The following is a 57,671-nucleotide window of genomic DNA, read 5'->3' as shown; positions in this document are numbered from 1 at the left end:
AGATAGGCGACGGCGCCCTTCATGTCGTCCTCCCGAGCCATCCGCGCAAGCGGCGTGCGGGCCACATACCGGCTTAAGAACGGCTCCGGCGTCGCCCTGAACACACCTCCAGGCGCCACGGCGTTGACCCGGACCTTAGGGGCCATGGTGGTCGCAAGCCAGCGCGTCATCTGGATCAACCCGCCCTTGCTCGCAGCATAGGCCGCAGGGTTCCCAAGCGCGGTTCCCTCGTAAAGCCGCCAGTCCGGCCCGGCGAGCCCGTAGATCGAGGAAATATTGATCACGCTGCCATGGCCGGATTTGGCCAGATCCTCGGCTGCTGCCTGGATCAGGACGAAGGGCGCGGTCAGGTTGACCTCGAGCGCCCGCCGCCAGGTCGCATCCGACTGCTGCTCGAACGGGACCGCCCATCCCTCAAGCCCGCTGGTGCCGACAAAGGCCGCGCAGTTGACGATGATGTCGATGCCGCCGAACGCCTCGCGCACCCGCCGCGGCAGATCCTTCACCGCTTCTCCCTGCTCGAAATCGCAGTCGAACATCTCTGCCTTGACCGGCCAGCTCTTCGCGAGCCCTGCCGCGGCCTCCTTGCCGGCAGACGCTGCCATATCGATCAGCGCGATCGTAGCGCCTAACTCGGCAAGGCCGCCTGCAATCGCGCGGCCGATATGACCGGCGCCCCCGGTGATGACAGCGACGCGCCCGTCGAGTGACATCATCTCTCGGAGCGAACGTTCGGTGCTCATCCGAAAATCCTCTGAAACTCGTCGGAGGCGCGCTGCAGATCATCGAGCCGGCCGACATCGATCCAGTACTCCCGCAGCGGGAATACCACCGATGGCTCGCCGGCAGCGATCGTTCGCTCGATCAGCGTCGGCATATCGACGGCCTCGTTGGCGTCGATATGATCGAGCACGGCAGGATCGAGCAGATAGACACCGGCATTGACGTAGAATTTCTGCGTCGGCTTTTCGCGGATGCCGAGCAGGCGATGGTCGTCGAAATCGATGACACCGAACGGTACCGTCACCGAATGCTCGCGCACACAGACGGTAGAGAATGCCTGATGCTCGCGATGGTATTTCAGCATCTGCTCGAAATTCACGGTGGTCAGCAGATCGCCGTTCATGACAAAAAACGGCTGCGCCGGCCGTTCGGGCAACAGCGACAATGCGCCCGCGGTGCCGAGGCGCGCATTTTCCTGCAAATAATTGATCTCCACGCCCCAAGCCGAGCCGTCGCCGAAATAGTCGCGGATCATGTCGGCCTTGTAGTTGACCGAGATGAAGAACTTGCCGAAGCCGGCCTTGACGAAACCGCCGAGCACGGTCTCCAGGATCGGCTTGTCGCCAACCCGGATCAGGGGCTTCGGTATGTCGTCGGTCAGCGGCTTCAGCCGCGAGCCGAGGCCGCCAGCCATCAGGACCACCCAGTGGTCGGATTGCTGCGCGAGCGCCAGGTCGTCGATCAGCTTGACCTCGACCACCCTGCCCTCGGCATCGACGATCGGAAGTTGGTGGATCGAATGCTTGCGCATCAGATTGAGCGCAGCCGGATTGGAGATGCCGACCGACGCCGTGATCGGATTGCGGTTCATCACGAGGTCGACGGAAGCATCGAGCCCGACGCCGCCGAGCAGCGCACGCCGCACGTCACCGTCCGTGACGGTGCCTACGATCCTGCCGTCGCGTACGACCACGGCGAGCTGCAAATGGCCCTGATCGATCCGCCGCAGCGTTTCGATCAGGGGCGTATCTTCACTGACAGCGAATATCTCTTTCATCGCGAACCAATCCGGTCGCCGCCGGCGAAGGTACCGGCCCCGACATTCCTTGCAACCACGGCGCCCGCGGCAACAACAGCCCCCGCTCCCACGCTGAGGCGCCCCAGAATGACGGCGCCCGCGCCGATATGGGCGCCCTCACCAATCGAGACGCCGCCGCACAGCACTGCCCCCGGCGCGACATGGGTGTGATCGCCCACGATGCAGTCATGCTCCACCACTGCGCGCGTATTAACCAGAACGTTCCGCCCAAGCCGCGCGGCCGGCTGGACAACGGCACCCGCCATCACCTGGGCGCCGTCGCCTAGCGTTGCATCGGAGGCTATCGTCGCAGGGACATGCGAGATCACCGGAAACCTGTAGCCTAGGGCGGCGAAGCGGCCAAACAGCTCACGCCGCCCGGAGAGCCCCGAATCGGCGCGCGAGGCGCGGTTGCCCAGGCCATTGACGAGTTCGACTTGCCCAACGCTCATCTTCAGGACGTCTTCGTCGGGTCCGGTGATCGGGACCCCGCTCACCAGCCCACCCACTAATGCGGTGTCGCGATCCACCACCGCGGCCGGACGTATGCAACGGCTCCGCAAGGCCTCGATGACGACTCGCGCATGACCTCCGGCGCAGAGCACGATCAGGCTCATGGCTCCAGCGCCTCGTTGGCGGCATAGTCGCGTTGCGCGATCTTACCGAGATAGTTCCAGTATTCGATCGGCGCGATCCCGTCACCGGGCCGCTTGACGCCGAGATTATCCTCCGTAAAGCGCTCGCCGGCGCGGACAGCGCGGATCGCAACAAGACTCCGCCTTGCCACCGCGCGATTTGGAATCTCTTCCCGCGCGGGCACCTTGCGGCCGTCGCCGATCGCGGCCTCGACGTCGCGGATCGACGCAACCATCGCGGCCATCTCGTCGGGTTCGATCGAGGCGCGGTGATCGGGCCCTGGCAGATCGCGATCGAGCGTCAGGTGCTTTTCGATCACGGCCGCGCCGAGCGCGACCGCGGCTGCCGGAAGATGTATGCCGCGGCTATGATCGGAAAAGCCGACCGGAAGCCCGAATGCATTTTGCAGCGTCGCCATCGCGCGCAGATTGATCGAATGAGGATCGGCCGGATACTCGGTAGTACAGTGCAGCAGCGTGACCTTGGCGCGCAGCTCAGTCCAGGTCTCGCGGTCGAGCAGCAGGTTTGCAAAGCCGGCCGGCGACGGCTGTGCACGCGCGTCGGCGAGATAGCCGAAGGCGATGACGCCGAGCGCCTGCTCAACTTCCGCCAGCGTCGCCATGCCGGTCGAAAGGATGATCGGCAGCCGGAAGCGCGCCAGGTGCAGCAGCAGCGGCGCGTTGGTGAGATCGCCCGATCCCACCTTCAGTGTAGAGACGCCGATTCGGCGAACCAGATGCGTGGCGCTGTCGGCATCGAACGGAGTCGACATGTAGGCGATGCCGGCAGCGGCGCAGGCCGCGGCGACATTCACCTCGTCGTCCTCGCTGAGTTCGAGTGCGCGCAGCATTTCGAGCTGTGATTGCGCGTTGCCGGTGGCCGCCTGTTGATAGCTCGCCTTGGCGGCACCTGCGGTCGCCAGCCTGTCGGCACGAAACGACTGAAACTTTACGACGTCGGCCCCTGCCCGGGCCGCGGCTTTCACCAATTCGAGGGCCCGCGCTCGATCGCCGTTGTGGTTAACACCGGCCTCGGCAATGATCAGGGTTCGGCGATGCATGTGCTTTCGTCGCTGGGCACGGGGGGCGGTCAAAATCGCCATCTATCAAGCGGTTGTCTTAGTCGAGCACGCTGGTAAAAGCAACGGAAGCAGGCGGCTCGTGGCGTTCCCGGCCCCTGGCAGGAGACGAATCGTGCCGGTACCTGTTCGGCGCTGACAGCGGGCTTTTCGAGAGCAAATGACGAATTCGCCGGAGATATTGTTTCTGCTGGTTGGCCGCGGAGGATCCAAGGGATTGCCCGGCAAGAACCTGCGCGAGATCGGCGGCCTCAGCCTGGTCGGCTACAAGGCACGGGCTGCACGACAATCGCGCTACTGCGCGCGTCTGATCGCCTCCAGCGACAGCGCCGAGATCCAGGCCGAGGCGACGCGCCATGGCGCGGAGGTACTGTTCGACCGCCCTGCCGAGCTTGCAAGCGACACCGCCTCCTCCAACGACGTGGTACTCCACGCCATGGACTGGATCGAGACGCATGAGGGACGGCGCTATGATGCTATCATGCTGCTGGAGCCGTCGTCGCCTTTCGCGCGGCCGGAACATTTCGACGAGGCGGTCGAACTTTTCGCCATGCGCAAGGCCAGCCTTGTGGTCGGCATGCGCGAGACCGAGGTGGCCTCGATCTTCGTCGGGAACCTGGGCGCGGATGGCTCAATCGGCGGCATCGTCGAGAAGATGCTGAAGACGACGGCGCAGCGGCGGCAGGATCAGGCGCCTGAAGTCACCATGAACGGCGCGCTCTATCTCATCGGCTGGGATGCGATGCGCAAGCACCGGAAGATCTACGCCGATTCCTCCGCGAGCTACGGCATCATGATGGACCGCCTGCACTCGATCGAGATCGAGAGTGCTGCCGATCTCGCCTACGCATCCTACGTCGTCGAGCACGGCATGATCGACACGTCGCCATGGCGGAGATCCGCATGACCGCAAGCCGCCGCATCGCCGTCGTCACCGGTTCGCGGGCCGACTACGGATTGCTGCGGGGCATCCTGACGCGGCTGAAGAAGATGGATGACGTCTCGCTCAGCATTATCGCCTGCGGCATGCATCTCGTGCCGCGCTTCGGCGAGACCTGGCGAGCCATCGAGGCCGACGGCTTCTCGATCGCGGCGAAGGTCGATCTGCAACTGAGCGACGATCGCGCCGAGACCGTGGCGCGCGGTACCGGCATCGGCGTTTCCGGCTTTGCCGAAGTGCTCCCGAAGCTTGCGCCCGATATTCTGGTCGTGCTCGGCGACCGCTACGAGGCGCTGGCCGCCGCGGTCGCGGCGATGCTGTTGAACATCCCGATCGCTCACATCCATGGCGGCGAGATCACCGCCGGCGCCTTCGACGATGCGATCCGCCACGCCATCACGAAGATGGCCTGCCTGCATTTCGTTGCGGCCGAACCGTATCGGCAGCGCGTGATCCAGATGGGCGAACAGCCCGATTTTGTCTTCAACGTCGGCGCGCCCGGTCTCGATCTTGCGGAGACCGCAGGGACGTTGACCCGCGCCGAGTTGTTCGCGAAGCTCGGCATCGGCGGTCCCGAGAGCTTCCTGCTGGTGACGCTGCACCCGACCACGGCGCAGGCCGAGGCCGATGCTGCCAACGTCACTGCCCTCCTCGGCGCGCTTGCCGGCATTGAGGACCGCAGCATTATCTTCACCGGTGTCAACGCCGATCCCGGCTATCGCGCCATTGACGATGCGATCAGGACGTTCGTCGCGGCGCGCCCCAATCGCGCCCATCTGTTCACCTCGCTAGGCAGCGAGCGCTACTGGGCCGCGCTACGGCTTGCAGATGCCGTGGTCGGCAACTCCTCCAGCGGCATCCTCGAAGCCCCGGCCGTCGGCGTGCCCACGATCAATATTGGCGATCGCCAGAAGGGCCGGCTGCGCGCCGCCTCGATAATCGATTGCCCCGCCGATTCGGCGGCCATCCTGGGAAGCCTCCGCCACATCTTCGAGGGCCGGTTCCGGCCCGATCCGGCCCAAGTGCCCCCCTATGGACGCGGCGGCGCGTCCGAAGCCATCGCTAGTACCCTTCGAAAGATCGACCCGAAGCGCGCTTTCCCAAAATATTTCCATGATTTAGCGGCGTCCTCGCCCCCCCCTGGAACGACCGGATAACTGGCGTCCATTGTTGCCTACGCAGCGCCCCAGGCTGTATAGATCGGGGCGAGCTTGAGACGAACCGCGCACGTTCCGGGGGAACGCGACATGACGACGATCGATTCACTTTCCGACATGACGCCGGTGGCACGCACCGTCGAGATTAGTGAACTTCCGATTCCGCCTTATCGCGGCACCACGCTTCCCGCGATCGACTACGACGCGCATCCGGCCTATGGCGGCATGCTGCCTAAGCCGACCTTCCGTGAGCGCCTCTACGCCCTGAACGTGTTCCTGCGCACGTTCGCCTTCGTCACCATCCGCCGCATCGTCGACTACGACAACATGCCGCTTCTGACCAAGGAAGCCGACTTCAGCGGCCTTAATGCAAAGACGGCGCTGCGCTACATCTTGATGTATGCACGCATCCGCGCAAGCCGCGCGATCGGCGCGCTGACCGGCGCGCGCCGGCCTGCGAAGCCGGCTAACCTGACGCTGCTCAACAGGATCAAATCCGACGGCATCGTCTGCCTGAATCTCAAGTCCGACGAAATCGACAAGATCCGCAGCGTCACCAATCCAGGCTTTGCCAAGCTCGACGAGCGTCGGGCCGGCATTCCGCCCGAGAAGCGCAAGTTCGACGACAACGTCTACTGGTGCACGCGCTCGGCCGATCCGGAAGCCTTCGCGGCAGTGGAGAATATTTTCAAGCGCTACGGCGTCATGGAGGCTGCGAGCGCCTATCTCGGGCGCCCGGCCGGCGTGAAGCACATCAATGCACAGATCAACGACCAGGACCTCGCATTTTGGAAGCGGGTGTTCCCGGACACGCAGCTGCCCGATCCCTGGGGCAGCTACCTGCATATAGATGCCACCTACGGCATGCTGAAATGCGCGATCTACGTTCACGACATCGGCCCTGACGGCGGACCGTTCTGTTATGTCCGCGGCAGCCAGAATGCGAAGATCGGCTGGTTCGAAGGCATGGTGCGCCGGACCAACGACTTCAGCGGCTTCTCGGGCCGGCGCCCCGACGCGCGCAAGAAATTCATGGCGCTGCCGGAGTTCCTGCGCAAGAAGGCGGATTTCGGCGGCGACCTACAGGACAATTCGCCCGACGTGGCGCCGCTGCGCGAGGGACATTTCGCAGCGACCTCGAGCTACGGCAATTGCGTGCTGTTCGACGGCAACGGCATGCACCGCGGCGGCATGGTAAACAAGGGGGAGCGCCGCTGCCTGTTCATCCTGCTCGCCGAAATCTGAGGGCGCGCCCCAGCAACGTAACGAGCGATCAGCCCTTCGCGCCACGCAGCTTGCTCGGCCGCGCCAGATAGTCCGCGAGCTGCTCGGGACTGAAATAGGCCGACTGGCTGCGCAGCGGGCTGTCCTTGCGGATGAAGGCGAGATCAATCTGGGCGAGCGCGCCGTCCAGCGAGCGCATGTGGCCCTCGAGCACGTCATAGACCGCAAACCCCGCTTCGTCGCAGAAGCGCACGATGTCAGCGAATTGCGGAATGCCATGGCGCATCGGCATCATCGTGGTCTCGAGTATCATAAGGTCGATCTCGTTGATGCGCGAGCCGAGCCCCTTCAACACCTCGATCTCGGCGCCCTGGGTATCAACCTTGATGAATACCGGATGCTCCAGCTTCTCCGGCAATAATGAATCCAGCCGGCGCATCGGCGTCTTCCGCGCCACGCCGTCGAGTGCCTTGCCTTCGACCTGTGCGAAGATGCTCGAGCCCGAGATATCATCATGAACGTTGAAGGTGATATCGCCGTTCTCGGCGCCGGCAGCGACCAGAAAATATTCGGCGTCGAGCCGCTGCTTGAGCTGCTCGAGCACAGGACGGCATTCAGCCACCGGCTCGACCAGAAAATACTTCGCGCGCGGGAATGCGTCATAGATCGGCGAAGTGCCGAACGCGATGCCGACGTCGATCACCGTCTTCACCTCGAAGCCCAGCGACTTCAGGTGCTTGAAGAACAGCGCGAAGTTCCGAACCGGCGCGTTGGTGCGCATCAGGCGCAGCCCGATCGGCTCCAGGACGCGGTTGATGGCCTGGAACGCGGTTGAGACGAATGCCTTCATGAAGCGTGCGCCGGTTGGGCAAGAGCCTGGGTGAAGGATACCGATCGCAAAATGCCTCGACGCACGATGGACTTGCCGCAGTTTGCAATCGACCGGTCAGTTTGGTAGATCAGCACGACAACCCGGTCAAGCGACCGCCCCATCGGCAGGGACAGCGACATCTGCATGAAAGTCCTCGTGACCGGGAGCTCCGGCTTCATCGGCCAGGCACTCGTGCGACGGCTGCGCACTGAGCATTGCGCAGTCGTGGGACTCGACAAGGTTCCGGCCGATGCGACCGACATCGTGTGCGACATCCTGGATGCCGATCTCCTGACGAAGGCCGTGACCGGCGCCGCACCGGACGCAGTGGTCCATCTTGCCGCGCGCATCGATCTCGACGAGAAGACCGACCTTTCCGGCTACACCGCCAATATCGAGGGTGTGGAAAACCTGGTCCAGGCCGTGCGGCAGACGCCTTCAGTGCGGCGCGCGATCTGGACCTCATCGCAGCTCGTCTGCCGGGTCGGTTATGTGCCGACCAGCGACACCGACTATCAGGCCGACACGCTGTACGGAAAGAGCAAGGTGCGCACCGAGGAGATCGTCCGCAGCTCTGACGGCGCGGGGCGGGAATGGTGCCTGGCGCGCCCCACAACCGTCTGGGGCCCCGGAATGAGCGCGCATTATCAGCGCTTCCTACACATGATCGAGCGCGGCCATTATTTCCACGTCGGGCGCGGGCCGCTCTGGAAGTCGTACAGCTATGTCGAGAACATCGCCTTCCAGTATTGGCGTCTGCTGAGCGTGCCGGCGGAACAGATCCATCGCCGGACGTTCTATCTCGCCGATTACACACCGATCGATCTTATCGCATGGTGCGATGCGTTTCAGCGCGACTTCGGTTCGCGCCCGATTCCGCATCTACCGACCGGCGTCGCCCGGACGCTCGCGTTCTGCGGCGACGCGGTTAACGCGATCGGGTTGAAGCGGTTTCCGTTCAATTCGTTCCGCCTCAACAACGTGCTCACGCAGTATCAATTCGATCTCGCGCCGACTGCGGCGGTTTGCGGCCCGCTTCCCTGCGACATGGAGCAAGGCGTCGCGGCTACCGTCGCGTGGCTGCGAAATATCTCAGCCCGCTGAGATCAGATCGCCGGGGTGTTGCCCCCAAGCGTGGCGGTCTCCCGCGCACGCAGCTTGGCAAAATCAAGCACCAGCCCGGTCACCAGCATCGACACCAACACCAGCGCCGAATTCGCCATGCCGAGGGGGCCCTGCACTGGACTGAGAAGGACGCTGGCGAGCACGAACACGAGCAGCAACTGCGGCGTCATCAGACCGGAATGCCGGCTTCCGGCCGCGCTCCAGCCGGCCACCGCTCCCCAAATCGCGACATAGATAATTGCACCCACCAATCCGAAGTCGATGAACGCCGCGGCCCAGGCAGTCGGAAAGAAACCGTAGATCGCCGCGGCTCGCAGCTCCGCTTCCATGACCGCAACCTGGTCGCTGTTCGAGAAGTAGATCCGCAGTAGCGGCGACAGCACGCCAATCTCGTACACGCCCCATTGGGGCGTGAATTTGTCGCGCGCCTTCCAGACGATATCGATCGTTCGCACACCATGGGTCAGATAGAAATAGGTACTGAGGCCAATCATCGCGCCGCGCGCGGATAAGCGCCCGGAGTCGATCGCCGAGGTGACGTAACCGCGCGGCATCACGTTCCAGGCCATCAGCATCTTAGGTAGGAAGGCATCCGCAGAGCTTGCGACGGGCGCGGCCTGCTGGACCTTCTGTGCCTCGACAATCCGCTTGTTGAGTTCGGTTGCCGCGATAGTCTCCGCGGGCTTGGGGCGCGGAATCCCTCCCGACGCGGCCGGATCGTAGGCCACGGATGCGTCGCGTTGGTTCTTCTCCTGCTCCAATTCCGCAATCAACGGCAACATCTGTGTGCAGAAGCTCTGCCTGCTGCTCCAGATCGCGCTCGAATAGACCGCGAACAGGCTCACGGCGATGCCCGTCTTGAGCAGAAGATAGTGCCCACGCGGCAGAAGGGTTCGCCCCTGGGCGACGCGGACAAGCATCGCCATCGCGACCAGGACGAAAACGAACAAAATCGGCATCCGCCCCGAATAGAGCAGCGCATAGCCGACCGGTGAGACGATCGACAGTTGCCCCAGCGCAGCCGCCCATCCTCTGATTTCCTCGCCCTTGAGCAGGAACAGCACGACGGAGACAAAGCCGAAAGAGAACATCAAGTAACCACCGTAGAGCAACGGCGTGCGCTTGATCGCGATCGTGTCGACGAGCCCCGGCGCACAGCGCAGCAACTCGGCATAGCTGCTGTTGCTCACACCGCTCAGGACGGTCCGGTCGAGTGCAACCAGCGCGATGCCCACGATCCCGACCAGCGACGCGAACGTTGCTACGTTGTTCAACATCCGTGTGGAAGGTCGCGGCGAGCGTGCCTGGAGCGCGAACCAGCGATCGAAGACGAGCTTGCCGCCCCGATATGACAGCAGAAAGATCGCCAATCCGATCGCGACCACGGTTAGCACGACGACGGACGGTTGTCCCGGATAGTCGATCGGCCCGATGGCGACGAAGAGGAGCACCCCGAGCCAGATCAGGGTCATGAGAACTGCGGGCGACGAGAGGCCTCCGATCAAGGGCATGAGCCGCTGTTGCACGTTGCTGTCCCTAGCGCCCCTTAAGTCGTCTTGACGTCTGCTCACGGGCCTGTCCTCAGGGGTAGAGCATGTCTGGATCGATGGGAAGACCGACGGATCCGGTCGCGACCGATTCCTTCAAACTTACGCGCATCCTGTGAACGGCGAAACCAGCGAGGGACAGGAACAACACGGCGCTAGCGATTCCACCGGCAAGCGCCGCCCCGTAAATGCCGAGCGCCGGGACCAGCACCACATTCAGCACCGTCGACACCCCGGCCGACCCGAGATTGCAGATCAGGAGATATTTGTCCGAGCGCGCGGCGTAGAGAGCGTAGGACGGAACATCCGCCAACATGCGCAGAAAAGCTCCCGGCAGGATAGCATAGAACACTCCGATGCTCGCTGCGTAGGTCGACAACCCGAGCAGCGCCAGCATTGGCCCCATAACCAGAGCCGACACGATCATGGTCGCGCAAACCAGCGCTAGCATCGACCAGAAGAACGACCACATCGCCGTGCGATAGGCATCCGGGCCCGCAGCATAACCTGCAATGACCTTCGGCAGGAACTGATGCGACACCGAGCCGCCAAGTGACAGCAAGCCGATCAGGATCGTCGAATAGAACGTGTAGATGCCGAGCGCATCGCGCCCGACGAACGCATCGATGACGAAGCGGTCGACATAGGAGATGACCAGCGCACCGACCGCCGTCAGCATGAAGGGACGCGCGGTCAAGAGGCCCTCGCGGATGTGCTTGAAGTTCGGCCTGTAACCCCTGAGTTCGTGCCACGGCAGCTCAGAGAGCGAGAACGCGGAAAAGGCGATCGACAGCACGCCGCCGAACGCCCACCAGACCAGCACCGTCTCCAGCGTCCGGGTCGACGGCGCCGCGAACATCAGCAGCGCGATCGCGTACACCCAGATCCCGCCGCGCAGGAACACGCCGATATAGGCGCGCACCGGCCGCCAGGTGATGATCAGGATTCGCGTCGCCTCCAGCGAGATATGCTCGGTGACGAGAATCACAATGAACCACGGCGCAAGGCGCGCCGGAAAGGAGCCCGCGGCAATCGCAACCGCCACCGCGATGCCGACCACTACGAGCGCCGCCGTGCCAAGCACCATCTGATCGGCAATAATGCGCGCGCGCCGCTCGGGGCTCGCCGGCACCAGTTCGCGCAAGGTATAGGAATAGAATTCCAGCCCGACCGCGAGCAGCGCGAAGGCCAGCGCCGCGGTCAAGAGACCGTATTGTCCCATCTCGGCCGGCGACAGCATGCGTGCCAGAAGGAGCGACAGCAGGAAGCGGCTCGCGAGCGTCAGCGCGCGCAGGACCAGCGCCGCGACCGTGCCGGCGACCGCCGGGCGTGTCACGAGGTCAAGCAGACGAGATCGCATCGAGCTGTTCCATCTCCACCGGCCGTCAACATCGGTTGCAGGCGCGCCTCCCACGGGATCGTCAGACGGCGCTTCTGCAGGACTTCAGGAAACGCGGCAGGTGCGCATTCAGCGAACGCGCCAGCGGCTCGACCGAGGTCCGCAAGGCCTCGTTCTCGGGGTCGAACTTGCGCCAGCCGAAATAGTCGCCCTCGACGCTGATCGACGCCAGGTGGCGCATGATCGCGCGGCGGGTCGTGTCGAGGTCGTCGGGTGATTTCCATCGCGCGAGCCGCTCGACGACGCCGTCGACCTCGCTGGTGTCGCGGACGTGCACGAAGTGCTGCGGGGTTGCGTAATACGGCTCGGTCGCGACCGAGCACAGTCCGGCCAGCGCCGCCTGGAAGCCGATGGTGCCCGTGAACGTCACCGACACCGCGCACTTCCCGATCAGCAAATTCGCCGGCACGTCATAGGGCACCAGCACCACGAACGGCAGCTTCGCCAGACGCTCGAACAGCTCGCGCTGGCGGAAACCGAACTGCAGCGGATGATCCTTCACGAAGATGCGGTAGCCGGCGCGGCCCAGCGCGTCGCAATAGCGTACCACCATGTCGTCATGCGCCAGCATGCCCTGCTGCTCGAGCCAGTAGTCCATCGAAGCCTCGGGGAACAGCTGAAGCCCGAGGAATACCCGCCGCTCGCGCGGCACTTCGGCGAGCCGCTTGTCCCAGCCATGATCGAGCAGCCCGAGCACGGCCACGTCGCGCATCCGCACCTTGTGCTTCAGCCGCTTCAGCGCGTCGAGATAGTGGCAATTGTAGCGGTCGCGCTTGAGGAACCGCCAGACGTTGAAGAAGGCGCCGCGCAGCGCGTAATAGCCAAAGATCCGCCAAAATCTGGCGAGCGAGAAGCGCTTGGCGTCTCGGACATAGGCCGGCGCAAAGTCTTCCCTGCAGAGCTGGCCGACCGCCGCATCGATATCCTCCCTGGAGGGCTCGCGCAGCGAGACCGGTCGCCCGCGGCGCATCAGCATGACCTGATCCGGAATGATGGAGGTCGTCATCTCCAGGAAGTCGATGCCGCGCCGCCGTGCTATGCGCTCCATGACGTCCATGACATAGCGGTCGATGGTGAAGGTCATGACGAGAGCGGGGCCAAGCTTGTCAAAAGCCTGCTCGATCGCCTGCGCCATGCCTCCGATCATCTTGAGCGCGAGATCGCGATCGATGCTTCTGAGCACGCGGCAGCGCAGGATGATGTCGGCGCATCCATCCGCGCCGAACCGGTCGAGTGCTGCCGCGGCAGCATCACCCCGATCGGCGAAGCGATAGAAATCGTCGACCAGCGAATAGTCGCCGTCGTCGCGCAGGTCGCTGAGCACGACCGCCTCAGCGAACTCCATGCGAGAGGCCAGGTATTTCCACCAGGCCGTCGTGCTGTGAATGGTGAAGAAGACGATCCGGGGCATCAGCTCTGGTTCGCGCCTTCCGGGGCGGCTCCGGCGAGGAAGGGACTGCTCGGCAGGTTGATACAGCGCGTGTTCATGTCCTCGGCGACGGGAAGCGCTGCGCGCGGACAGTCGCGGTACATCGGCAACAGGTGCATCGGCGTCCACAACGGCCGGGCGCGAATGCCGTGGCCGTGCAGGGCTTCGAGCAGGCGGTCGCGCTCGCAGGCGTATTCGCGGTCGAGCACCAGCGTGTTGAGCCAGTAATTGCTCTCAGAACCCTTCGGCTCGCGATAGATGCGCGCCCAGGGAAAATCGCTGAAGGCGTCGAGATAGCGTTTTGCGAGCACGCGCTTGGCCTCGACCATGCCGGCCAACCGCTCCATCTGAGCGCAGCCGAGTGCCGCGTTGATATTGGGCAGGCGGTAGTTGTAGGCGACCTCGTCGTGCTCGAACGCCCAGGCATGCGCCTTCTTCGCCGTCGAGGTGAAATGCCGGGCGTGGCGGGCGTGCGCCTCGTCGTCGGTCACGATCATGCCGCCGCCGCCGGTGGTGATGATCTTGTTGCCGTTGAAACTCAGCACCGCGGAATGGCCGAACGTGCCGCAGCCCTTGCCGTTCAGGGTTGAGCCGAGCGACTCGGTCGCATCCTCGACGATCACGAGGTCGTAGCGGGCGGCGACCGCGCCGAGCGCCGCCATGTCGACGGGATGTCCGAAGATGTGCACTGGAACGATCGCGCGAAAGCGCCGGCCGGTGTGCTTGTTGACCCAGGCGTCGTTCTGCCGCACCGCGACCTCATCGAGATGCGCCTCGAGCGCACGCGGATCGAGTCCCAAAGTATCCCAGGTCGAGTCGACGAAGTGCGGCACGGCACCAGCATGGCTCACGGCATTGGCGGTGGCGACAAAGGTGATCGAAGGTAGCAGCACCTCGTCGTTAGCCTCGACGCCCTCCAACACCAGAGCCGCATGCAGCGCGGCAGTGCCATTGACGATCGCAACCGCGTGGCGCGAGCCGGTCGCGGCCGCGACCATCTCCTCGAAACGGGTGACGTATTTGCCGGCCGACGACACCCAGTTGGTGTCGATGCAATCGAGCACCAGTTCGCGTTCGCGCTGTCCGAAACGCGGCTCATGCAGTTCGACCGGGCGCTGCGCCACCCCGAGCACCGCATCGACGGCGTCGAGTACCGGCTTGAAGTCAAGCGCGGCGGGACGGTTCTGGCTCGCTTGCGCGGAGGATATGCTCATCTTGTTCACAACGTGTAGGAATTGACGCGATAGCGGGACAGGTTCTCCTGCCTGGTGAACCAGGCGATGGTCTGTTCGAGACCCTTGCGCAGCCCTTCCACACCGCCGAGGCGCGGTGACCAGCCCAGCAGCTTCTGCGCCTTGGCGTTGGAGGCCCAGAGGCGTTCGACTTCGCTGCGCCCGGGGCGCACACGCACGTCGTCATGCTCGATCTCGATCTCCGCTTCCATCAGCTGGGCGATCAGCCGCGCGGTGTCGCCGATCGAGATCTCGAAAGCGCTGCCGATATTAATGACCTCCCCCACCGCGGCCGTGGAGTCGAGGGCCGCCAGGAAACCGCCGACGGTATCGGCGACGTAGTTGAAGTCGCGCGTCGGATGGATGCTGCCGAGCTTGATCTTGCGCACGCCTGCTGCAATCTGCGTGATGATGGTCGGGATCACGGCACGGGCCGATTGGCGCGGGCCGTAGGTATTGAAGGGGCGCACCACCGTAACCGGCGTGCCGAACGAACGCTCGAACGACAGCGCGAGCTGGTCGGCGCCGATCTTCGTCGCGGAGTAAGGCGACTGGCCCTGGAGCGGATGTTCCTCGGTGATCGGAACAAATTGCGCCGTGCCATAGACCTCGCTGGTCGAGGTGTGGACCACCTTCTCGACTCCGAGGTCCCGCGCAGCCTGCAGCACATTGAGCGTGCCGCGGATGTTGGCTTCGACATAGGTGTCGGGCGAATGATACGAGTAAGGAATCGCGATGAGCGCGGCGAGGTGCAGGACGGCGTCACAGCCCTTCATCGCGGCGCGCACACCGTTCGGATCGCACACATTGCCGGCGAAAAAATCGAACTCCTGGCGGATATCGGGCGGCGAGGAATCGAGCCAGCCGTGCGAGCCCATGCTGTTGTAGTGCACGAACGCGCGCACCGCGACATTGCGCCGGACCAGCTCTTCCGCAAGGTGCGATCCGATGAATCCGCCCGCCCCCGTCAAAAGTACTTTTCGCAAAGTTCCAGTTCCCCTCTGGCCGGGCCGCCCGACCTGCCATGCCGGCCACTTCTAGACATTCCGGCCGCTGGAGGCCAGTTTTGAATGAGCGCCGGTGCTGTCAATGAGCCGGAACCCGGGCACGAAATACAACCGCTAGGGGTCCGCAAACCCTTGAGAAGGATCAATAAATCCGCACGTCTCGGACGCCGAACCAGCGCTAAGCAAATTCGCGCAGGAGCCGGATCACGCCGTCCTGCTGCTCGGAGGTGATTTCGGCGAAGATCGGCAGCGACAGGATGCTCTTCTGATCCCGGCACGCATGCGGAAATTGCTCCGCCGTGTGGCCGAATCGCGCATAGGCCTGAAGCAGCGGCAGCGCGGTCGGATAATTGATCGCAGTCTGCACCCCGTTGGCATTGAGGTGCGCCGCCAGCGCATCGCGGCGCGGATGCCTGATGGTATACAGGTGATAGACGTGATCGCGGCCCGGTGCGACCTGCGGTACGCTCACCCCCTCGATCTGATTGAGGCCTGCATCGTAGATCGCGGCCGCGCGTTGCCGTGCCTCGGTCCAGGCCGCGAGATGCGGGAGTTTTGCAGAGAGGATCGCGGCCTGCATGCCATCGAGCCGGCTGTTCACGCCCTCGATCTCGTGCTGATGCTTCACAAGGCCACCATGGCGCGCGAGCCTCGTCATGTGCTCGGCAAGCGCAGCGTCGTTGGTTACGACGGCGCCTGCATCACCCATCGCACCGAGATTCTTGCCCGGATAGAACGAATAGGTCGCCGCCGCGCCGAATGTCCCGACCATCTGCCCCTTGTAGCGCGCCAGGTGGGCCTGGGCGCAGTCCTCGATAACCCACAATGCATGCTTGTTCGCGATCGCCATGATCGCGTCCATGTCGGCGGGCTGACCGTAGAGATGCACGGGGATGATGCCGACGGTGCGCGGCGTAATCGCGGCCTCGATCGCCGTGGGATCGATGGTGAACGTCACGCCGTCGGTATCGCAGAACTTCACCGTTGCGCCGGCGTGGGTGATCATCGCCGAGGTCGAGATCCAGGAATGTGCCGTCGTGATGACCTCATCGCCAGGCCTCACCTTCAGCGCGGCCATCGCAAGGTAGAGCGCATCCGTCCCGTTGGCGCAGGAGACGCAATGCTTGACGGACGCAGCCTTGGCGAAGTCGTGCTCGAACGCATCGACAAAGGGGCCGCGGATGAAGGCATTGTCACGGATGACGGCCGCAATTGCCGCGTCGATCTCGGCCTTGATGTTCTGGTACTGGAGCTGGAGATCAGCGAAGGGAACCGCCATTCGTCACTTCCGCAAGGTTAATAGCCGCGCCGGATTACCGGCATAGGTTCCGGCCATGGTGATATCCTTCGTCACCACCGAACCCGCGCCGATCACGACATCATCCACGATTGTGACCGGCATGATCGTCGCATTCGAGCCGATCGATACCCGGCTGCCGATTCTTGTCTCGCGCCACAGTTCCTTACGACCGCGCGCCGGCCCTCCCCTCGCAAAAGTGTCGTTGATGAACATTACGCCGTGACCGACGAAGCAGTCCTCGCCGATGCTGACGAGCTCGCAGACAAAACTATGCGACTGCACGCGCGTGCGGGCGCCGATGACGACATCCTTCTGGATCTCGGTAAACGGTCCGATGAAGCAACCGTCGCCGATCGTGCAACCGTAGAGATTGCAGGGTTCGACCACCTTGACTCCGACGCCGAAGCTGACGTTGCGTATCCCGACCTGGTGGAGCTCGGGGCCGCTCACGAGGCAATGCCCAAACGACTACGGCGAGGCACGAAGTGAAGTGGCACCTCCTGCCCGGTCTCGATGGATTCGTAGAGCGCGGAGATCAGCTCCAGGCTCTTGCGGCCCTGCAGTCCGTCGACCAGAGCCGCGCCACGGTCGGCGAGACACTCGACAACGTGCTCATAATAGGCCTGGTGGCCGAAGCCGTAGACGTTCGGCGGATTGACCGAAAACCTTTCGATCACCTCCTTGTCCGACGGCAGCTCGTTGACGAAGCGCCAATGGCGGATCTGATTCATGGCGAAGCCGCCGACCTCCACGGTTCCCTTCTCGCCCAGGATCGAGAGCGAGCCTTCGAGATCGGCTGGACGCACCGCGGTCGTCGCCTCGATGATCCCCAGCGCCCCACTGCGAAACTTCAGCGTTGCAACCGCGGTGTCCTCGGTCTCTATCTTCACCAACGCGGTGCTGCTGCGCGCATGAACGCTGACGACGTCGCCGAAGAACCACTCCAGCATGTCGATGTGATGGCTGGCCTGATTGGTGAGCACGCCGCCGTCCTGTGCCCAAGTGCCGCGCCAGGCGTCCTGATCGTAGTAGGCTTGGTCGCGGCACCAGCGCACACGGACCGTGCCGAGCACGAGCTTGCCGAACCGGCCGGCATCGAGCGCCTCGCGCGCTTTGACGATCGGCACATTGAAGCGGTTCTGCTTGACGACGAAGAGCTTTACACCGGCCTCGTCGCAGGCGCGGATCATGTCGTCGGCGTCCTGCAGCCGCAGCGCCATCGGCTTTTCGACCACAACATGCTTGCCCGCCCGCGCGCAGGCAATCGCATGCTGCGGATGCAGCCCACTCGGCGTCAGCACGGCAACGGCGTCGATATCGTTACGCGCGAGCATCGCGTCGAGATTGTCGTACGCTGACACCTTGAATTTCGAAGCGATCACATCCGCCCGCGCGCGATCCGAATCGCACACCGCGACAAGACGCGCGCCGTCGATATGGTTGCCGCCCAAAAGGTCGGCGTGCCGCTTGGCAATGCGCCCGCACCCGAGCAGGCCGAACCTGATCATGAGACCTCGATCCTCTCTGTGGGCGGGCTCGTAACGAGAGGTTCTGAGCGCACCGGTCAGGCTGACCTATATTAACAAAAGCCTGAACAAATCAAGGCTTTAGACCGTGCAAAATCCCGTTTCGGGCACGCTTGGGACATTGCGTGCATTGTTCGGATGGGATATCCGAACCGCTACATGGGACTCCCTACGGACATCATGGATCAGAAGGCCGCGGACGGACTTCGTTTGCGCGGCAGCGATCGCGGCGTGGCACTTCTCATCCTGTGCCATCTGGCCCTGGGCTGCATCTCGCTGATCTGCGTCGCGCAGGTATACCCTGCGTACCACATTCTCTTCGGCTACGAGACGCTGCCCGCGGCGGTCGCCACGGTTGCCGCGTTCGCCGTCCTGACCGTCCTGTTCGCCCGCGCCCCGTTCAGCTTCGGCTATTTTGCCGGCTACTACCTCTTCGTCATGATTGCCGGCTATCTCTGGCTGAACAGCTTCTCCGAGTTCGGCTACAACCATCGCCTGAGCGGCCTCTCGGCGGCAGCCTCCGCGGTGGCGTTCCTGCTGCCTGCGCTCTACCGGCCGTCCCTGCCGCGATTGCTGACATTTTCCCCGCAGGCTTTCGAGCGGCTATTGGGCGGCATCGTGCTGATCGGGGCCGCCGCCGCGGCAGTCGGAGCTTATTACAATTTCAGGCTGGTCTCGCTTGGAGACATCTACACATATCGCGAGGCTCTGACCGCACCAACATTGGTGAACTACCTGGTCGGAATCACGACGACGACGCTCCTGCCGTTCGCGTTCGCATGCTACGCAATCCGCGGAAGCCGCTGGCGGGCCGGCACCATCCTCATCCTGCTGCTGCTGTTCTATCCGGTCACGTTGAGCAAGCAGGCCTTCTTCACCCCCGCCTGGCTCGTCCTCATGTTGGCGGCGACGAGGCTCCTGGCTTTGCGGCTCACCGTCATCCTGTCCTTGCTGGTCCCGACCGCAGCGGGCGTCATCCTGCTCGGCCTATACAAGTACGGCCTGTTTCCGGAACGGTTCGCGATGTCCGTCTTCCAGCTTGTGAACCTCCGCATGATGGCGATCCCGTCGCTTGCGATGGATTATTACAGCGAGTTCTTCTTCACGCATGATCTGACCCACTTCTGCCAGATCAGCCTTTTGAAACCCCTTATGTCTTGCGCCTACCAACAGCCGCTCGCAGTTGTCATTTACAACTCGTTCGGCATCGGCGGCTACATGAACGCGTCACTCTTCGCGACCGAAGGGGTCGCATCGGTCGGCCCGTTGTATGCTCCAATCTCGGCACTTGTCTGCGGCATCGTCATCGCTATCGCCAACGGGATGTCCGCCGGCGTGTCCCAGCGCACCATTCTGGTATCTGGGGCGCTGTTGCCTCAGACACTGATGAATGTTCCCTTCACGACGGTGATGCTGACGCACGGGGCGGCACTGCTGTTCCTCCTCTGGTACGTGATGCCGCGCGACCTCCCCAAACAAGAGCACTAAGACGGTGCGCATCCTCATCCTCAACGCCGACTATCCGCGTTTCCTGGCGTGGCTGTACCGCCGCGCGCCGAATCTTGCCGGCGCGCCTTACGCAACGCAGATGGCGGCGCGGAACGCCAGCCTGTTCGGCGTCGCCGATTTCTACTCGCGCAATTTCGCCGGCCTCGGGCACACAGCCGCCGACATCCATGTCAACAATCCCTGGATGCGGGCAGCCTGGGCACGCGAGCATGGCCTTGCCGTCACCGAGCCGCCGCCGCCCGGCGCGCCGGCCGCGCGCGATGCCGTTCCTGGCTGGCTGCAACGCGCGGTCGCGCCATTCAAGCCGATGCTGAGACCGCTCGCGCGCAAGGTCGGCCTCAGCCCGCGTCTCGACGCGGAAGCCGAAACTATCCTGCTGGCGCAGATCGAGGACTTCAAACCCGATCTCGTCCTCAACCAGGATCTGTTTCACGTCGACACGCGCCTTGCGCGCCGGATCAAGCAGATCGGCCGCCCAATCCTGATCGGCCAGGTCGGCATCGTTCCTTCGCGCGGCGAGGACTGGTCGGCCTACGACCTGATGATCTCGCAGCTTCTCAGTGTCGTTCATTCCTTCCGCAATGCCGGCGTCAGATCCGAGGTGGTTCATCTGGCCTTCGAGCCTGATATCCTTAACGTTCTACCGCCTGCGCCCGAACGCAGCATCGACATCTCCTTCGTCGGCGCCGTGTCGGCAGATCACCAGCAACGGGTGGCACAACTCGAAGCGGTGGCTCGGAAATACGATCTGAAGCTCTTCGGCAGCGGCCTGCACACCCTCCCGGCCTCCTCGCCGCTGCACCGCTGCTACCAGGGCGAGGTCTGGGGCGTGGAGATGTACCAGGCGCTGCGCGCCTCGCGCGTCACGCTCAACTCGCACATCGACATGGCCGGCCGCGAGGCCGGCAATGCGCGGCTGTTCGAAGCGACCGGCGTCGGCGCCTTCCTGCTCACCGATTTCAAGGACAACCTGGATACGCTGTTCGCGCCCGAACGCGAGGTCGCGGCATGGCGCACGGTCGAGGACTGCCTTGCGCAGATCGAACGCTATCTCGCCGACGACGCGGCGCGCCTGTCCATTGCGAAGGCCGGCCAGGCCAGGACCTTTGCGGCCCATACCTTCCGCCGGCGCGTCGAGGAGATCCTGGCCTTCGTCGCTTAAATCCCCGCCGGCCGGTGCGACGATTGCCATCTTCCGTCCGCCCTTGACGGTCCCGGCCAAAATGGCCAAAGTGCGCAGCGATACAGCTATGTCACTCTAATTACAGCGCTTTTTGTCGAGGCCCAGGATGGAACACGTCGAACATGTTCGATTCGGCGACCAGCTCTACGCGATCATCGTGCGCGCCTCGTTCCGCGAGCCGGGTATCCATTTCTTCTCGTCGCCGGAACTGTCGCAGCAGCTCGCCTATATGAGCCATCCGAAGGGCAAGAGCATCGAGCCGCATCGCCACAACAAGGTGACGCGTGAGGTGCACTACACCCAGGAAGCCCTCCTGATCCAGAAGGGCAAGCTCCAGGTCGACTTCTACACCGTCGAGGAGAACTATCTCGAAAGCCGCGTGCTCGGTGCCGGCGACATCATCCTGCTCTGCAGCGGCGCCCACGGCTTCCACGTGCTCGAACCGCTCGAGATGTTCGAGATCAAGCAGGGTCCTTATTCCGGCGAAGACGACAAGACGCGGTTTGCCGAAGTCTCCCGGTCCGAAATCCGGATCAAGGGCCCTGGCCAGTGATCGCGCCGTTCATTCCCGTCAACACGCCGCTGCTCGACGGCAACGAGGCCGACTATCTCGCCGAATGTATCCGGACCGGATGGATCTCGTCGGAAGGACCGTTCATCAAGCGCTTCGAGCAGGCGATGGCCGAGGTTGCGGGGCGGCGCCATGGCCTCGCGGTGACCAACGGCTCCGTCGCACTCGACATCGCCGTTCATGCGCTCGGGCTCGAGCAAGGTTCGGAGGTCATCATCCCGACCTTCACGATCATCAGCTGCGCCGCCGCCCTGGTACGAGCGGGCCTCGTGCCGGTCGGGGTCGACTGCGATGCCGCGACCTGGAACATGACGGCTGACGGCGTCGAAGCCGCAATCACGCCGCGCACGCGCGCGATCATGCTGGTTCACATCTACGGCCTGCCGGTCGATCTCGATCCGATCCTGGCGCTCGCACGCAAGCACGATCTGAAAGTGATCGAGGACGCCGCCGAGATGCACGGCCAGACCTATCGTGGCGCGCCCTGCGGCGGCTTCGGCGACGTCTCGACCTTCAGCTTCTATCCCAACAAGCACGTCACGACCGGTGAAGGCGGCATGATCCTCACCGACGACGACGCGCTCGCCGACCGCCTGCAGGGCCTGCGCAATCTCTGCTTCCAGCCGCAGCAGCGTTTCGTCCACGAGGAGCTCGGCTGGAACGCGCGCATGACCAACCTCCAGGCCGCGCTCGGCGTCGCCCAGGTCGAGCGCCTGCCGCGCACGGTCGAGATCAAGCGCCGGATCGGCCGGCTTTATGACGAGCATCTTGCGGGCCTCAACCGCATCCGCCGCCCGGTTGCCCGCACCGGCTATGCCGACAACATCTACTGGGTCTACGGCATCGTGCTGAACGAGGACGTGCCGTTCGACGCCAAGGAAGCGATGCGCCGCCTCGGCGAAAAAGGCATCGGGACGCGGCCGTTCTTCTGGTGCATGCACGAGCAGCCGGTGTTGCGCCGGATGGGACTGATGCTCGCCGAATCCCATCCGAACGCGGAATACATCGCCCGCCGCGGTTTTTACCTGCCGAGCGGCCTTGCCTTGACCGACGACGAGATCGCGCGCTCCGCACAGGCGCTGAAGGAGATTCTGGCGTGACGGTGTTCGCCGAATACGCGCCCTGGTACGACCTCCTCTACCGGGACAAAGATTATGCGGCGGAGACGGCATTCGTCGAGGCGCGCCTGCGCGACCACGGCGCCACCTCGGGCAGGTTGCTCGATCTCGGCTGCGGCACCGGCCTGCATGCGCTCGCCTTCGCGCGCGACGGCTGGACCGTTGCCGGCATCGATCTCAGCCACGAGATGATCGCGAGTGCCAAGGCCCGCGCCGAGCAGGCCGGCCTTTCGATTCCGTTCCGGCAGGGCGATGCCCGTGAAGCCGGTCCCGAGCGCGGCTTCGACGCGGTGGTGTCGCTGTTCCACGTTGCGAGCTACCAGACCAGCCGCGATGCGCTGGCGGCCATGTTTCGCACCGCGCACGCCGCATTGAAGCCCGGCGGCGTGTTCTTCTTCGACTATTGGTACGGCGGCGCCGTGCTGGCGCAGGGCGTCGAGACCAGGGTCAAGGTGATCGAGCAGAAGCCGCTGCGACTCACCCGCATCGCGCAATCCGACCACGACGAGCAGGCCGCGACCGTCACCGTGAACTACACGTTGTTCTGCGAGGACACGGATCGCGCCACGATCCGGCGCGTCGAGGAAGCGCACCACCTGCGCTACTGGTTTCCGTTCGAGATCGATGCGGCGCTCGAGGCGAGCGGCTTTCGGCCCGCCGTCCACGCCGCCTGGCTGACACAGGACGCACCGCACACGAAGAGCTGGGCCGCCTACGCGGTCGCCAGAAAGAGCGGCACGCCGTGAAACGCTATCACGTGGGCATTTTCCTCGAGCTCCCGCTCGACGTCGGGGGTGGCTTCCAGCAGTCGCTCACCGACATCATGTGGATGCGCGACTGGGCCAAGACCGCGGATATCGACGTCACCGTGTTCACGACGCTGTCCGACAACGTCGCGATCCTCGCTGATCTCGGCATCAACAGCGTGTATCTGAAGCTGAGTTGGCTCGACCGCCTGTTCCTGTTCCTCAAATATTGGGGACCGTTCGACCTCTTGCAGTACGCCATGCACGTCTGCGCGCCGTTCGAGAAAAAGCTGAGCAAGGCCGGCGTCGACATCGTCTATTTCACGACCACGTCTAACTGGAATCTGGTGCTCTACAAACTGCCGTTCATGATCACGATTTTCGACGGCTGCTTCCGCGATAGCCCCGAATTCGACGAGGTGCGCGAATTCGCCCAGTTCGAGCGGCGCGACATGGTGTGGCGCAGCGCCGCCACCAAGGCGGCGGTGGTCATCACCAATGCCGACGAACTAGTCGACATGCTGTGCCGGCGCTACGCGATGGAGCGCGGTCATGCCGTCTGCATCCCGTTCTCGCCGTCGCTCTACGTGGCGCGGTCAGGCGCGACCGGTGAAGCCGAGGACGCCGCGATCCTGAAGAAGTACGGCATCGAGCCCGGCTATCTATTCTATCCGGCGCAATTCTGGTCGCACAAGAACCATGCGACCATTCTACTTGCGATGCGCCTGCTGAGGGATCAGGGCGAGAAGCACACGCTGGTGCTCTGCGGCTCAGATCCCGGCGCCCGCGCAGCGTTCGAGGCACTGGTTGCGCAGCATGGTCTCGGCGATTCGGTGCGCATGCTCGGCTTCGTTCCCTCCGCGGAGCTCGGCGCCCTTTATCGCGGCGCCAACGCGCTTGTCATGGCCACCTATTTCGGCCCGACCAATCTGCCGCCGCTGGAGGCGTGGGCTGTCGGCACGCCGGTGATCTATCCGGAAGCCTTCAAGGCGCAGGCCGGCGATGCGGCGGCCCTGTTCGACTACGACGATCCGGCCTCGCTCGCCAAGGCCATTGTCAAGATCCGTTCGGCCGAAGAACGCACCCGCCTCGCCATCGCGGGCAAGCAAAGGCTTGCCCACTTCGGCGAGCAGATCGAGGAAGGGCATCGGCAGCTCGCCCGGCACCTGATGCGGTTGAGATATCGCCGTTACCCTCAGATCTACTGATATCCGGGCAACGCTGGCGCTTTCAGTTCGGCACGGCAGCCAGCACGCGGCCGCGCACGCGCTCCATCAGCAACGGGCTCGCCATAGCGGCAACAGCAACGAGCCAGATCGCGCACTCCGCGAGGAAGCGTTGCGGCCCCGTTCCGGGCACCGTGACGTGGATCGCCAGTCCAAGCCCCCACCCGCCGAATATGATCGCTACCATCACCGCGATCAGGGCCAGCATGTGGCGGAGCGGTTGGGCGAGCGTCTGGTGCATGATCACCAGCGTCAGGATTCCGACCTGGGTCAGGAGGTCGCTCGCCACGATCGCGATTGCGGCGCCGAGCGGGCCGAGCCGGGGGATCAGCGAGGCCGAGAGGATCAGGAAGGTGATCAGCTGCAGCCCCTTGGTCCGGACCAGGAGATCGCCGCGATTGCTGTGATTGGCGAAGACGAACGCCATCAGCGAGGGCGCGACGACGGCGGAGCCGAGCAACAGCGTCACGGTGAGCGTGGCATCGTTAGGAATACTGCCATGCGTCCACAGTGCGAAGAAATCCGACCAGAACGGCAACAGGCCCGCGACGATCAGGCTGGCGATGGCGGTGACGAGCATCGACCCATGGGCATAGAGGCCGCGTAGCCGCACCTTGTCACCGATCGCATAATCGTGGCCGAGCTCCGCGCCGATCGGCAGCGTAATCTGGATGCAGACGCCTCTCACGAAGCTCGCGATCACACGGATCAGGCCCCATTGCGCCACCGCCACGCGATCGGCGACCATCGCGCTGACCAGCAGCATCGGTGCGTTGACGAGCGCGAGCTCGGTAAGGTTGGCAATGGAGAACGGAAAGGCGAGCCCGAACTGCCCGGCGCTCCAGCGCCAGGATGGCGATGCTGCCGATCGGTTCCGGCGCAAGAACGGCAACTGGCGCGGCGCGTCATATACAATCAGGAACAGCGCGGACAGGACCTGCGCCGAGACGTAGGCGATCGCGACCGTCAGCAGGCTGCCGAACCAGGCGATCGCGACGAGCTGCCCGACCTGCCCGAGCAGCAAGGCGACGTTTTGCGACCACACGGCCCGTCCGTATTTTCCGCGCGCGCGATAGAGGCCGGAGACTAGATTGGCGGGCAATGCGAGCAGCGTGCCGACGGTCATCACGAGCATCGCGGTGTCGAAGGTCGGCGTCATCTGAAATCCAAGCACCGATGCTGGCGGAAAAAGCTCGATACTCAGGAACAAAACCGCTCCCAGTGCCAACACAACCCGCACATAGATCTGCAGCATGCCCGCGAAATAGCTCGACGTCCTTCCATCACAATCGACGCAGGACTTAAAGGCAAGAAATCGATTGAGCGCCCGGGCCTGTAGCCCGGCATCGGCGACGACCAAAAGGGAGCTGGCCGAGTAAATGACAAGCCAAGCCGCCAGCATGTCGATGGCCCAAAAATGCAAGAACGCGGGAATCAGGAGAAGCTGCTGAGTCAAGCCAAGCAGGATCTGAACCATGCTCGCGGACCAGCCGTGGATGAGCCGATGAAGACGGCCAGTCATGTTCACTTGCTTCTCGGCTAGAGCTCATGCCAACGACCCAACTTAAGAGCCGTTAGTCGACGAGCTTTTGAGCAATGGAGATCCAACTATTCGTTGTATCCATTAACGACATCGACGACTTCAAGTAAGATGGAAGTGGTCCATCGAATCGACAAACCTAACCGAAGGACCGGTATCGGTATGTTCGATCGCCTCGATTGATTTCAGGACAGACTCCACGACACTCTTTGGGAATGCGTCCTGCGCGACATCGAAGAGTAACGTGAAGTCCCCAGACGCGGGCTCGCCCCTGATCGCGCCTCCTCCCTCCGGGAGCGCTGCTCGAAAAGCGAAAGAGTCGCCGACCACCCCTTGACCAGCGCCGGCTGCGGCAATCGACCCGTCCCCATTCAGATCCTGATGGAGGACCGATTCATACGATTGTAGCTTTGCACTCGTGCCTGAAACAACGCCAGTAAGGCTGGAGACGTAATTTCCGTTGTTGTCGGCACTCCACACCACGTACTGGTCGGCGCTGCCGTTCTTCCAAACAATGTCGTAGCCCGATCCCGTCTGCTCCGCACCGATTGGCACATAAGACCCGCACTGTCCAACCGTGATCGCAGCACCTCCAGACTTGAGCGTGAGGCTCGCGCCGCCCGTGTCGAGGTGATAGTTGGATCCAACCTGCGAAAGCGTGGTCGAGCCAGCTGACTCGATCACGGCGGTGGTCGCCGCTACCCCAACAGTCCCGTCACCGTTCAGATCCTGATGCAGAACGCTTTCATACGATTGCAGTGCCGCACTCGCGCCTGAAACGATGCCTGTCAGGCTGGAGACGTAATTTCCGTTGTTGTCCGCAGCCCACACCACGTATTGGTCGGCGCTGCCGTTCTTCCAAACAATGTCATAGCCAGATCCCGTCTGCTCCGCACCGATCGGTACATAAGTCCCACACTGTCCAATCGTGATCGCTGCACCTCCAGACTTGAGCGTGAGGCTCGCACCGCCCGTGGTGAGATAATAGTTGGATCCAACCTGCGAAAGCGTGGTCGAGCCAGCTGACTCGATCGCGGCGGTGGTCGCCGCTACGCCAACAGTCCCGTCACCGTTCAGATCCTGATGCAGAACGCTTTCATACGATTGCAGCGTCGCACTCGCGCCTGAAACAATGCCGGTAAGGCTGGAGACGTAATTTCCATTGCTATCGGCACCCCACACCACGTATTGGTCGGCGCTGCCGTTTTTCCAAACAATGTCGTAGCCCGATCCCGTCTGCTCCGCACCGATTGGTACATAAGTTCCGCACTGTCCAACAGCGATCGCCGCACCTCCAGACTTGAGAATTGGGCCAGTGCCGGTCGAGATAAGATCTAAGTAGTAGTACCCGCCTTGTTGCACGAGTTCGGTGGAGCCAAAAGCCTCGATTACGACGGGCGCGCTATCAAGCGTCGTGCTTGAGACCGTGCCATCGGCAAACTGGAAATTTTCGACGCCGGTGACGGTATCGGTGCCATCGGGCGCGCCACTGCGCTGGTCGGTCACAGTGAACGTCTGGGTCGTCGCGTCGTACGAGACCAGATAGTTGGCCCGGCTGCCCGAATACACCGCAGTGTCGGTGCCCGAGCCGCCATTGATGGCGTCGTTGCCCGCGCCCCCCGTGATCGTGTCGTTGCCACCGCCGCCGTTCAGCGCGTTGGCGATCGCGTTGCCCACCAGCGTGTCGTTGCCGGCCCCGCCGATGACGTTGTCGATGTAGGAGCGCGCGTCGCCATTATAGAGATAGGCGTTGTAGACGTTGCCCGATGCGTAATGGCCATTGCCGAGATTGGCCAGCTGCACGGAGGAGAACACCGACGCCGCACCGGGATTGAGGTTGATGCTCAGGTTCGTCGTGTAGTTCGACAGGTCATAGGTATCGACGCCGCCGCCGTCCCAGACCGTCTCATAAATGCGATTGGCCGAGCCTCCGCCGCCGCCGCCCGGCGCGAGCTGCCCCACGCCGTTGATGAATTCCTGCCCGGTGGTCGGATTCCAGGTGTAGACCGTGTTGTTGCTCTGGGTCGTGTAGTCCGCGCCGTACATCGTCTGGAGCGCGAGGATATCGTTGGCCATATAGGTCTGCGAAAATCCGTACGCCTCATTGGTGTAGCCGGACGTGGTCGAGCCGCCGACATAGCTGCGATAGCTCATGACGGTGTATTCGCTGTCGTCGTGCGCGCTCGGCACAGCGACGTTGGCGACGCCGCCCGTTTCCTGGCTGTGCTTGAGGCCGAGGGCGTGGCCGAGCTCGTGCAGCGCGGTCGTGAAATAGTAATTGCCGAGCGCGGCAAGCGAGTAATTGTACTGAGTCCCGAACCAGATATCGCCGCCGGACGCGGAGTTGCCGGGGTAATAGGCGTAGGAGGTCGGATTGGCCGACGGTGACTGCGCGACCATGATGTCGGCGCCGTTCGTCCCTGCGTACTGGATATTGGCGTTGGTGTAGCCGAGGATCAGTCCGATCGCGTAGTTGATCGCCGCCTGCATCTGGCTCGGCGCCGAGGCAAAACCCGACGTGGTCGGCTCACTGTTGCCGCCGCCGTAGGGATTGGCGTAGTCGCTGGCCGAGTCCGGAAAGCTGTAGGTGATCGTGCCGGACCATTTGGCGCCCGAAAGCAGGCCGTCGATCTCGGCGTTGTTGGTGGCACTGGCGGTGACAGCGGTGGCCAATGGACTCTCCGGAGCTACCCGCGCGATTCGGGCGAAGGCGTGTGATTCTAGCTTCAGAGGTAAACGTTTGGCTTAAATTTGGCGCCTGCGTGCGGGCCCCTTCCATTAAATGTGCTAGCTTCAAACCCCGTAATCATACGGTCCAGGCCATTCCGTAGTCAAATGGGGCCGAGTACGGAATGCGAGTTCCGCATGCTTGATGATCTCCAGAGGAGAATCATGAAACTTGGCTCCTTCTCGGCCGGTCTCGTCGGCGTCCTCGCGGTGGTCGCCGGGCCGGATCACCTGTCCATCGGAGAACAGCCTGTCATGGTCGTGAAGGCCAACGCAGATGAAAACGGCAAGGACGGCGGCAAGGACCGCGGCAAGGCGGGCCGCGCCCCGTCCATGCCAATGGCGCGCGATCCTTCCGCCGCGGTGGCGGAGGAGTACGAAGCCGCCCGTCGGACGGGAACGCGGGAGGCGCTCGAGCTCTTCATTGCGCGCCACGGCGACGTCCCGCTGGCCGAGCAGGCGCGCGCCGAGCTGAAGCGCCTGCCGCGCTGATCCCTTTCACGCAGCGCAGCAAGCCGCGCCGGCCCAGCCCCCATCAGGCACTGCATTTCGACAGGCGGCATCCGCGTCGGCCCAGACTTGTCGCATGGGCGTTGGGCACTATGGTAGGCCCGCAATCTGTCCCGGAGCCCTTCAAGATGCCCTTTCCGCATGCCTCGGAAGCCCTGTCGCGCTTCACCGTGCTCGACCTGACCCGCGTCCGATCCGGGCCCACCTGCGTGCGGCAGCTCGCGGACTGGGGCGCCAACGTGATCAAGATCGACGCGCTGACTGAGGATACCGGCGGCGAGCAGCCGGGCGGGCCGCGGCGGGGCTCCGACTTCCAGAATTTGCACCGCAACAAGCGTGCGATGACGCTGAACCTGAAGGACGAGCGCGGGCTCGCCGTGTTCAAGCGGCTCGCCGCCAAGGCCGATGTCGTGGTCGAGAATTTCCGTCCCGACGTGAAGAAGAAGCTCGGCATCGACTATGACAGCATCGCCGCGATCAACCCGCGCATCGTCTATGGCAGCATCTCCGGCTTCGGCCAGGACGGCCCCTATCACAAGCGGCCAGGCTTCGATCAGATCGCGCAGGGCATGGGCGGGCTGATGTCGATCACCGGTGCGCCGGGCGAAGGCCCGATGCGGGCCGGCATTCCCGTCGCCGACCTCACCGCAGGCCTGTTCTGCGCCATGGGCATTCTCACGGCGCTGCTCGAGCGCGAGGTCTCGGGCAAGGGCCAGTGGGTGCAGACCTCGCTGCTCCAGGCCCAGATCTTCATGCTCGACTTCCAGGCCGCGCGCTGGCTGATGGAGAAGGAGGTCGCCGGGCAGGCCGGCAACAACCACCCGACCAGCATCCCGACCGGCGTGTTCAGGACCTCGGACGGCTACATCAACATCGCCACGACCGGCGGGCGGATCTGGGAGCGCTGCGCCCAGGCGATCGGTGCGCCGGAACTCTTTGGCCACCCCGACTATGCGACGGCCCCTGCCCGCTCCAAGAACCGCGACGCGCTCAACGCAGAGATCGAGAAGCGTACCGTGACGAAGTCGACCGAGACCTGGGTCCGGGAGTTCAACGAAGCCGGCGTTCCCTGCGGGCCGATCTACGCCATCGACCAGATGTTCGAGGACGCCCAGGTCAGGCATCTCGGCATCGCGCAGGACGTGCCGAACGACGAGGACCGCCACATCCGCCTGGTCGGCCAGCCCCTGACGCTGTCGCGCACGCCGAGCAAGATGGTGGCGCGGCCGCCGGAATTCGGCGAGCAGACCGACGAGGTGCTGAAGGAGTTCGGCTTCGGCCCCGACGAGATCGCGGAGCTGCGTCAGCGCAAGGTGGTGTGAAAGCGGCGTACGCAGTCGTCTAGATCTTGCGCAGGCCGTCGAAGCGCGTGTCGACATAGTGGCCGCCGGCATCGACAACCCGACAGAGCTCGCCGCCATCATGGTAGAGCAGAACGACCTTGGCTCCCGCCGCGAATTGTCCGGTCGGTGGTCCGCTCGGCGTGCCGCGCGAGGCATAGAATGGCTGCGATCTCGCCACCTCGTGGGTGAACTGGTTGGGCGGAGGCGAGATCAGACAGTCGGACAGGATCAATGACGAATCTGGAAGCACAATCGCTTCCGGTCGCTTCATACCCTCCATGATCCGGTTTCCCTGAATTCCAAGAGAAGCCTTGCTCGGCAGAGCATCGTTCAGCGGCGCGTTGGCCTAGGAGTCGAGACTCTCGTCGGGCAGCGTGATCGGGATCCGCGGGAGCACGATGCCTCTCGGCTTTTCATCATGCGCGGCGACAAGTCCTGCCTCAGCCATATGGAGATGATTGGGCAGGTGATACGGCTGCGCAACGTCCATGTTCACCTCATAGCCCAGATCCTGCAAGCTGGCGATCGTCAACCGGCTCATCGGATTGCCGCCTTCATTGACGAACCCGGTCATCAATTCCGCGCCGAAAACAGTGTCGCGCCAATGCGAATCCACCGTCCCTTCGCCACCCTTGTTTTCGACGGGAACGGGGAGCGGCGTCGCGGAGCCGCGGAGCTTGCCGTATTCGCGCATCGCGTTGGCACCGTGGAATGTCGGATTGTGCGTGCGGACGCCCTTCAACAATCTCTTGTTCGTCCAGATCGTTCCGATGCCGATCACATGCCCCATCTCGTGCGTGATGACGTCGTTCAGGGTGCCGTCGGCTTCCATGGCGGCGAGATCGGCAATGTCGAATTGCATGTCGCCCGTCGCCGGCAGGAACGCAGCCGCCCCCGCACTCTTCGGACGCAGGCGGTCCGGTCCCGCCTGGCCGAGAACATTTCCGGGCCCGTCAATGTCGGTGCCTTGCGCCGCGATACGAAGATTGTTGATCCTTTCGCCGCCAACCGTGACGTCGGGCAAGTCGCCCACGATGGCGTGGGTCCACCGGTTTGCCGCAAGCTTGAAAGCGGCCTTTTGCTTGGCGGTCAGTCCGCCCAGGAAATGAACTTCGATCGTGTAACCTCGGGCAGCGGCTGCGGCGGCAACCGCGTGCGAAATCTCGGCGCCCTTCTGGGCGCGATAACGTTCAATCGCCATAACATCCTCCAAAAAAGCAGATCAAATAAATTTCTATCTATGCTTGCATAGTGATCCCGATTAACGCCGCTGACAAGGGAGAGAAAGCGTCACAGGGCCTGACGGTTTTCACCTCCGGACGCACGAAAGCCCGGCGCGACCACCGGGCTTTCGACTCGCAGGCACGCTTTGCGAAACAGTCGCTCAGGTCCCGCTGAAGCGATAGTTCATACCGAAGCGCAGGATGTTGTCGATAACGTGCGAGCGATAGCCGACGACCAGCGGCGCGCCGCTGAGCGCGATCACGGGAGTTGCGAGCGTTCCCGACACCGTTCCAAGATCGACATAGAGATATTCGAGCCTGGCGCTCCAATTGTCGGCGAAGGCGCCTTCGATGCCGGCGCCCGCAGTCCAGCCGACCGTCGTCGTGCTGCTGCTGAAGCTCGCCGCAACAGGCGTGAACGTTCCGCCGTCGGCGCCCGGGAAGCCGCCGACATTGATCGCGCTCACGCTCCCTGCGGTGGAGACGCGGCCATAGGCGAGACCGCCGGTGCCGTAGAGCAGCACGCGCGGCGTCACGGCGACACCGAGACGGCCGCGGACGGTGCCGAACCAGTCCAGCTTCTGGGTGAGATCGAACGTAACAGGCAGCGCGGGATCGAACGTGTTGTCGCCGCGATGGCCCGGCGTGCAGACGCCGTCCTGCAAACCGGCCGGTGCGCCGGCGCACAGCGCGTCGAAACGGCCCTTCTCGCCGCTGCCCTGGAAGTCGGCCTCGAAGCCCGCCACGAACATCCCGCGCTGCCAGTTGTAGCCGATCTGTCCGCCACCGGTGACGCCGTTGAAATCGAACGAGCCGGCGCTCGAGCTCAGCGGCGCGCCGCCCCCGCTGTCGATGAAGTCGGCCGTGGTGGCCGAGCGGCCCCAGCCATAGCCGACATTGATGCCGGCGTAGAAGCCGCTCCAATTGTAGCCGGGATCGACGGCCGCCGGCGGCGCCTTGGTATGGATGTGCGGCACCGCCAGATCGGCGGCGAAGGCACGCGGTGCAAGCAGCATGGCGGTCGCCGCCGCGACCAGCAAAGTTCGTGTCATCAATCTTCCCTCGAGAAAATGGCGTTGCCTGTTCGCCTGCTCGCAAGAAGCGCGGGCGATTCAGTGCGGCGACACTAGGAAAGAGCGCATCGCTTCGCGTCCTGCGTTCGAACGTCGGTCGTTCAGGGGACGCGTGCAGCCGCTCGCGCGCGTGAGGCGCGCGCGGGCCAACCGGACAATCTCGAACTCGCTGCTATTTCAGCGCGGTTTGGCGGCGGGGATGAATCTTGGGGACGGACGCGAGGGCCTCGAAAGAGGCGCGGTACGCGCAGCTTCGACAATCCAATCAGGGCAGATCATGCTGCGGATGTGGCACGACCGCAACAAACGGACCGCGCTGTCCGATCGTCGGCCCGGCGCCATTTCCAAAAATCAGGACAGAAACGACAAAGCCCGGCGCGAGCCGGGCTTTGCTTCTTGTTGACGCCTTTGTTGATCTCAGTACTTCGCGACCACCGGGCCGCCGAACTTGTAGTTCACGCCCACCCGCAGAATGTTGTCGGTGATGCGCGAGCTGTAGTTGCTGGTCAGCACGCCGCCGCCCAGCGCAGGAATCGTCGTGGTGAACGCGCCGGACGTACGGCCGAGATCGACCCAGAGATATTCGAGTTTGGCCGTCCAGTTGCCGCCGATCACGCCTTCGACGCCGGCGCCCACCGTGTAGACAACGCGCGTATCCGAGTTGGAGAACACGGCAGCAGCTGCGCCGATGGTCTCGGTCGTCCTCACTTCGCCATAGGCCAGACCGCCGGTGGCGTAGAACAGGACGGTCGGGGTCGCCAGGATACCGACGCGGCCGCGGACCGTTCCGAACCAGGTCAGCTTCTGGTCAAGCGAAACAGGAACGGCCGGTCCCGGAGCCACAAGGATCAACGCGCTAGGCGTACAGACGGCGATCGGACAGATGAAGCTGCGGCTTCCCTTTTGGCCGCCGCCCTGGATGTCCGCCTCAAGGCCCCACACCCAGTTCTGCACCTGCCAATTGTAGCCGATCTGGGCGCCGCCAATCACGCCGTCCATGTTGGCGCGATCGCTGCTCGTAAACAGCACGGTGCCGGCGCCGTTGGTCAGCGACGGGTCGTCGCGAGAGCGGCCCCAGCGATAAATATACCCGGCTCCCTACCCAAGGGCTGTGCCGCGCCAGCAACATCTGGAAATAATCTGGCTTAAGGCTGTGCCGATACCCGAACGCCACCACATCCCCTAAGCCATTGATTCGGAACATTGTTGTTCCACAGGCCAAGCGCGATGTCGCCCTAGTCCGCTGCGTCTGTCGGACGCGGCCCAGCAGCCCGTCGATCACCGGCCAGAACAGCAGCACGATCGCCAGGGTCGTGATCGAGCCGACCAGCCCGTTCAACCAGAACATCTTGAGGTCGCCACCGGAACCGATCATCGACAGGCGGAAGGCATCCTCGGCGCGGTTGCCGAGCACGAGCGCCAGCGTGAACGGTGCGAGCGGAATGCCGATCGAAGCTCGATCGACTGCGCGATTCCTTCGGGACGCTCAGGCGCATCTCAAGAACAACATCGCGGCAATCGTGAAGAAACTGCGGCGCATCATGCTCCCGAGTTCAGATGCAAATCGAATGGCGATCACTTCAAGAGGTTCAATCCGTCAATCAGCCCATCCCAAATTCCCGACTTTATTGCCCGCCATGCTTCGGAGCCTTCTCCGAGGGAAAGCTGTTGAGGCTCGGCTCCCCACCTGGCAGACGGACTTCATTCGCACTCCCCGTTCGCGCCGATATGGTAGTGCGACGAAAATTGCTTCTCGCATCACCGCAGATTGGCGTTACGATCCAACGTCCATGCCGTCAGAAGGACACATCATGTTGAGACAGGCCGTCATCCTCGCCGGAGGGTCAGGCACCCGGCTGGGTGAGCGCACCAAGCTGGTTCCGAAGCCAATGCTCGACATCGGCGGGCGGCCGTTTCTCGACACGCTGATCGATGAGCTCGTGCGCTACGATGTGTTCGATGAGATCCTCCTGCTCGCGGGACACAAAGCCGAGATCGTCGAGACCCATTATGGCGGCGCGACCAGGGGCCGGGCAAAGATCCTCGTGTCGCGCGAGGTCGAGCCGCTCGGCACCGGCGGCGCGCTAATGCATGCGCGCGACCTGCTGCACGACCGCTTCCTGTTGCTCAACGGTGACTCGCTGTTCGACTTCAACCTGCTCGACCTGGTCGCGCGCGCCCATGGCGGGGGCGTTCACATGGCGTTGCGGGAAGACGTCGTCGCAGACCGCTACGGCCGCGTCGTGCTCGACGGTAACACCGTGCGTGACTTCATCGGTCCCGGCACGGGCGCCACGGGACCGGCCAACGCCGGCATCTACGTTGTCAGCAAATCCATCCTCGCCGACATCACGACGCTTCCCGCCTCCCTCGAGCAGGACGTGTTCCCCGGCCTTGCCGCGTCCGGCGCGCTGCGGGGCACGGCCTATCGCGGTTACTTCATCGACATCGGCACTCCCGACGACTTCGCGCGCGCCGATCGCGAATTGCCGGAGAAGTTGCGGCGGCCGGCCGTATTCTTCGATCGCGACGGCGTGCTCAACCACGATTCAGGCTACATGTTTGAGACGCACAAGCTCGAATGGATCGAGGGCGCACGCGAGGCCGTGAAAGACGTCAACGACGCCGGCTATTTTGCCTTCGTCATCACCAACCAGTCCGGTGTCGCTCGCGGCTACTACGCCGAGCACCACGTCGTCGCCTTGCACCGCTGGATGGCGGACCAGATGGCGCGGACTGGCGCGCATATCGACGCGTTCGAATACTGCCCCGATCATCCCGATGGTACCGTCGCGCGCTATTGCCGTACGAGCGACCGACGCAAACCGGCGCCCGGCATGATCACCGACCTTCTCAAGCGCTTTCCTGTCGACATGACGCGCAGCATGGTGATCGGCGACAAAGACAGCGACATGGAGGCGGCGCAGGCGGCCGGCTTGGCCGGCCATCTGTTTTCTGGTGGCAATCTGCAAGCTTTCGTCAGACGGCACCTTGGCCTCGCGGGCGTGTAATGCCTACGACTATCGCGACATCGCCCTTATGTTGAATCACGGAGAGATTGTCCCCTGGCCCGGCGTCGGCTTGCCCCCCGCGTTAGTCCGACGCGGCCCAGCAACCCGTCGATCACCGGCCAGAACAGCAGCACGATCGCCAGCGTCGTGATCGAGCCGACCAGCCCGTTCGACCAGAACACCTTGAGGTCGCCGCCGGAGCCGATCATCGACAGGCGGAAGGCATCCTCGGCGCGGTTGCCGAGCACGAGCGCCAGCGTAAACGGCGCGAGCGGAATGCCGATCTTCTTGAAGACGTAGCCGACGACCCCGAAGCCGAGCATCAGCCAGATGTCGAACATCGCGTTCTGGATCGCATAGGCGCCGATCGCGCAGGACACCACGATCATCGGCGCCACCGCCGCGAACGGCACCCGCAGGATCGAGGCGAAGATCGGCACCGTCGTCAGCACCAGCACGAGGCCGACGACGTTGCCGAGATACATCGAGGCGATCAGCCCCCAGACGAAGTCCTTGTGCTCGACGAACAGCAGCGGGCCGGGATTGAGCCCCCACACCATCAGGCCGCCGAGCAGGATCGCGGCGGTGCCGGAGCCGGGAATGCCGAGCGCCAGCATCGGCAGCAGCGCCGCGGTGCCGGAGGCGTGCGCCGCCGTTTCCGGCGCGAACACGCCCTCGATGCGGCCCTTGCCAAAACTCTCGGGATCCTTGGAAAAGCGCTTGGCGAGATTGTAGCCCATGAAGGACGCGGCGATCGCCCCGCCCGGGGTGATGCCCAGCCAGCAGCCGATGAAGGAGGAGCGCAGCAGCGTCACCCAGTATTTCGGCAGATCCTTCCAGACGCTGAGCACGACGCGCAGCGAGATGCTCGCTGCATGTCCCCGCAATGCCAGACGCTCCTCCATCGTCAGCAGGATCTCGCTGATGCCGAACAGGCCGATGACGGCGACGAGGAAGTTGATGCCGCGCAAGAGCTCGGCCGAGCCGAAGGTCATGCGCAGATTGCCCGACACCGTGTCCATGCCGATGCCGGCGAGCAGCAGCCCGAGCGACATCGAGATGACCGTCTTGTGCTTGGCCTCGCGCCCGAGGCCAACGAAAGAGCAGAAGGTGAGCAGATACACCGCGAAGAACTCGGGCGGGCCGAACTTCAACGCAAAGGACGAGATCATCGGCGCGAGGAAGGTGATGAGGAGCACGGCGACCAGCGAGCCGATGAAGGAGGACGTGAACGCCGCGGTCAGCGCCTCCGCCGCCCTGCCCTGCTGTGCCATCGGATAGCCGTCGAATGTGGTCGCGACCGACCAGGCTTCGCCCGGGATGTTGAACAGGATCGAGGTGATGGCGCCGCCGAACAGCGCGCCCCAATAGATGCAGGACAGCATCACGATCGCGGAGGTCGGGTCCATCGTGAAGGTCAGCGGCAACAGGATCGCAACGCCGTTCGGGCCGCCAAGGCCCGGCAGCACGCCGACGAAGATGCCGAGCACCAGCCCGACCATCATCAGCACGAGCGTCTTCCACGTCAGCAGGACGGCGAAGCCGTGAAACAGGAGACCGAGAGCTTCCATCGCGGGGCCGCCTTAGTGGCCGAAGGCCGCTTCGAGCGGCCCCTTCGGCATGATGACGTCGAAGGCGATGTCGAAGGTGACGAACATGATCGCCGTGAACACGAGCGCCGTGAGCAGCGACTTCCACAGCGCGATCTTGCCGACGAGGCGCATGAAGCTCGCGATCAGCAGGAAGCTCGCGACATAGAGGCCGAGGAATTGCGTGACGAGGCAGAACAGCAGCGTCGGCACGAACACCGCCATGACGCGGCGCGCCTGCGCGCGCGTGACGAAGCTTCCGGACGTCGCCCGGCGCGCGACGAGCGCCGTGGCCAGGCCATAGAGGCTGCCGCCGGCGAGGATGAGGGAGAGATAGAACGGGAAATAGCCGGGCTCCGGCCCGGTTGCGTCCCAGGACGCCCCTGTGCGCCAATTGTCGTAGCCGAGCGTGATGGCCAGCGCGAGCAGCAGGAGGCAGACAAGGATTTCGATCGTGCCGGAGCTGACGACGGAGGGCGAGTCGTCTTCAGGCGCGGTTGGATCGTCGACGACGATTTCGATATCGGTTTGGGACATGCTCTGCCAAATCAAATTGCGCTGTCATCATCCGCGAAGGCGGATGATCCAGTATTCCAGAGGCGGCGAGGAGTGCGGGTAAGCTGCGGCGTACTGGGTGCCCCGCCTTCGCGGGGCATGACGTGGAGGCGGGGTCACTTCGCGACGAATCCGGCTTCCGTCATCAGCGCCTTGTTGGTGGCATCGTCCTCCTCGAGGAATTGCACCATGTGCTTGCCGGTGAGGAAGATCGGCTTCAACGCCTGCTTCTCCATGTAGTCCTTGTACTCGGCGGTCTGCGTCACCTTGTGGAACAGCTCGACATAGAACGCCTGCTGCTCGGCAGTCACTTTGCCGGGCAGGAACATCGCGCGCAGCATCAGATACTGCACGTCGACGCCCTCCTCCTTGCAGGTCGGGATGTCGGCCCAGGACTGCGTGTCCGTCACCTTGCTGGTGTAGGAGATGCGCTCCTTGTCGAACACGCAGAGCGGACGCACCTGGCCGGCGCGCCAGACTTCGAGGTTTTCGCTGGGGTTGTTGACGTTGGCTTCGGTGTGATTGCCGACGAGCTGGGTCGCGGCCTCGCCGCCGGACTTGTAGGGCAGATAGGAGAATTTCGCGCCGGTCTTCTGCTCCAGGAACACGGTCAGCACGTGATCCTCGCGCTTGGAGCCGGTGCCGCCCATCTTGAACGGCGAGCTCGCCGCCTTCGCGGCCGCGACGAATTCCTTCACCGTCTTCGGACCGGCGCTGTTGTCCCACAGCACGAACTGGTCGAGCGCAATCACCGAAACCGGAGTCAGCTCACGCCAGTTGAACGGAATCTTCGCCGACAGCGGCAGCATGTAGATCAGGGAATAGGCGATCAGCACCTTGTTCGGGTCGCCCTCGCTGGACTTCATGTACATCAGCGCTTCCGCGCCCGAGGCGCCGCCCTTGAGCGAGACGACCATCGGCTGCTTCATCAGATTGTTCTTCTGGATCGCGGCCTGCATCATTCGCGCCATCTGATCGGAAGCACCGCCCGCACCGGCCGCCACCACGATCTCGACCGGCTTGGTCGGTTCCCAGCCGGCAAAAGCCGGCGTGCCCAACAACAGCGCGGTCGCGGCGCCGACGGCTTTCACTGAAATTCGCACGAGTTTCGTCCCCTGATTCTTATTGGCTTTGTGATGCCGGGAAGGTTATCGCTGCATTGTGCGGACTATTGCTGACGAGTTCAAGCAAACGGTCGTGTCGCCGCATATGACTTTCGGCTGACGCAAAAGCGCTCGACGGCGCGCTCGCTACTTGCCCTTCCAGACGGGCGTGCGCTTGTTGAGGAAGGCGTCCATGCCCTCGCGGAAATCTTCGCTCATATAGGCCTTGAGGATCAGGTCCTCGCCCTCTTCGCGCGACAGCGTGCGGCGGATGCGGCGGACCGCTTCCTTGGTTGCTTCGAGCGTGAGCGGGGCATGGCTCGCGACGAGCTTTGCGGTCTCGTCGGCGCGACGCTGAAGCGTCTCGACGTCGGGTACGACCTCGTTGAGCAAGCCGAGGGCGAGCGCTTCCGGCGCCTCGACCAGGCGCGCCTTGAAGATCAGATCCTTGGTGCGGGCAGGCCCCACCAGCGAAACGACGCGGCTGATGTTGGACATCGACAGGCAGTTGCCGAGCGTGCGCGCGATCGGAAAGCCGATGCGCGTCGTCTCGGTCCCGATGCGGAGGTCGCAGCAGGCGGCAATGCCGGCGCCGCCGCCGGTGCAGGCCCCCGCGATCGCCGCGATCACGGGCACACGGCACTGCTCGAGCGTGCCGAGCACGCGGTCGATGCGGGCCTCGTAATCGAGCGCGTCCTGCGCGGTCTTGAAGGCGCGGAATTGCGAGATATCGGTGCCGGAGGCGAACGCCTTGTCGCCGGCGCCGGTCAGGATCAGCGCCTTGATCGAACGGTCGGTGTTGATCTCGGTGCAGATCTCCGCCATGCGGTCATACATGGCGAAGGTCATTGCGTTGCGCGCCTGCGGGCGGTTGAAGGTGATCCGCGCGATGCCGTCCTGGACGGAGTAGAGCAGGTCTTCGTTGGCAGTCGTCGGTGCGTTCATCGCGCGCTCACTTTCAAGGTTGGTTCAGGCCACCTGCGCCTTTAAGCGACTTGGGCTTTGGCCATCGGCACCGCGTCGCGTCCCTTCAGGACGTCCATGGCCGCCAATACGCCGCCGCTCCGGTGCGGAATCTTTGCAAGATCGAGGCCCATCTCGACGCCGGCGAGCGTGCCCATCAGCATCAGGTCGTTGAAATGACCGATATGGCCGATGCGGAACACCTTGCCCTTGACCTTGTTCAGGCCGGTGCCGAGCGACATGTCGAAGTTTTCCAGCACCACCTTGCGGAAGGCGTCGGCGTCGTGTCCATCCGGCACGCGCACGCCGGTCAGCGCAGGCGAATGCGCCGCGGGATCGGCGCACTGCGCCTCCAGGCCCCAGACCTTGACCGCGGCGCGCGTCGCCGCGCTGTGGCGCTTGTGGCGGGTCCAGACGTTCTCCAGCCCCTCCTCTTCCAGCATCTTGACCGCTTCGCGCAGGCCGTAGAGCAGATTGGTCGCGGGCGTATAGGGGAAGGTGCCGAGCTTGTTGAAGCTGATGACCTCCTGCCAGTCCCAGTAGGAGCGCATGCCGGGGTTGGCCTTGGCGACCGCGATCGCCTTCTCCGAGACGGCGTTGAAGCCGAGGCCGGGCGGCAGCATCAGGCCCTTCTGGGAGCCCGCGACCGAGACGTCGATGCCCCAGGCGTCGTGCTCGTACTCCATCGAGCCGAGGCCGGAGATGGTGTCGACCATCAGCAGCGCCGGATGCTTGACGCGGTCGAGCAGCTTGCGCACCTCCAGCGGCGGCGTCACGCAGCCGGTCGAGGTCTCGTTGTGCACGACGCAGACCGCCTTGATCGTGTGCTGCTTGTCGGCCGCGAGCCGCTTCTCGATCTCGGCGAGATCGGCGCCATGGCGCCAGTCGCTCGGGATGAAGTCGACGTCGAGCTTGAACTTGTCGGCGATGCCGCGCCACAGCACGGCGAACTGGCCGGTCTCGCACATCAGGACCTTGTCGCCGGGCGAAAACACGTTGACCATCGCCGCTTCCCAGGCGCCGGTGCCGGACGAGGGGAAGATGATCACGGGCTGCTTGGTGCGGAACACGCGCTGCATCGCGGCAAGCACGGCGAAGCCGAGCTCGGCGAACTCCGGACCGCGATGGTCCAGCGTCGGCATGTCCATCGCCCGCAGCACGCGGTCGGGCACGTTGGTCGGTCCTGGAATCTGTAGGAAATGCCTTCCAGTATGCACGGTCATCGGCGTCCTTCCCGGTCTTGCCTTGATTTTGATGGCCGCCGAATAGCACCATTTGACCGGCTTGTCCCCTCTCCTTAAGGCTCCTCCCATGCGTAGGCGGCGGGCCTCCGCCGCCCCTTACTCCGCGGGCACCACCTTTCCGGACGGCAACCTGCCCTCGGCCTCCGCGAACGGGCGTTCCGGATGCATCAGGAAGGCCGAAACGCCGCCGAGCAGCAGCAGCCCCATCGACATCAGGAACGGCAGGTACCAGTTGCCGGTCGCGTCGATCACGAAACCCGCGACCAGCGGGGAGACGATGGCCGCGAAGGCCGAGCCGGTGTTCATGATTCCCGAGGCCGTCCCGGAATATTTCGGGGCGATGTCCATCGGGATCGACCACATCGGGCCGATCACGAGCTCGGCGCAGAAGAATCCGGCCGACAGGCACAGCGCGACGATGGTGATGTCGTGGACGAACAGGATCGGAAACAGCGAGATCAGCGCGCCCGTAAATCCCGCAACGGTGACGCTGAGCCGCGCCAGGCGGACATTGCCGGTGCGGTCGAGAATCTTGTCCGACAGCACGCCGCCGACGCTGTCGCCGACCACGCCGGCGAAGAACACGCCGGAGGCGAACAGCGCCGAGTTCCTGATGTCGAGACCGTAGTTGTTCTTGAAGAACAGCGGCAGCCAGTTGAGATAGAGCCACAGGCACCAGCCGTAGCAGAAATAGGTCAGCGTCACCGGCCACATCCGGCCGAGCAACGGCCCCCACGGCACGCGCGGCCGCTCGCCGGTCGGGCGCGGCGGCAACGCCGCAAGCTCGGCTTCGGTGATGGAGGCATGCTCCTTCGGCTCGTTGCGGAAGTACCAGACCCAGATCACGCCCCAGATGAGGCTGACGAAGCCGAGCACCACGAAGGCGCCGCGCCAGGTCAGCCAGAGGATCAGCAGCGCCACCACGGGCGGCGTGACGGCATTGCCGAGCCGGGCGAAGGAATGGGTCAGGCCCTGCGCAAAGCCGCGGCGGTTCGCCGGCGTCCAATATTGCATTGCGCGCGTTGCGGTCGGGAAGGTCGCGCCCTCGCCGAAGCCGAGCGCGAAGCGCGCGACGAACAGCGCGGCCAGACCGTTGACGAAGCCGGTCATGATGGTGGCGACCGCCCAGATCATGCCGCACCAGAACAGCGTCTTGCGCGGCCCGAAACGATCGCCGACCCAGCCGCCGATCACCTGGAACAGCAAATAAGGATAGGCGAAGGCCGAGAAGACGAGGCCGAGCTGGGTGTTCGACAGGCCCAGCTCCTTCTGGATCTCGCTCGCCGCCGTGCCGATGTTCACCCGGTCGACATAGGTGATGAAATACATCGCGCAGAGCATCGCCAGCACGACATGCGTGGCCTTGAACCGAACTCCCATCTCACCCCTCCCGACTTGCTGTTGTTATGATTGCCGCTCGAATGTCCCGCGCGACTTACGTACCGACCACTTTCAGATGCGGCGACGCATTGCCCTGCGGGCGCTGCTCCAAGAGCTTCATCGCGATATCGACGCCGCCGGAGCGATGCGGCACGCCCGCAACCGACAGGCCCATCTCAACGCCGGTGAGCGCGCCGAGCAGCGTCAGCGCGTTGCATTCGCCGAGATGGCCGATACGGAAGACCTTTCCGGCGACCTTCGACAGGCCCGAGCCGAGCGACATGTTGTAGTTTTCAAGCACGATTTGGCGGAACTGATCGGCGTCATGTCCCGGCGGCATCAGCACCGCCGTGAGCACCGGCGAGAACTCGGCCGGCTCCTGGCACAGCACTTCGAGGCCCCAATGATTGACGGCGGCGCGGGTTGCGGCGGCTAACCGCTGATGCCTGGCGAAGACGTTGTCGAGGCCCTCTTCGAGCAGCATCGCGATCGCCTCGCGCAGGCCGTAGAGCAGATTGGTCGCCGGCGTGTAGGGGAAGAAGCCTTTCGCGTTCGGCTTCAGCATCTCCTCCCAGTCGAAATAGGAGCGCGGCATCTTGTTGGTCTTGGACGCAGCGCGGGCCTTCTCCGAGATCGCATTTAAGCCGAGGCCGGGCGGCAGCATGAAGCCCTTCTGCGAGCAGCTCACGCTGACGTCGACCTTCCATTCGTCGTGGCGATAGTCGACCGAGCCGAGCGAGGAGATGGTGTCCACCATCAGCAGCGCGGGATGCGAGGTGCGGTCGATCGCGGCGCGGATCTCGGCGATGCGGCTGGTCGCGCCGGTCGAGGTCTCGTTGTGCACGACCATGACGGCCTTGATCGCGCGTGCCTTGTCCTCGGTGAGCTTCGCCTCGATCACGGCGGGATCGGCGCCGCGGCGCCAGTCGCCGGGAACGAAATCGACCTCGATGCCGAAGCGGCCCGCCATCTGGCGCCACAGGGTGGCGAAATGGCCGGTCTCGATCATCAGCACCCTGTCGCCCGGCGACAGCGTGTTGACGATCGCGGCCTCCCAGGCGCCGGTCCCGGACGAGGGAAAGATCACCACCGGCCCCGCGGTCTGGAAAATCTTCTGGCTGCCTTCGAGCACGGTCCGGCCGAGCTCGCCGAATTCGGCGCTCCGGTGGTCGATGACCGGCATGTCCATGGCGCGCAGGACGCGCTCGGGGACCGGGCTCGGGCCCGGAATCTGAAGAAAATGGCGTCCCTGATGCATGAAAACCTCCCTGTCGGCGGGTTCTGGCCGGCGTTGCCGACTATTTTGCATTCATTTTTTGTCCTTTCAATCGAAATTTGGTATTCGATTGTGGACGTCGACGCGACCAAGCGGGCAAACTATTGTGCTGCAAATGAAATCCACGATTCCCGACATCGGGGTTCCAATCGCCCCGCCCGCCGGAAACGGCGGTGACCGCCAGGAGGCCTCGCTCCACGGCGAGATCCTGCTGCGGCTGCGCGACTACGTGGTCGAAGGCAACATTCCCGACGGCGCGCGCGTTCCCGAGCGCCAGCTCTGCGAGATGCTCGGCATCTCCCGCACGCCCTTGCGCGAGGCGCTCAAAGTACTCGCCGCCGAAGGCCTGATCGAGCTGCTGCCGAACCGCGGCGCGCGGGTGCGCCAGCTCAGCCAGCGCGACCTCGAGGAGCTGTTCGACGTGATGGCGGGCCTGGAAAGCCTTGCCGGGCGCCTCGCCTGCGAGGCCATTACCGACGAGGAAATCACCGCGATCGAGCAGCTGCATTACGAGATGTACGGCCACTATCTGCACCGCGACATGCACGGCTATTTCCAGACCAACCAGCGCATCCACGAGAGCATCGTCGCGGCCGCGCGCAACGAGACGCTGAAGACGGCCTACGCCAACTTCGCCGGCCGCATCCGCCGCGTCCGTTACTCGGCCAATTTCGCCCGCAAGCGGCAGCGCTGGGCGGAAGCGATGCGCGAGCACGAGGCCATCCTCGATGCGCTACGCCGCCGCGCCGGCAGCGAGCTCAGCGACATCCTGTTCCAGCACCTGCGCAACAAGCGGGCGGCCGCGATCGAGCACCTGACCGAGCCCCAAGAGGACTCGCCGGCCTTGCCCTGACGGCGGCTGGCTTGCTCATTTTGAATTCATAATATAATCGGTCATTAACAATAATGAATAAATCAGCAAGGCTGAGCCTCGCTGGGTCAGTCAGGGATCAGGGATGACAAACGCCTCCTCGCTCGAACGGCGCCTGCGGTCGGAAATGACCGGCGACGTCCTGTTCGACCCCTTCAGCCGCGGCCGCTACGCCACCGACGCCTCGTTCTACCAGATCGTGCCGGCGGGCGTGGTCGTGCCCAAGACCATGGACGAGGCCCTGAAGGCCCTGGCGATCGCCCGTGACGAGGGCCGCAAGGTCACCCCGCGCGGCGGCGGCACCTCGCAATGCGGCCAGACCGTCAATGACGGCCTCGTCGTCGACCTCTCGAAGCACCTCAACCGCATCCTGTCGCTCGACATCGCGAACCGCACCTGCGTGGTCGAGCCCGGCATCGTGCTCGACGACCTCAACCGCCAGCTCAAGAAGCATGGCCTGTGGTTTCCCGTCGACGTCTCCACCGCCTCGCGCGCCACCATCGGCGGCATGGCCGGCAACAATTCCTGCGGCGGCCGCAGCTTGCGCTACGGCACCATGCGCGACAACACGCTGTCGATGGAGGCTGCCCTTGCGGACGGCACGCTGAGCCGCTTCGGCGAGGTGTCGCGCGATCTCTCCGATATTGACGCGGGCGACAATGCCCGGGCGCTGTTTCGCGACATGCTCGATCTCGGCACCCGCGAGGCCGACGAAATCGTGGCACGCTTCCCAAAGGTGCAGCGCCGCGTCGGCGGCTACAATCTCGATGCGCTGGTGCCGCGCAACGCGCCGAACAACATGGCGCATCTGCTGGTCGGCTCCGAAGGCACCCTCGCCTTCACCACCAAGGTCGAGCTGAAGCTCTGGCCCGTCATCCGCAACAAGGCGCTCGGCGTCTGCCATTTCGGCAGTTTCTACGAGGCCATGGATGCGGCCCAGCATCTCGTCAAGCTCAAGCCGATCGCGGTCGAGCTGGTCGACCGCACCATGATCGCGCTCGGCCGCGACATCGCGATGTTCAAGCCGATCATCTCGGCCGCGATCAAGGGCGATCCGGATGCCGTGCTGGTGGTCGAATTCGCCGAAGAGGACCAGGCCGACAATCTCCTGCGCCTGAAGCAGCTCACCGAGCTGATGGGCGATCTCGGCTTCGGCTGGAACAACGACAAGCGCAAATGGGGCGGCGTGGTCGAGATATCAGAGCCCGCGCTCCAGAGCGGCATCGCCGATTTCCGCGCCGCGGGCCTCAACGTCATGATGTCGATGAAGCAGGAGGGCAAGCCGGTCTCCTTCGTCGAGGACTGCGCCGTGCCGCTGCCGCATCTGGCCGACTACACCGCGCGGCTGAACGAGGTTTTTGCCAGGCACGGCACCAGCGGCACGATGTATGCGCACGCCTCCGAGGGCTGCCTGCATGTGCGCCCGGTGCTGAACTTGAAGCTGGAGAAGGACGTCAAGGCGATGCGCGCCATCGCCGAGGAAGCCTTCGCCATGGTGCGCGAGTACAAGGGCTCGCATTCCGGCGAGCACGGCGACGGCCTGGTGCGCTCGGAATTCCACCAAACGATGTTCGGCGAACGCCTCGTTGCCGACTTCAGGGAGGTCAAGCAGCGCTTCGATCCCGACGGCGTCCTCAATCCCGGCAAGATCGTCGATGCGCCCAGGATGGACGACCGCTCGCTGTTCCGCTACCGGCCGGACTATCGCGTCACGGAGCTGAAGACGAAGCTCGACTGGTCCGCTTATCCCGGCGCCGGCGGCGGTTTCCAGGGCGCGGTCGAGATGTGCAACAACAACGGCGCCTGCCGCAAGCTCGAGGGCGGCGTGATGTGCCCATCCTACCGCGCGACGCGCAACGAGAAGGATGTCACCCGCGGCCGCGCCAACACCCTGCGGCTCGCGATCTCCGGCCAGCTCGGCCCCGATGCGCTCGCCTCCGACGAGATGATGGAGACGCTCAAGCTCTGCGTCTCCTGCAAGGCCTGCCGCCACGAATGCCCTGTTGGTGTCGACATGGCCAAGATGAAGATCGAGGTGCTCGCCGCACGCGCCGCCACCCACGGCCTGACGCTGCGCGACCGCCTGGTCGGCTATCTCCCGCGCTACGCCGGCCTTGCCTCGCGCTTCGCGCCGCTCGCGAATTTGCGCAATCACAGCCCGCTGCTGCGAAAGCTGTTCGAGCGCTTTGCCGGCATCAGTGCGCGCCGGGCGCTACCCGCCTTCCGCAGCGACGTGTTTGCGCCGCCGACGAGCAGCGTCGGTCCGGAAGAAGGCCGCGAGGTCGTGCTGTTCGCCGACACGTTCAACCGCATCTATGAGCGCGAAAACCTCGACGCCGCGCTGCGCGTGCTCGCGGCCGGCGGTTATCGCGTGCACCTGCCCAAGCCCGCGAGCGGCAGCCGCCCGCTGTGCTGCGGCCGCACCTTCCTCTCCGCGGGCCTCGTCGACGAGGCCAAGACAGAGCTGGACCGGCTGGTGGCCGCCTTCGTGCCCTTCGCTGCGCGCGGCGTGCCGATCGTCGGCCTCGAGCCAAGCTGCCTGCTGTCGCTGCGCGACGAGCTCTCCTCGCTGCGCAAGGACGATGACGCCAAGGCCATCAGTGCCCACGCGCTGACCTTCGAGGAATTCCTGGTGCGCGAGGCCCAGGCCGGCCGGCTGCAACTGCCGCTCGGCACCGTCGCCGACAAGGCCGTGGTGCACGGCCATTGCCACCAAAAATCCTTCGGCGCCTTCAAGCCGGTCGAGCAGGTGCTGCGGCTCGTTCCCGGCCTTGAGGTCGAGACCATCGAGTCCAGCTGCTGCGGCATGGCCGGCGCCTTCGGCTATGGCACCGAGACCTATGACGCCTCGATCGAGATGGCCGAGCTGTCGCTGCTGCCCGCCGTGCGGCGCGCAGACGAGGCGACGCTGGTCGTCGCCGACGGCACCTCCTGTCGCCACCAGATCCACGACGGCGCGAAGCGCGAAGCGCTTCACGTCGCGCGCGTGCTGGCCATGAGCCTCGATCGCGCCAAGACCAATTCCACTTCTCCAGCTGCAAAGGAACCCAGCCATGGCTGACCTCTCGCTCGACACCGCCCGCAAGATCCTCGACGCCGCCTTCGCGAAGGCCACCGAACTCAAGCTCAAGCCGCTCGTCGTCACCATCCTGGACGCGCGCGGCGTGCTCAAGATCGCAGCCGCCCAGGACGGCACCAGCCTGATGCGCGCCGAAATCGCGCACGGCAAGGCCTATGGCGCGCTCGCCATGGGCATGGGGTCGCGCGCGCTGTACCAGCGTGCCCAGGAGCAGGCCTTTTTCATCGACGCCGTGAACACGATTGCCAAGGGCGCGCTGGTGCCGGTCCCCGGCGGCGTGCTGATCATGGACGGCACGACCCTGCTCGGCGCCGTCGGCGTGTCCGGTGACACCTCCGACAATGACGAGGCCAGCGCAGTGGCGGGCATCCAGGCAGCGGGGCTGAAGGCCAACGCGGGGTAAGGCTTGTCCCGTAGGGTGGGTTAGCCTTGCGGCTGCGCGAAGCGCAGTCCGCTGGCGTAACCCACCTCTTTCGCTCCCGCGAATACAGCGGTGGGTTACGCTTCGCTAACCCACCCTACGAACTCAGGATGACGGATCGACTAGCTCACCGCCCCGTCCAGACCGGCTTTCGCTTCTCGCTGAACGCCTTCAGGCCCTCTTTCGCATCCTCCGTCATCGCCAGCAGCGCGATCTGGCTTTCGGTGTAGGCGATGCTCTCGTCGAACGACATCGAGGCGATGGCGCGCATGGCGTATTTGCCGCGGCGGATCGCGGTCGGGGACTTGTCGACGATGCGGCCGATCAGCCAGTCGACCTTGGCGTCCAGCTCGGCCGTCGGCACGACGTAGTTGAGCAGGCCCGCTGCCTGCGCCGCCTTCGCGTCGAACGGCTCGCCGGTCAGCGCCCATTCGTTGACGAGGCGCGGCGGGGCGATGCGCTGCAACAGGCTCAGGACCTGCATCGGGAACACGCCGACCTTCACCTCGGGCAGGCCGAAGATGACGTGATCGGCCGCAACCGCCATGTCGGTCATGCACAACAGGCCCATGCCGCCGGCCATGCAGACGCCCCCGACGCGCGCGATCGCCGGTTTGGTGGCGTTCTGTGACAAACGTAACAGATCGGCATAGTCGACATTTGGTTTGGAATGATCCATCGCGAAAGCCGCGCCGGAGTTCTGCAGATCGGCGCCCGCGCAGAACGCCTTGTCGCCCGCGCCCGTCAGGACGATGACGCGGATGTCCTTGTCGTCATGCGCGTCTCGATAGCCTTTGGTGATGCCGGCGATGACGTCGCCGTTCAGCGCGTTGCGTTTCTCCGGCCGGTTGATGGTGATCCAGAACGCCTGCCCGCGCTTCTCGGTGATGACGGCTGTGGTGTCGGTCATGGCACGCTCGCTTCCTTGCTCCGGTTTTGCTGCCATTTGCGGCAGGTCGGGCGGCGGGCGCAAGGGCATTCTGCAACGCCGTGTCACCATAGCGTGTGGGCGCAACTCCGCTTCGCGATTGAATTACAGGCCACGACCTCTATCCTGACCAGAGATTTTGATGACCGATGAGCCATTTCATGCGCACCACCATTGCATTGCTGCTGGCAGGCCTCATCGCGGTGTGCGCCGGCACCACAAGCCGCGCGGCCGATGCGGCGAAACTCGCACTGGTGATCGGCAACGCGAAATATCCCGACAACGAATTCGTGCTCAACGACGCCGCCAACGACGCGCAAGCCGTCGCCGATGAGTTGAAGCGCGACGGCTTCGTGGTCGACCGGCAGACCAACCTCACGGGCGACGCCATGCGGCAGGCGCTCGATCGCTTCTATGCCCGCATCGAACGCGGCGCGGTCGCGTTGATCTTCTTCGATGGCTTTGGTATCCAGTCCAACCGGCAAACCTACCTGCTTCCCGTCGATGCGCAGATCTGGGTCGAGCCCGACGTGTCGCGCGACGGCTTCAGCCTCGACGCTATTCTCGCCGAGATGAACACGCGTGGCGCCGCGATCAAGATCGCCCTGATCGACGCCTCCCGCCGTAACCCTTTCGAGCGGCGCTTCCGCCGCTACTCGGCCGGCCTTGCGCCGGCGATCGCGCCGAGCAATTCGCTGGTGCTCTATTCGAGCGCGCTCGGCGCAGTCGCGCCGACCGGCAAGACCGATCACAGCCTGTTCGTCGCCGAGTTGCTGCGCGAGATGCGCGCGCCGAGCATCAGCGCCGAACAAGCGTTGACCAACACCAAGAACGGCGTGGTCGCCGCCACCAACCGGGAGCAGGTGCCGTGGCTGTCGTCCTCGCTGACGACGGAATTCTCGTTTGCGGGCCTCGTGGCCCGACCACCGGACAACGCGACCGCCGACCCGGCTCCGACAAAGCCGGCGCCGCAGAAGCCGGTCTGCGAGGTGCCGCAAGCAGAGCCCACGCCGAGTGCGGACGACCTCGCAAGAGACCCTGTTATCGCCGATCTCAGCCGCAAGATCGCAGCCAACGCCAACGATGCCGTCTCGCGCTACAAGCGCGGCCAGGTCTACGCGATCAAGCGCGCCCACACGCTCGCCATGCAGGATTTTGACGCGGTGATCCGCCGTGACCCCAGGGATGCGCAAGCGCTGAACAATCGCTGCTGGACGCGGGCTGCGACCGGCGACCTGCAAGGCGCGCTCGCCGACTGCAATCTGGCGCTTCAGCTCGATCCCGGCTTGAGCGATGCGTTCGACAGCCGCGGGCTCGTCAACCTCAAGCTCGGCCGGACCACCGAGGCGATCAAGGACTACACCGACGCGATCCAGCGCAATCCGCGCTCCTCGTCCTCGCTGTTCGGCCGCGGCATCGCCACCCGCAGGAGCGGCGGCGACGGCGCCAGCAACATCGCGCTGGCGAAATCCATGGATCCGAACATCGCAAAGGAGTTTGCGGGCTACGGTGTGACCGAGTGCGTGCCTTGAGCAGCGGTCGCCTTTTTGATCCAGACCTTGTTGTCGTGGAATGCGGCGCCGCCGATCGGCGCCACCGCTTCGGCGCCCGTCAGCATGTTGATGCCGCGGCCGCCGACATGATTCTTGTTCGGATGAACGGACTCCGCGATCAGGACGCCGCGCCGCACGCCGTCGAACAGCGTCGCAATCAGCGTGGTCTCGCCGCGGGTGTTGCCGAGCGTCACGGCGTCGCCGTCGGCGATGTCGAGGGAGGCCGCGTCCAGCGGGTGGATCATCACGCTCGCCTTGCCTTCGCGCGCCTGCGAGGACGGCGTCTCGTTGAAGGTGGTGTTGAGGAAGCTGCGCGAGGGACTGGTCGCAAGCCGGAACGGATGGGCCTGGTCCGCGTGCTCGATCACCGCCCAATGGTCGGGCAGTGACGGCATCTGGTCGACATCGCCCATCGTCTGGCCGAACGGCGGATGGGCCCAGTCCGCCCTGAAATGGAATTTCCCGTCGGCATGGGCAAAGCCGTCGAGGAAATGCGCGGTGCGGAAGTCCGGTTGCAGGTCACGCCAGATGTCGGCTTCGAGGCTGGCGATGTCGCCGTGGTTGCTGAGCTTCAGCGTCGCGTCGATCAGTTCGCGCGACGTCATCTCGAAGCCCTGATGCCTGGCGCCAAGCCGCGGCGCCAGCGCCTGCAACAGCTGGTGGTTGGAGCGGCATTCGCCGGGCGGATCGATCAGCTTGGGTCCAACCGAGATGTGCTGATGGCCGCCGCCGTAATAGAGGTCGTCGTGCTCCATGAACATGGTCGCCGGCAGCACGATGTCGGCCATCTGTGCCGTCTCGGTCATGAACTGCTCGTGCACCGCGACGAACAGATCCTCGCGCGCAAAACCCTGGGCTACCAGCGCCTGCTCCGGCGCCACCGTCATCGGATTGGTGTTCTGGATCAGCATCGCCTTGACCGGCCCCTTGCCGAGCAGAGCCTCGGCATCGCCGGTGAGGATGCGGCCGATCTTCGACTGGTCGAGCGCCCGCGTGGTCCGGTCGATCGCGTCGTGGCCCTCGATGATGGATTCGTTGAAGTGCCACAGCGCGTAATTATTGAAGAAGGCGCCGCCGCCTTCATACTGCCAGGCGCCGGTCACCGCGGGAATGCACAGCGCCGCATGCATCTGCGTCGCGCCGTTGCGCGAGCGGGTGAAGCCGTAGCCGAGGCGGAGGAAGGTCCGCTGGGTCTCGCCGACCAGCTTGGCAAACGCCTCGATCTCGGACACCGGCACGCCGCAGATGGCAGAGGCCCATTCCGGCGTGCGCATCTTCAGATGCGCCTCCAGCTCGGCAGGGCAATCGGTGTACTTGTCCATATAGGCGCGGTCGGCATAGCCGTCGCGGAACAGGACGTGCATGACACCGCAGGCAAAGGCGCCGTCGGTGCCGGGGCGCAGGATGATCTTGATGTCAGCCTGCTTCATGGTCTCGTTGTCGTAAATGTCGACGGCGGCGATCTTGGCGCCGCGCTCCTTGCGGGCACGCGCGGCGTGCGTCATCACGTTGACCTGGGTGTTGACCGGATTGGTGCCCCAGATCACCACGAGGTCGGAGAGCGCCATCTCGCGCGGATCGACGCCGGCGATTTTGCCGGTGCCGATCGCATATCCGATCCGCGCGACGTTGGCGCAGATCGTCTGATAGAAGCGGGAATATTTCTTCACATGCGTGAGACGGTTGAGGCCGTCGCGCATCACCAAGCCCATCGTGCCGGCGTAGTAATACGGCCAGACCGATTCCGCGCCGAACTCGCGCTCGGCCGCGTTGAACCGATGTCCGATCTCGTCCAGCGCCTCATCCCACGAGATCCGCGCGAACTGCCCGGAGCCCTTTGGCCCGGTGCGGCGCATCGGATACGTCAGCCGTTCGGGGTGATGGATGCGCTCGGCGTAGCGGGCGACCTTGGCGCAGACCACGCCGGCCGTATAGGTCTGCTTCTTCGAACCACGGACACGGCCGATGCTGCGGCCTTCGACCACCTCGACGTCGAGGGCGCAGGCCGAGGGGCAATCATGCGGACAGGTCGAATGGCGGATTTCGATCTTGGCGTGCTGGTTCATGTCCCAGTTCGTAACACCAAAATACCGGCCGGCCGAGAGCATTTATCCGGCAATACCCATGCGATTTGCTCAAACCGCACGCGCGGCCGGTTCCTGCCGCAGGCACGAAATGCGGCGCGGCTACCCCGAAAACCGCCCGATATTCCCGGCACGATCGACCTTGTGAGGCGTCGACAGTCCGCGTTCCTGGCCGCTACAGTGCTTCCAACAAGAACGACATCAGGGAGGTGGGCGTGACGGCCCGAAGATTCATGGTGGCGCTGGCCGCCGGCCTGCTCGGCGTAGCCGCCGCAGCCCCCTCATTGGCGCAAGATTATCCCACGCACGCGGTCCGGATCGTCGTGCCCTTCGGCGCCGGTGGGCCGGCCGACGTCGCGGCCCGGCTGATCGGCAACGCGCTCCAGGAGAACTTTGGCCAGCCCTTCGTGATCGAGAACCGCACCGGCGCGGGCGGTGTCATCGGCACCGTCGAGGCGGCGAAGTCGCCGGCCGACGGCTACACGCTGTTGATGATGTCCAACACCCAGACCGCGAATGAATCGCTGCTGACGCCGGAGCAACGCAAATACGAGCTGATGCGCGACCTCGCGCCGATCGCGCCGGTGAACTATTCCGACCTCGTCATCGTGGTGAACCCGCAGGTCCCAGCCAAGACGCTGCAAGAGTTCATCACGCTCGCCAAATCGCAACCGGGCAAGCTGAACTACGCCTCCTCCGGCCAGGGCACACCCTATCACATGGCGGGCGAGCTGTTCAAAGCCATGGCGGCCATCAACGTCGTCCACGTGCCCTACCGCAACAGCGGCGAGGCGCGCAGCGGCGTGATCGGTGGACAGGTGCAGATGATGATCGACGCCGTGCCGGCAATGGCGCCGAATATCGCCGAGAACCAGGTCCGCGCCCTCGCCACCACCGGCCAGCAGCGCTCGGCGGTGCTGCCGAACGTTCCGACCGCTGGCGAGGCCGGCGCAGCAGGCTATGAGGCGACGATCTGGCTCGGCCTGATGGCACCGGCAGGCACGCCAAAGCCTGTTATCGACAAACTCAATGCCGCCGTAAACGCAATGGTGAAGCGACCCGACATCATGAAACTCTGGACCGCGCAGGGTGCCATGCCCATGTCGATGACGCCGGAGGAATTCGACAAGTTCCTGCGTGGCGACATCGAGAAATGGGCCGACGTCGTCAAGAAGTTCGACAAGTCCTGAGGCCGTAGAACGACCATGCCGACCATTCAATTCCAGCTCAACGGCGCGGCCATGGCTGTGGAGGCGGATCCGGATCAGACGCTGCTCGAGGTGCTGCGCGGCCGGCTCGGCGTCACCGGTCCGCATTTCGGCTGCGGCGCCGGTGAGTGCGGAGCCTGTCATGTCATGGTCGGCGATCGCGCGATGGCCTCCTGCGACATGCCGATGTGGTCGGTCGCAGGCAAAGACGTCGTCACGATCGAAGGGCTCGGCACGGCCGAGCAACCGCATCCGCTGCAGCGCGCCTTCATCTCCGAACAGGCGATGCAATGCGGCTATTGCGTTGCGGGAATCCTGATCAGCGCGGCGGCGCTGCTGAAGCGCAATCCGTCGCCGACGGAGGCCGAGGTCAGAACGGCTCTCGACCGCAACCTGTGCCGTTGCGGATCGCAAAACCGCATGGTCCGCGCCGTGCTGCGCGCGGCCTCGGAGATGGCCGCCACATGACGCCCCCTGCCCCAAGCCTGCCGGTCAGCCTCGTCGCCAATCCAAGGCTGTCGTCCTGGGTGCGGTTCACCGGCGAAGGCCGCGTGGAGATCTTGCCCGGCAAGGTCGAGATCGGTCAGGGCATCGTCACGGCGCTGGCTCAGATCGCGGCGGACGAGCTCGACGTCGACATCTCCAGGGTCGACATGATCCGCGCCTCGACCGCGACCAGCCCGAACGAAGGCGTCACCTCGGGCAGCCTTTCGATCCAGCAATCCGGCCGCGCGCTGCGACACGTTTGCGCCGAAGTGCGCCAGCGCCTCCTCGTCGCAGCGTCGGAACGCCTCGGCGTCGATACCTCGCTGCTCGATATCGATGACGGCACGATCTCGGGTCCCGGCAATGTCAGGACCAGCTATTGGGAACTGGCGGGTGACGTCTCGCTCGACCACGACGCCAGCGTGGGCGCGGCGGCGAAGACCGCCGCCAACCGCGCCATTGCCGGGCGTTCCATCAAGCGCGTGGACATTCCCGACAAGGTGTTCGCACGTCCGCGTTTCCTCCACGACCGTGCGCTGCCGGGCCTGTTGCACGGCCGCGTGCTGCGGCCCGACATCTCGGGTGCCAAATTGACCGCGCTCGATGAAACGGCCGCGCGCACCGTTCCGGGCCTTGTCGCGATCGCTCGCGACGGCGGTTTCGCCGGCGTGGTCGCCGACCGCGAGGTGGCGGCGGAAGCCGCGCTGAATGCCCTGCGCAAAGGCGCGACATGGTCGGCCGGCGAGCCGCTGCCCGACGAAAACGATCTGCCGGGCTTCCTGAAGAGCCAACCGGTCGAGACGACCACCATCGACACCAGAACAGCGGCATCGACGAATAAAGCCGCGCGCACTCTGCGCCGGCAATACACCCGCCCCTACATCGCGCACGCCTCGATCGCGCCGTCCTGTGCGATGGCGCGGTGGAACGGCGATCGTGTCCAGGTCTGGACCCACAGCCAGGGCGTCTATCTGCTGCGCGCCGATCTCGCGATCGTGCTCAGGCTGCCGGCAGAAAACATCGTCGTCGAGCATATGGAGGGCGCCGGCTGCTACGGGCACAATGCAGCCGACGACGTCGCGCTCGATGCCGTGCTGCTGGCGAAAGCGGCCGGCGGCCGTCCAGTCCGGGTGCAGTGGTCGCGCCACGACGAGATGTCCCACGCGCCGTTCGGTGCGGCCATGGCCATCGAGATCGCCGCCGATCTCGATGCAGACAACGAGATCGTCGGCTGGCGCCATGCGATCTGGAGCAACGGCCACGCGGCGCGGCCCGGACGCGCGGCACAGCCGGCGCTGCTCGCGGCAACCGAGATCGCAAATCCCTACCCGCGCATGATCTCGACCAATCCGCCGGCGGCCAATGGCGGCGGCGGTGACCGCAATTCGGTTCCGCTCTATGACTTTCCGGCCTGGGCGATCACCAGCCACCGCCTGCTGACCATGCCGGTGCGCACCTCGGCGCTGCGGACGCTGGGCGCGCAAGCCAACGTGTTCGCCATCGAATCCCTGCTCGACGAGATCGCCGTTTTGCGCGACGAGGATCCGGTCGCGTTTCGCCTGCGCCATCTGCGCGACGAGCGTGCAAAGGATGTCATCCGCGCCGCGGCCCGACGCGCGCAGTGGAAGCCGGAGAAGCGGACCGGTATCGGCTACGGCGTCGGCTTTGCGCGCTACAAGAACACGGGCGCCTATTGCGCTGCGATTGCGGAGATCGAAGGCTCCGACGACATCCGCGTGAGGCGGCTGACGCTCGCGGTCGATGTCGGCGAAGCCATCAACCCTGACGGCGTCATCAACCAGATCGAGGGCGGCGCGATCCAGGCGACGAGCTGGGTGCTGAAGGAGCGCGCCCGCTTCGACCGGACGCGCATTACCTCCACCTCCTGGACGGACTATCCGATCCTGACGTTCAGCGAGGTGCCGGCGGTGGATGTCGAGATCATCCAGCGGCCGGAGATCGAGCCGGTCGGCGCCGGCGAGGCCGCTCATGGCCCGGTGACGGCGGCGATCGCGAATGCGGTCCACGATTGCCTCGGCGTGCGCGTGCGCGACCTGCCGATCACGCGTGACAAGATCATCGCAGCCATGGAGCTTGCATCGTGACGACAGTGAACATCCTGAGCGGCGGCGCGGCCCAAGGCCTGGTGCGCGGCCTCGGCGACGCCTTCAAGACGCAGACCGGGTTCGGCATCGACGGCGAGTTCGGCGCCGTCGGCATCATGGCCGACAAGCTGCGTGCGACTACGCCGGCCGATCTCGTGATCCTGACGCAGTCACTCCTCGCAAGGCTCGCGGAGGAGAAGCTCGTCGTCTCCTCCTCGATCGCAGATGTCGGCAGAGTTGAAACCGCGCTTGCGGTCCGTAACCGCGATCCCAAGGTGGCCGTGAAGACTGAAGCCGATCTGCGCGAGGTCCTGCGTGCCGCAGACGCCATCTATGTTCCGGACACCAAGGCTTCGACCGCGGGCCAGCACGTCGCGAAGGTCCTGGATCAGCTCGGCATCGCCTACGAGCTCGCATCGCGTCTCAAGATATTCCCGAACGGCGCGACCGCGATGCGGGAGCTTGCCACATCCGCCGCGACGCGGCCGATCGGCTGCACCCAGGCGACCGAGATCATCGCGACCGACGGCATTGCGTTGTCGGGATCGCTGCCGCCGGGTTGCGAGCTGGTGACGATGTACACGGCCGGCGTGACCACGCGGGCCGCACATCCGAAAGAAGCCGCCGCGCTGATCGCTTTGCTGACCGGCGCAGACCGACGGGAGCTGCGCCAGCGCGCGGGTTTTGCCGGCTAGGGCGCGTACTCATCTGTGGACGCCCCGCGAGATGCAAGCGATTTTTGAAGAAGATCGGCACGTAGTCGGATGCTGCCAT

At 64.5% G+C, this 57,671-nt stretch carries 51 protein-coding genes and 1 pseudogene (1 of these 52 running past the window's edge); 22 read left to right on the top strand and 30 right to left on the bottom strand.

What is annotated here, in order from left to right:
- The 4 genes in view from XI08_RS32265 to neuB are tightly spaced (each overlapping or abutting the next) and all read right to left on the bottom strand, a layout consistent with a single transcriptional unit that may run on beyond the window.
- Positions 1-743: the 5' portion of an SDR family oxidoreductase gene (locus XI08_RS32265; protein WP_271577484.1), read on the bottom strand. 70 nt of this gene lie to the left of the window's left edge; only the first 743 of its 813 coding nucleotides appear in the window; it begins with the start codon at positions 741-743; its stop codon lies off the left edge, out of view.
- A complete protein-coding gene (locus XI08_RS32260) occupies positions 740-1,780 on the bottom strand; it encodes a nucleotidyltransferase family protein (protein WP_135174723.1) in 1,041 nt (346 codons plus the stop codon). Before XI08_RS32260 ends, XI08_RS32265 begins: the two co-directional genes overlap by 4 nt.
- Positions 1,777-2,418, bottom strand: a complete 642-nt coding sequence (locus XI08_RS32255) for an acetyltransferase (RefSeq protein WP_271577483.1) — start codon at positions 2,416-2,418, stop codon at positions 1,777-1,779. Before XI08_RS32255 ends, XI08_RS32260 begins: the two co-directional genes overlap by 4 nt.
- On the bottom strand, positions 2,415-3,497 hold the full coding sequence (neuB, locus tag XI08_RS32250) for an N-acetylneuraminate synthase (RefSeq protein ID WP_271577482.1): 1,083 nt from the start codon (positions 3,495-3,497) through the stop codon (positions 2,415-2,417). The genes XI08_RS32255 and neuB overlap by 4 nt, the downstream gene beginning before the upstream one ends.
- Before the next feature lie 178 nt (positions 3,498-3,675).
- Between neuB and XI08_RS32245 the strand changes: the two genes are divergently transcribed.
- The 3 genes from XI08_RS32245 (at position 3,676) to XI08_RS32235 (ending at position 6,857) form a co-directional block, all read left to right on the top strand.
- A complete protein-coding gene (locus XI08_RS32245) occupies positions 3,676-4,422 on the top strand; it encodes an acylneuraminate cytidylyltransferase family protein (protein ID WP_271577481.1) in 747 nt (248 codons plus the stop codon).
- Positions 4,419-5,612: a UDP-N-acetylglucosamine 2-epimerase gene (gene neuC / locus XI08_RS32240; RefSeq protein WP_271577480.1), complete on the top strand. Its 1,194-nt coding sequence runs from the start codon at positions 4,419-4,421 to the stop codon at positions 5,610-5,612. Before XI08_RS32245 ends, neuC begins: the two co-directional genes overlap by 4 nt.
- A 90-nt stretch (positions 5,613-5,702) precedes the next feature.
- Positions 5,703-6,857: a hypothetical protein gene (locus XI08_RS32235; protein ID WP_271577479.1), complete on the top strand. Its 1,155-nt coding sequence runs from the start codon at positions 5,703-5,705 to the stop codon at positions 6,855-6,857.
- Between the two features lie 28 nt (positions 6,858-6,885).
- On the opposite strand, the gene XI08_RS32230 is transcribed toward XI08_RS32235, so the two are convergent.
- A complete protein-coding gene (locus XI08_RS32230; RefSeq protein ID WP_271577478.1) occupies positions 6,886-7,686 on the bottom strand; it encodes an FkbM family methyltransferase in 801 nt (266 codons plus the stop codon).
- Positions 7,683-7,853: a hypothetical protein gene (locus tag XI08_RS32225; protein ID WP_271577477.1), complete on the bottom strand. Its 171-nt coding sequence runs from the start codon at positions 7,851-7,853 to the stop codon at positions 7,683-7,685. Before XI08_RS32225 ends, XI08_RS32230 begins: the two co-directional genes overlap by 4 nt.
- Between XI08_RS32225 and XI08_RS32220 the strand changes: the two genes are divergently transcribed.
- The gene (locus XI08_RS32220; RefSeq protein ID WP_271577476.1) at positions 7,852-8,811 is read left to right on the top strand and encodes an NAD-dependent epimerase/dehydratase family protein; all 960 of its coding nucleotides are present in this window, start codon (positions 7,852-7,854) and stop codon (positions 8,809-8,811) included. The two genes, XI08_RS32225 and XI08_RS32220, sit on opposite strands and share 2 nt — an antisense overlap.
- Positions 8,812-8,813: 2 nt before the next feature.
- Here the strand turns inward: XI08_RS32220 and XI08_RS32215 are convergent, their stop codons facing one another.
- From XI08_RS32215 to XI08_RS32180, 8 genes are all read right to left on the bottom strand, one after another.
- Complete coding sequence (locus XI08_RS32215; protein ID WP_271577475.1) at positions 8,814-10,304, bottom strand: hypothetical protein; 1,491 nt, start codon at positions 10,302-10,304, stop codon at positions 8,814-8,816.
- Between the two features lie 109 nt (positions 10,305-10,413).
- Complete coding sequence (locus tag XI08_RS32210) at positions 10,414-11,739, bottom strand: lipopolysaccharide biosynthesis protein (RefSeq protein WP_271577474.1); 1,326 nt, start codon at positions 11,737-11,739, stop codon at positions 10,414-10,416.
- 61 nt (positions 11,740-11,800) lie between these two features.
- Positions 11,801-13,189: a hypothetical protein gene (locus tag XI08_RS32205; protein ID WP_271577473.1), complete on the bottom strand. Its 1,389-nt coding sequence runs from the start codon at positions 13,187-13,189 to the stop codon at positions 11,801-11,803.
- Complete coding sequence (locus XI08_RS32200; protein ID WP_271577472.1) at positions 13,189-14,421, bottom strand: LegC family aminotransferase; 1,233 nt, start codon at positions 14,419-14,421, stop codon at positions 13,189-13,191. Before XI08_RS32200 ends, XI08_RS32205 begins: the two co-directional genes overlap by 1 nt.
- Before the next feature lie 5 nt (positions 14,422-14,426).
- Entirely contained in the window at positions 14,427-15,425 is a 999-nt protein-coding gene (locus XI08_RS32195) for an NAD-dependent 4,6-dehydratase LegB (protein ID WP_271577471.1), read from the bottom strand.
- Positions 15,426-15,624: 199 nt separating this feature from the next.
- Entirely contained in the window at positions 15,625-16,725 is a 1,101-nt protein-coding gene (locus XI08_RS32190) for a DegT/DnrJ/EryC1/StrS family aminotransferase (protein WP_271577470.1), read from the bottom strand.
- A gap of 3 nt (positions 16,726-16,728) precedes the next feature.
- Positions 16,729-17,196: an acyltransferase gene (locus XI08_RS32185; protein ID WP_271577469.1), complete on the bottom strand. Its 468-nt coding sequence runs from the start codon at positions 17,194-17,196 to the stop codon at positions 16,729-16,731.
- Positions 17,193-18,254 (bottom strand): Gfo/Idh/MocA family protein, encoded by a 1,062-nt coding sequence (locus XI08_RS32180; RefSeq protein ID WP_271577468.1) that lies wholly within the window; start codon positions 18,252-18,254, stop codon positions 17,193-17,195. The genes XI08_RS32185 and XI08_RS32180 overlap by 4 nt, the downstream gene beginning before the upstream one ends.
- A 198-nt stretch (positions 18,255-18,452) precedes the next feature.
- Between XI08_RS32180 and XI08_RS32175 the strand changes: the two genes are divergently transcribed.
- The 6 genes from XI08_RS32175 to XI08_RS32150 all read left to right on the top strand — a co-directional run bounded on the left by XI08_RS32175 (position 18,453) and on the right by XI08_RS32150 (position 24,607).
- Positions 18,453-19,760, top strand: coding sequence for a hypothetical protein (locus tag XI08_RS32175; protein ID WP_271577467.1), 1,308 nt, complete (start codon positions 18,453-18,455; stop codon positions 19,758-19,760).
- A gap of 4 nt (positions 19,761-19,764) precedes the next feature.
- Positions 19,765-20,943: a CgeB family protein gene (locus XI08_RS32170; protein ID WP_271577466.1), complete on the top strand. Its 1,179-nt coding sequence runs from the start codon at positions 19,765-19,767 to the stop codon at positions 20,941-20,943.
- 127 nt (positions 20,944-21,070) lie between these two features.
- Positions 21,071-21,517 carry a hypothetical protein gene (locus XI08_RS32165; protein ID WP_027545045.1) on the top strand — a complete coding sequence of 149 codons (447 nt, stop codon included), beginning with the start codon at positions 21,071-21,073 and terminating at the stop codon, positions 21,515-21,517.
- On the top strand, positions 21,514-22,635 hold the full coding sequence (locus XI08_RS32160; RefSeq protein WP_271577465.1) for a DegT/DnrJ/EryC1/StrS family aminotransferase: 1,122 nt from the start codon (positions 21,514-21,516) through the stop codon (positions 22,633-22,635). Before XI08_RS32165 ends, XI08_RS32160 begins: the two co-directional genes overlap by 4 nt.
- On the top strand, positions 22,632-23,399 hold the full coding sequence (locus XI08_RS32155; protein WP_271577464.1) for a class I SAM-dependent DNA methyltransferase: 768 nt from the start codon (positions 22,632-22,634) through the stop codon (positions 23,397-23,399). Before XI08_RS32160 ends, XI08_RS32155 begins: the two co-directional genes overlap by 4 nt.
- Complete coding sequence (locus XI08_RS32150; protein WP_271577463.1) at positions 23,396-24,607, top strand: glycosyltransferase; 1,212 nt, start codon at positions 23,396-23,398, stop codon at positions 24,605-24,607. Before XI08_RS32155 ends, XI08_RS32150 begins: the two co-directional genes overlap by 4 nt.
- A gap of 22 nt (positions 24,608-24,629) precedes the next feature.
- Here XI08_RS32150 and XI08_RS32145 read toward each other — a convergent pair whose 3' ends face one another.
- Both XI08_RS32145 and XI08_RS32140 read right to left on the bottom strand, forming a co-directional pair.
- Positions 24,630-25,784 (bottom strand): hypothetical protein, encoded by a 1,155-nt coding sequence (locus XI08_RS32145; protein ID WP_271577462.1) that lies wholly within the window; start codon positions 25,782-25,784, stop codon positions 24,630-24,632.
- Between the two features lie 483 nt (positions 25,785-26,267).
- Positions 26,268-28,838: a M10 family metallopeptidase C-terminal domain-containing protein gene (locus XI08_RS32140; RefSeq protein WP_271577461.1), complete on the bottom strand. Its 2,571-nt coding sequence runs from the start codon at positions 28,836-28,838 to the stop codon at positions 26,268-26,270.
- 219 nt (positions 28,839-29,057) lie between these two features.
- Between XI08_RS32140 and XI08_RS32135 the strand changes: the two genes are divergently transcribed.
- Both XI08_RS32135 and XI08_RS32130 read left to right on the top strand, forming a co-directional pair.
- Positions 29,058-29,384, top strand: a complete 327-nt coding sequence (locus tag XI08_RS32135) for a hypothetical protein (RefSeq protein ID WP_271577612.1) — start codon at positions 29,058-29,060, stop codon at positions 29,382-29,384.
- Positions 29,385-29,530: 146 nt separating this feature from the next.
- On the top strand, positions 29,531-30,724 hold the full coding sequence (locus XI08_RS32130; protein ID WP_271577460.1) for a CaiB/BaiF CoA transferase family protein: 1,194 nt from the start codon (positions 29,531-29,533) through the stop codon (positions 30,722-30,724).
- A 19-nt stretch (positions 30,725-30,743) separates the two neighbouring features.
- On the opposite strand, the gene XI08_RS32125 is transcribed toward XI08_RS32130, so the two are convergent.
- From XI08_RS32125 to XI08_RS32115, 3 genes are all read right to left on the bottom strand, one after another.
- On the bottom strand, positions 30,744-30,995 hold the full coding sequence (locus XI08_RS32125) for a hypothetical protein (RefSeq protein WP_271577459.1): 252 nt from the start codon (positions 30,993-30,995) through the stop codon (positions 30,744-30,746).
- Positions 30,996-31,091: 96 nt separating this feature from the next.
- A complete protein-coding gene (locus XI08_RS32120) occupies positions 31,092-31,946 on the bottom strand; it encodes a leishmanolysin-related zinc metalloendopeptidase (protein WP_271577458.1) in 855 nt (284 codons plus the stop codon).
- A gap of 183 nt (positions 31,947-32,129) precedes the next feature.
- Entirely contained in the window at positions 32,130-33,020 is an 891-nt protein-coding gene (locus XI08_RS32115) for an outer membrane protein (protein WP_271577457.1), read from the bottom strand.
- On the opposite strand from XI08_RS32115, the gene XI08_RS32110 reads away from it, so the two are divergent.
- The gene (locus tag XI08_RS32110) at positions 32,983-33,444 is read left to right on the top strand and encodes a hypothetical protein (protein ID WP_271577456.1); all 462 of its coding nucleotides are present in this window, start codon (positions 32,983-32,985) and stop codon (positions 33,442-33,444) included. The genes XI08_RS32115 and XI08_RS32110 overlap by 38 nt on opposite strands.
- A gap of 14 nt (positions 33,445-33,458) precedes the next feature.
- On the opposite strand, the gene XI08_RS32105 is transcribed toward XI08_RS32110, so the two are convergent.
- Positions 33,459-34,091 (bottom strand): outer membrane protein, encoded by a 633-nt coding sequence (locus XI08_RS32105; RefSeq protein ID WP_271577611.1) that lies wholly within the window; start codon positions 34,089-34,091, stop codon positions 33,459-33,461.
- 190 nt (positions 34,092-34,281) lie between these two features.
- Positions 34,282-34,491: pseudogene (locus tag XI08_RS32100) on the bottom strand (tripartite tricarboxylate transporter permease); the annotation flags it as partial.
- A gap of 361 nt (positions 34,492-34,852) precedes the next feature.
- Here XI08_RS32100 and XI08_RS32095 point away from each other — a divergent pair.
- Entirely contained in the window at positions 34,853-36,052 is a 1,200-nt protein-coding gene (locus tag XI08_RS32095) for an HAD-IIIA family hydrolase (RefSeq protein WP_271577455.1), read from the top strand.
- Between the two features lie 26 nt (positions 36,053-36,078).
- On the opposite strand, the gene XI08_RS32090 is transcribed toward XI08_RS32095, so the two are convergent.
- The 7 genes from XI08_RS32090 to XI08_RS32060 all read right to left on the bottom strand — a co-directional run bounded on the left by XI08_RS32090 (position 36,079) and on the right by XI08_RS32060 (position 44,144).
- Positions 36,079-37,623, bottom strand: a complete 1,545-nt coding sequence (locus XI08_RS32090; protein WP_271577454.1) for a tripartite tricarboxylate transporter permease — start codon at positions 37,621-37,623, stop codon at positions 36,079-36,081.
- Positions 37,624-37,635: 12 nt separating this feature from the next.
- On the bottom strand, positions 37,636-38,178 hold the full coding sequence (locus tag XI08_RS32085; protein ID WP_271577453.1) for a tripartite tricarboxylate transporter TctB family protein: 543 nt from the start codon (positions 38,176-38,178) through the stop codon (positions 37,636-37,638).
- 134 nt (positions 38,179-38,312) lie between these two features.
- Positions 38,313-39,299: a Bug family tripartite tricarboxylate transporter substrate binding protein gene (locus XI08_RS32080; protein ID WP_271577452.1), complete on the bottom strand. Its 987-nt coding sequence runs from the start codon at positions 39,297-39,299 to the stop codon at positions 38,313-38,315.
- Positions 39,300-39,446: 147 nt separating this feature from the next.
- Positions 39,447-40,244 carry an enoyl-CoA hydratase/isomerase family protein gene (locus tag XI08_RS32075; protein ID WP_271577451.1) on the bottom strand — a complete coding sequence of 266 codons (798 nt, stop codon included), beginning with the start codon at positions 40,242-40,244 and terminating at the stop codon, positions 39,447-39,449.
- A gap of 41 nt (positions 40,245-40,285) precedes the next feature.
- Positions 40,286-41,485 (bottom strand): pyridoxal-phosphate-dependent aminotransferase family protein, encoded by a 1,200-nt coding sequence (locus tag XI08_RS32070; protein WP_271577450.1) that lies wholly within the window; start codon positions 41,483-41,485, stop codon positions 40,286-40,288.
- A 117-nt stretch (positions 41,486-41,602) separates the two neighbouring features.
- A complete protein-coding gene (locus XI08_RS32065; RefSeq protein WP_271577449.1) occupies positions 41,603-42,886 on the bottom strand; it encodes an MFS transporter in 1,284 nt (427 codons plus the stop codon).
- Between the two features lie 55 nt (positions 42,887-42,941).
- Complete coding sequence (locus XI08_RS32060) at positions 42,942-44,144, bottom strand: pyridoxal-phosphate-dependent aminotransferase family protein (RefSeq protein WP_442869880.1); 1,203 nt, start codon at positions 44,142-44,144, stop codon at positions 42,942-42,944.
- A 133-nt stretch (positions 44,145-44,277) separates the two neighbouring features.
- Here XI08_RS32060 and XI08_RS32055 point away from each other — a divergent pair, with 133 nt between their 5' ends.
- The 3 genes from XI08_RS32055 (at position 44,278) to XI08_RS32045 (ending at position 48,515) form a co-directional block, all read left to right on the top strand.
- On the top strand, positions 44,278-45,015 hold the full coding sequence (locus XI08_RS32055) for a GntR family transcriptional regulator (RefSeq protein WP_271577447.1): 738 nt from the start codon (positions 44,278-44,280) through the stop codon (positions 45,013-45,015).
- Positions 45,016-45,118: 103 nt separating this feature from the next.
- Positions 45,119-48,094: an FAD-binding and (Fe-S)-binding domain-containing protein gene (locus XI08_RS32050; protein WP_271577446.1), complete on the top strand. Its 2,976-nt coding sequence runs from the start codon at positions 45,119-45,121 to the stop codon at positions 48,092-48,094.
- Positions 48,087-48,515, top strand: a complete 429-nt coding sequence (locus XI08_RS32045; RefSeq protein WP_271577445.1) for a GlcG/HbpS family heme-binding protein — start codon at positions 48,087-48,089, stop codon at positions 48,513-48,515. Before XI08_RS32050 ends, XI08_RS32045 begins: the two co-directional genes overlap by 8 nt.
- 145 nt (positions 48,516-48,660) lie before the next feature.
- Here XI08_RS32045 and XI08_RS32040 read toward each other — a convergent pair whose 3' ends face one another.
- Complete coding sequence (locus XI08_RS32040) at positions 48,661-49,443, bottom strand: enoyl-CoA hydratase/isomerase family protein (RefSeq protein ID WP_271577444.1); 783 nt, start codon at positions 49,441-49,443, stop codon at positions 48,661-48,663.
- 179 nt (positions 49,444-49,622) lie between these two features.
- Between XI08_RS32040 and XI08_RS32035 the strand changes: the two genes are divergently transcribed.
- Positions 49,623-50,993, top strand: a complete 1,371-nt coding sequence (locus XI08_RS32035) for a caspase family protein (RefSeq protein WP_271577443.1) — start codon at positions 49,623-49,625, stop codon at positions 50,991-50,993.
- Here XI08_RS32035 and XI08_RS32030 read toward each other — a convergent pair.
- On the bottom strand, positions 50,966-53,080 hold the full coding sequence (locus XI08_RS32030) for a molybdopterin oxidoreductase family protein (protein WP_271577442.1): 2,115 nt from the start codon (positions 53,078-53,080) through the stop codon (positions 50,966-50,968). The genes XI08_RS32035 and XI08_RS32030 overlap by 28 nt on opposite strands.
- Positions 53,081-53,331: 251 nt before the next feature.
- Here XI08_RS32030 and XI08_RS32025 point away from each other — a divergent pair, with 251 nt between their 5' ends.
- The 4 genes from XI08_RS32025 to XI08_RS32010 are packed head-to-tail and all read left to right on the top strand — an operon-like array spanning position 53,332 to position 57,592.
- Positions 53,332-54,288, top strand: a complete 957-nt coding sequence (locus XI08_RS32025; protein WP_271577610.1) for a tripartite tricarboxylate transporter substrate binding protein — start codon at positions 53,332-53,334, stop codon at positions 54,286-54,288.
- A gap of 15 nt (positions 54,289-54,303) precedes the next feature.
- Positions 54,304-54,774 (top strand): (2Fe-2S)-binding protein, encoded by a 471-nt coding sequence (locus tag XI08_RS32020; protein WP_271577441.1) that lies wholly within the window; start codon positions 54,304-54,306, stop codon positions 54,772-54,774.
- Positions 54,771-56,897, top strand: a complete 2,127-nt coding sequence (locus XI08_RS32015; RefSeq protein WP_271577440.1) for a xanthine dehydrogenase family protein molybdopterin-binding subunit — start codon at positions 54,771-54,773, stop codon at positions 56,895-56,897. Before XI08_RS32020 ends, XI08_RS32015 begins: the two co-directional genes overlap by 4 nt.
- On the top strand, positions 56,894-57,592 hold the full coding sequence (locus XI08_RS32010; RefSeq protein WP_271577439.1) for a molybdate ABC transporter substrate-binding protein: 699 nt from the start codon (positions 56,894-56,896) through the stop codon (positions 57,590-57,592). The genes XI08_RS32015 and XI08_RS32010 overlap by 4 nt, the downstream gene beginning before the upstream one ends.
- Positions 57,593-57,671 lie beyond the last annotated feature (79 nt).

It is taken from the genome of Bradyrhizobium sp. CCBAU 11361, from assembly GCF_028128935.1.
Classification (GTDB): domain Bacteria; phylum Pseudomonadota; class Alphaproteobacteria; order Rhizobiales; family Xanthobacteraceae; genus Bradyrhizobium; species Bradyrhizobium niftali.
This window is presented reverse-complemented; position numbering and strand designations above follow the sequence as displayed.

Excerpts from the sequence above, each read along its gene's own strand:
- XI08_RS32235 (WP_271577479.1), top strand. The coding sequence starts at position 5,703 with ATGACGACGATCGATTCACTTTCCGACATGACGCCGGTGGCACGCACC.
- neuB (WP_271577482.1), bottom strand. The coding sequence starts at position 3,497 with ATGCATCGCCGAACCCTGATCATTGCCGAGGCCGGTGTTAACCACAAC.
- XI08_RS32075 (WP_271577451.1), bottom strand. The coding sequence starts at position 40,244 with ATGAACGCACCGACGACTGCCAACGAAGACCTGCTCTACTCCGTCCAG.
- XI08_RS32030 (WP_271577442.1), bottom strand. The coding sequence starts at position 53,080 with ATGAACCAGCACGCCAAGATCGAAATCCGCCATTCGACCTGTCCGCAT.
- XI08_RS32260 (WP_135174723.1), bottom strand. The coding sequence starts at position 1,780 with ATGAAAGAGATATTCGCTGTCAGTGAAGATACGCCCCTGATCGAAACG.
- XI08_RS32210 (WP_271577474.1), bottom strand. The coding sequence starts at position 11,739 with ATGCGATCTCGTCTGCTTGACCTCGTGACACGCCCGGCGGTCGCCGGC.
- XI08_RS32120 (WP_271577458.1), bottom strand. The coding sequence starts at position 31,946 with ATGGCGATTGAACGTTATCGCGCCCAGAAGGGCGCCGAGATTTCGCAC.
- XI08_RS32045 (WP_271577445.1), top strand. The coding sequence starts at position 48,087 with ATGGCTGACCTCTCGCTCGACACCGCCCGCAAGATCCTCGACGCCGCC.
- neuC (WP_271577480.1), top strand. The coding sequence starts at position 4,419 with ATGACCGCAAGCCGCCGCATCGCCGTCGTCACCGGTTCGCGGGCCGAC.
- XI08_RS32055 (WP_271577447.1), top strand. The coding sequence starts at position 44,278 with ATGAAATCCACGATTCCCGACATCGGGGTTCCAATCGCCCCGCCCGCC.
- XI08_RS32145 (WP_271577462.1), bottom strand. The coding sequence starts at position 25,784 with ATGACGCCGACCTTCGACACCGCGATGCTCGTGATGACCGTCGGCACG.
- XI08_RS32225 (WP_271577477.1), bottom strand. The coding sequence starts at position 7,853 with ATGCAGATGTCGCTGTCCCTGCCGATGGGGCGGTCGCTTGACCGGGTT.
- XI08_RS32095 (WP_271577455.1), top strand. The coding sequence starts at position 34,853 with ATGTTGAGACAGGCCGTCATCCTCGCCGGAGGGTCAGGCACCCGGCTG.
- XI08_RS32245 (WP_271577481.1), top strand. The coding sequence starts at position 3,676 with ATGACGAATTCGCCGGAGATATTGTTTCTGCTGGTTGGCCGCGGAGGA.
- XI08_RS32230 (WP_271577478.1), bottom strand. The coding sequence starts at position 7,686 with ATGAAGGCATTCGTCTCAACCGCGTTCCAGGCCATCAACCGCGTCCTG.
- XI08_RS32090 (WP_271577454.1), bottom strand. The coding sequence starts at position 37,623 with ATGGAAGCTCTCGGTCTCCTGTTTCACGGCTTCGCCGTCCTGCTGACG.
- XI08_RS32050 (WP_271577446.1), top strand. The coding sequence starts at position 45,119 with ATGACAAACGCCTCCTCGCTCGAACGGCGCCTGCGGTCGGAAATGACC.
- XI08_RS32015 (WP_271577440.1), top strand. The coding sequence starts at position 54,771 with ATGACGCCCCCTGCCCCAAGCCTGCCGGTCAGCCTCGTCGCCAATCCA.
- XI08_RS32085 (WP_271577453.1), bottom strand. The coding sequence starts at position 38,178 with ATGTCCCAAACCGATATCGAAATCGTCGTCGACGATCCAACCGCGCCT.
- XI08_RS32200 (WP_271577472.1), bottom strand. The coding sequence starts at position 14,421 with ATGAGCATATCCTCCGCGCAAGCGAGCCAGAACCGTCCCGCCGCGCTT.
- XI08_RS32220 (WP_271577476.1), top strand. The coding sequence starts at position 7,852 with ATGAAAGTCCTCGTGACCGGGAGCTCCGGCTTCATCGGCCAGGCACTC.
- XI08_RS32135 (WP_271577612.1), top strand. The coding sequence starts at position 29,058 with ATGAAACTTGGCTCCTTCTCGGCCGGTCTCGTCGGCGTCCTCGCGGTG.
- XI08_RS32175 (WP_271577467.1), top strand. The coding sequence starts at position 18,453 with ATGGATCAGAAGGCCGCGGACGGACTTCGTTTGCGCGGCAGCGATCGC.
- XI08_RS32060 (WP_442869880.1), bottom strand. The coding sequence starts at position 44,144 with ATGCATCAGGGACGCCATTTTCTTCAGATTCCGGGCCCGAGCCCGGTC.
- XI08_RS32035 (WP_271577443.1), top strand. The coding sequence starts at position 49,623 with ATGCGCACCACCATTGCATTGCTGCTGGCAGGCCTCATCGCGGTGTGC.
- XI08_RS32020 (WP_271577441.1), top strand. The coding sequence starts at position 54,304 with ATGCCGACCATTCAATTCCAGCTCAACGGCGCGGCCATGGCTGTGGAG.
- XI08_RS32130 (WP_271577460.1), top strand. The coding sequence starts at position 29,531 with ATGCCCTTTCCGCATGCCTCGGAAGCCCTGTCGCGCTTCACCGTGCTC.
- XI08_RS32070 (WP_271577450.1), bottom strand. The coding sequence starts at position 41,485 with ATGACCGTGCATACTGGAAGGCATTTCCTACAGATTCCAGGACCGACC.
- XI08_RS32065 (WP_271577449.1), bottom strand. The coding sequence starts at position 42,886 with ATGGGAGTTCGGTTCAAGGCCACGCATGTCGTGCTGGCGATGCTCTGC.
- XI08_RS32115 (WP_271577457.1), bottom strand. The coding sequence starts at position 33,020 with ATGACACGAACTTTGCTGGTCGCGGCGGCGACCGCCATGCTGCTTGCA.
- XI08_RS32025 (WP_271577610.1), top strand. The coding sequence starts at position 53,332 with ATGGTGGCGCTGGCCGCCGGCCTGCTCGGCGTAGCCGCCGCAGCCCCC.
- XI08_RS32110 (WP_271577456.1), top strand. The coding sequence starts at position 32,983 with ATGGCGGTCGCCGCCGCGACCAGCAAAGTTCGTGTCATCAATCTTCCC.
- XI08_RS32180 (WP_271577468.1), bottom strand. The coding sequence starts at position 18,254 with ATGATCAGGTTCGGCCTGCTCGGGTGCGGGCGCATTGCCAAGCGGCAC.
- XI08_RS32165 (WP_027545045.1), top strand. The coding sequence starts at position 21,071 with ATGGAACACGTCGAACATGTTCGATTCGGCGACCAGCTCTACGCGATC.
- XI08_RS32255 (WP_271577483.1), bottom strand. The coding sequence starts at position 2,418 with ATGAGCCTGATCGTGCTCTGCGCCGGAGGTCATGCGCGAGTCGTCATC.
- XI08_RS32190 (WP_271577470.1), bottom strand. The coding sequence starts at position 16,725 with ATGGCGGTTCCCTTCGCTGATCTCCAGCTCCAGTACCAGAACATCAAG.
- XI08_RS32215 (WP_271577475.1), bottom strand. The coding sequence starts at position 10,304 with ATGACCCTGATCTGGCTCGGGGTGCTCCTCTTCGTCGCCATCGGGCCG.
- XI08_RS32205 (WP_271577473.1), bottom strand. The coding sequence starts at position 13,189 with ATGCCCCGGATCGTCTTCTTCACCATTCACAGCACGACGGCCTGGTGG.
- XI08_RS32040 (WP_271577444.1), bottom strand. The coding sequence starts at position 49,443 with ATGACCGACACCACAGCCGTCATCACCGAGAAGCGCGGGCAGGCGTTC.